The 57,671-nt window shown below is 65.3% G+C and carries 45 protein-coding genes (2 of these 45 running past the window's edge); 17 read left to right on the top strand and 28 right to left on the bottom strand.

Annotated features, from left to right (window positions below; genetic code table 11):
• Positions 1-1,100, bottom strand: partial view of an aromatic ring-hydroxylating dioxygenase subunit alpha gene (locus tag AC07VS_RS13415; protein WP_494751183.1) — the 5' portion only. The gene continues 181 nt to the left of window position 1, outside the view; the window shows 1,100 of its 1,281 coding nt (coding positions 1-1,100); its start codon is at positions 1,098-1,100; its stop codon lies off the left edge, out of view.
• Between the two features lie 322 nt (positions 1,101-1,422).
• Here AC07VS_RS13415 and AC07VS_RS13410 point away from each other — a divergent pair, with 322 nt between their 5' ends.
• Positions 1,423-2,484, top strand: coding sequence for a lactonase family protein (locus tag AC07VS_RS13410; protein ID WP_494751182.1), 1,062 nt, complete (start codon positions 1,423-1,425; stop codon positions 2,482-2,484).
• A gap of 100 nt (positions 2,485-2,584) precedes the next feature.
• Here the strand turns inward: AC07VS_RS13410 and AC07VS_RS13405 are convergent, their stop codons facing one another.
• The 5 genes from AC07VS_RS13405 to AC07VS_RS13385 all read right to left on the bottom strand — a co-directional run bounded on the left by AC07VS_RS13405 (position 2,585) and on the right by AC07VS_RS13385 (position 7,176).
• Entirely contained in the window at positions 2,585-3,535 is a 951-nt protein-coding gene (locus tag AC07VS_RS13405) for a Bug family tripartite tricarboxylate transporter substrate binding protein (RefSeq protein ID WP_494751278.1), read from the bottom strand.
• 136 nt (positions 3,536-3,671) lie between these two features.
• Positions 3,672-4,451 (bottom strand): SDR family oxidoreductase, encoded by a 780-nt coding sequence (locus tag AC07VS_RS13400; RefSeq protein ID WP_492347629.1) that lies wholly within the window; start codon positions 4,449-4,451, stop codon positions 3,672-3,674.
• A 4-nt stretch (positions 4,452-4,455) separates the two neighbouring features.
• Complete coding sequence (locus AC07VS_RS13395; protein ID WP_494751181.1) at positions 4,456-5,154, bottom strand: fumarylacetoacetate hydrolase family protein; 699 nt, start codon at positions 5,152-5,154, stop codon at positions 4,456-4,458.
• The gene (locus tag AC07VS_RS13390) at positions 5,151-6,137 is read right to left on the bottom strand and encodes a Bug family tripartite tricarboxylate transporter substrate binding protein (RefSeq protein WP_494751180.1); all 987 of its coding nucleotides are present in this window, start codon (positions 6,135-6,137) and stop codon (positions 5,151-5,153) included. The genes AC07VS_RS13395 and AC07VS_RS13390 overlap by 4 nt, the downstream gene beginning before the upstream one ends.
• 85 nt (positions 6,138-6,222) lie before the next feature.
• Positions 6,223-7,176 (bottom strand): 2-hydroxyacid dehydrogenase, encoded by a 954-nt coding sequence (locus AC07VS_RS13385; RefSeq protein WP_494751179.1) that lies wholly within the window; start codon positions 7,174-7,176, stop codon positions 6,223-6,225.
• A 114-nt stretch (positions 7,177-7,290) separates the two neighbouring features.
• Here AC07VS_RS13385 and AC07VS_RS13380 point away from each other — a divergent pair, with 114 nt between their 5' ends.
• Both AC07VS_RS13380 and AC07VS_RS13375 read left to right on the top strand, forming a co-directional pair.
• Positions 7,291-8,433, top strand: coding sequence for a citrate synthase family protein (locus AC07VS_RS13380; protein ID WP_492347633.1), 1,143 nt, complete (start codon positions 7,291-7,293; stop codon positions 8,431-8,433).
• Positions 8,434-8,697: 264 nt separating this feature from the next.
• Positions 8,698-9,927, top strand: coding sequence for an MFS transporter (locus AC07VS_RS13375; RefSeq protein ID WP_494751178.1), 1,230 nt, complete (start codon positions 8,698-8,700; stop codon positions 9,925-9,927).
• A 195-nt stretch (positions 9,928-10,122) separates the two neighbouring features.
• Here AC07VS_RS13375 and AC07VS_RS13370 read toward each other — a convergent pair whose 3' ends face one another.
• Positions 10,123-10,971, bottom strand: a complete 849-nt coding sequence (locus tag AC07VS_RS13370) for a MurR/RpiR family transcriptional regulator (protein WP_492347635.1) — start codon at positions 10,969-10,971, stop codon at positions 10,123-10,125.
• 162 nt (positions 10,972-11,133) lie between these two features.
• On the opposite strand from AC07VS_RS13370, the gene AC07VS_RS13365 reads away from it, so the two are divergent.
• From AC07VS_RS13365 to AC07VS_RS13350, 4 genes are all read left to right on the top strand, one after another.
• Positions 11,134-12,468, top strand: a complete 1,335-nt coding sequence (locus AC07VS_RS13365; RefSeq protein WP_494751177.1) for an aspartate aminotransferase family protein — start codon at positions 11,134-11,136, stop codon at positions 12,466-12,468.
• Positions 12,469-12,566: 98 nt separating this feature from the next.
• Positions 12,567-13,421, top strand: coding sequence for a transporter substrate-binding domain-containing protein (locus tag AC07VS_RS13360; protein WP_492347810.1), 855 nt, complete (start codon positions 12,567-12,569; stop codon positions 13,419-13,421).
• 7 nt (positions 13,422-13,428) lie between these two features.
• The gene (locus AC07VS_RS13355) at positions 13,429-14,094 is read left to right on the top strand and encodes an aspartate/glutamate racemase family protein (protein ID WP_494751176.1); all 666 of its coding nucleotides are present in this window, start codon (positions 13,429-13,431) and stop codon (positions 14,092-14,094) included.
• Between the two features lie 74 nt (positions 14,095-14,168).
• Positions 14,169-15,074 (top strand): LysR family transcriptional regulator, encoded by a 906-nt coding sequence (locus AC07VS_RS13350; RefSeq protein ID WP_494751175.1) that lies wholly within the window; start codon positions 14,169-14,171, stop codon positions 15,072-15,074.
• Between the two features lie 34 nt (positions 15,075-15,108).
• Here the strand turns inward: AC07VS_RS13350 and AC07VS_RS13345 are convergent, their stop codons facing one another.
• Positions 15,109-15,420, bottom strand: a complete 312-nt coding sequence (locus tag AC07VS_RS13345) for a hypothetical protein (protein WP_492347639.1) — start codon at positions 15,418-15,420, stop codon at positions 15,109-15,111.
• Positions 15,421-15,817: 397 nt separating this feature from the next.
• Here AC07VS_RS13345 and AC07VS_RS13340 point away from each other — a divergent pair, with 397 nt between their 5' ends.
• Both AC07VS_RS13340 and AC07VS_RS13335 read left to right on the top strand, forming a co-directional pair.
• On the top strand, positions 15,818-16,120 hold the full coding sequence (locus AC07VS_RS13340; protein WP_494657197.1) for a hypothetical protein: 303 nt from the start codon (positions 15,818-15,820) through the stop codon (positions 16,118-16,120).
• Between the two features lie 62 nt (positions 16,121-16,182).
• On the top strand, positions 16,183-17,343 hold the full coding sequence (locus tag AC07VS_RS13335) for a porin (RefSeq protein WP_494751174.1): 1,161 nt from the start codon (positions 16,183-16,185) through the stop codon (positions 17,341-17,343).
• Between the two features lie 151 nt (positions 17,344-17,494).
• On the opposite strand, the gene AC07VS_RS13330 is transcribed toward AC07VS_RS13335, so the two are convergent.
• From AC07VS_RS13330 to AC07VS_RS13295, 8 genes are all read right to left on the bottom strand, one after another.
• Positions 17,495-18,982, bottom strand: a complete 1,488-nt coding sequence (locus tag AC07VS_RS13330; RefSeq protein WP_494751173.1) for an efflux transporter outer membrane subunit — start codon at positions 18,980-18,982, stop codon at positions 17,495-17,497.
• Complete coding sequence (locus tag AC07VS_RS13325; RefSeq protein ID WP_492347643.1) at positions 18,979-19,917, bottom strand: efflux RND transporter periplasmic adaptor subunit; 939 nt, start codon at positions 19,915-19,917, stop codon at positions 18,979-18,981. The genes AC07VS_RS13330 and AC07VS_RS13325 overlap by 4 nt, the downstream gene beginning before the upstream one ends.
• 4 nt (positions 19,918-19,921) lie before the next feature.
• Positions 19,922-20,131 carry a DUF1656 domain-containing protein gene (locus tag AC07VS_RS13320; protein WP_494751172.1) on the bottom strand — a complete coding sequence of 70 codons (210 nt, stop codon included), beginning with the start codon at positions 20,129-20,131 and terminating at the stop codon, positions 19,922-19,924.
• Positions 20,115-22,172, bottom strand: a complete 2,058-nt coding sequence (locus AC07VS_RS13315) for an FUSC family protein (RefSeq protein WP_494751171.1) — start codon at positions 22,170-22,172, stop codon at positions 20,115-20,117. The genes AC07VS_RS13320 and AC07VS_RS13315 overlap by 17 nt, the downstream gene beginning before the upstream one ends.
• A gap of 45 nt (positions 22,173-22,217) precedes the next feature.
• Positions 22,218-23,174 (bottom strand): LysR family transcriptional regulator, encoded by a 957-nt coding sequence (locus tag AC07VS_RS13310; RefSeq protein ID WP_492347646.1) that lies wholly within the window; start codon positions 23,172-23,174, stop codon positions 22,218-22,220.
• Positions 23,175-23,582: 408 nt separating this feature from the next.
• Positions 23,583-24,941, bottom strand: coding sequence for an MFS transporter (locus AC07VS_RS13305; protein WP_494751170.1), 1,359 nt, complete (start codon positions 24,939-24,941; stop codon positions 23,583-23,585).
• A 159-nt stretch (positions 24,942-25,100) separates the two neighbouring features.
• Entirely contained in the window at positions 25,101-26,138 is a 1,038-nt protein-coding gene (locus AC07VS_RS13300; protein WP_494657191.1) for a succinylglutamate desuccinylase/aspartoacylase family protein, read from the bottom strand.
• A 138-nt stretch (positions 26,139-26,276) separates the two neighbouring features.
• Entirely contained in the window at positions 26,277-27,173 is an 897-nt protein-coding gene (locus AC07VS_RS13295; protein ID WP_494657190.1) for a LysR family transcriptional regulator, read from the bottom strand.
• 122 nt (positions 27,174-27,295) lie between these two features.
• On the opposite strand from AC07VS_RS13295, the gene AC07VS_RS13290 reads away from it, so the two are divergent.
• From AC07VS_RS13290 to AC07VS_RS13270, 5 genes are all read left to right on the top strand, one after another.
• Entirely contained in the window at positions 27,296-28,339 is a 1,044-nt protein-coding gene (locus AC07VS_RS13290; RefSeq protein ID WP_494751169.1) for a Bug family tripartite tricarboxylate transporter substrate binding protein, read from the top strand.
• A complete protein-coding gene (locus AC07VS_RS13285; protein ID WP_494751168.1) occupies positions 28,336-29,232 on the top strand; it encodes an MBL fold metallo-hydrolase in 897 nt (298 codons plus the stop codon). The genes AC07VS_RS13290 and AC07VS_RS13285 overlap by 4 nt, the downstream gene beginning before the upstream one ends.
• Before the next feature lie 240 nt (positions 29,233-29,472).
• Complete coding sequence (gene nosR / locus AC07VS_RS13280) at positions 29,473-30,765, top strand: response regulator c-di-GMP phosphodiesterase, NosR family (RefSeq protein WP_494751167.1); 1,293 nt, start codon at positions 29,473-29,475, stop codon at positions 30,763-30,765.
• Between the two features lie 9 nt (positions 30,766-30,774).
• Positions 30,775-31,221 (top strand): response regulator, encoded by a 447-nt coding sequence (locus AC07VS_RS13275; protein ID WP_494657186.1) that lies wholly within the window; start codon positions 30,775-30,777, stop codon positions 31,219-31,221.
• Between the two features lie 50 nt (positions 31,222-31,271).
• On the top strand, positions 31,272-33,386 hold the full coding sequence (locus AC07VS_RS13270) for an ATP-binding protein (RefSeq protein ID WP_494751166.1): 2,115 nt from the start codon (positions 31,272-31,274) through the stop codon (positions 33,384-33,386).
• Positions 33,387-33,420: 34 nt separating this feature from the next.
• Here the strand turns inward: AC07VS_RS13270 and AC07VS_RS13265 are convergent, their stop codons facing one another.
• From AC07VS_RS13265 to AC07VS_RS13255, 3 genes are all read right to left on the bottom strand, one after another.
• Positions 33,421-35,823 (bottom strand): two-component system response regulator, encoded by a 2,403-nt coding sequence (locus AC07VS_RS13265; protein WP_494657184.1) that lies wholly within the window; start codon positions 35,821-35,823, stop codon positions 33,421-33,423.
• Positions 35,820-37,667, bottom strand: coding sequence for a PAS domain S-box protein (locus AC07VS_RS13260; protein WP_494657183.1), 1,848 nt, complete (start codon positions 37,665-37,667; stop codon positions 35,820-35,822). Before AC07VS_RS13260 ends, AC07VS_RS13265 begins: the two co-directional genes overlap by 4 nt.
• Positions 37,668-37,940: 273 nt before the next feature.
• Positions 37,941-40,628, bottom strand: coding sequence for a diguanylate cyclase domain-containing protein (locus AC07VS_RS13255; protein ID WP_494751165.1), 2,688 nt, complete (start codon positions 40,626-40,628; stop codon positions 37,941-37,943).
• 475 nt (positions 40,629-41,103) lie between these two features.
• On the opposite strand from AC07VS_RS13255, the gene AC07VS_RS13250 reads away from it, so the two are divergent.
• Positions 41,104-42,732 carry a methyl-accepting chemotaxis protein gene (locus AC07VS_RS13250; protein ID WP_492347658.1) on the top strand — a complete coding sequence of 543 codons (1,629 nt, stop codon included), beginning with the start codon at positions 41,104-41,106 and terminating at the stop codon, positions 42,730-42,732.
• Between the two features lie 90 nt (positions 42,733-42,822).
• Positions 42,823-43,548: a pentapeptide repeat-containing protein gene (locus tag AC07VS_RS13245; RefSeq protein ID WP_494751164.1), complete on the top strand. Its 726-nt coding sequence runs from the start codon at positions 42,823-42,825 to the stop codon at positions 43,546-43,548.
• Positions 43,549-43,563: 15 nt separating this feature from the next.
• Here the strand turns inward: AC07VS_RS13245 and AC07VS_RS13240 are convergent, their stop codons facing one another.
• The 7 genes from AC07VS_RS13240 to AC07VS_RS13210 are packed head-to-tail and all read right to left on the bottom strand — an operon-like array spanning position 43,564 to position 53,531.
• Positions 43,564-44,790, bottom strand: a complete 1,227-nt coding sequence (locus AC07VS_RS13240) for a CaiB/BaiF CoA transferase family protein (RefSeq protein WP_494751163.1) — start codon at positions 44,788-44,790, stop codon at positions 43,564-43,566.
• A gap of 15 nt (positions 44,791-44,805) precedes the next feature.
• A complete protein-coding gene (locus tag AC07VS_RS13235; protein ID WP_494751162.1) occupies positions 44,806-45,840 on the bottom strand; it encodes a tripartite tricarboxylate transporter substrate binding protein in 1,035 nt (344 codons plus the stop codon).
• A gap of 42 nt (positions 45,841-45,882) precedes the next feature.
• Complete coding sequence (locus AC07VS_RS13230) at positions 45,883-47,754, bottom strand: acyclic terpene utilization AtuA family protein (RefSeq protein ID WP_494751161.1); 1,872 nt, start codon at positions 47,752-47,754, stop codon at positions 45,883-45,885.
• Positions 47,751-49,799, bottom strand: a complete 2,049-nt coding sequence (locus AC07VS_RS13225) for an acetyl/propionyl/methylcrotonyl-CoA carboxylase subunit alpha (protein WP_494751160.1) — start codon at positions 49,797-49,799, stop codon at positions 47,751-47,753. The genes AC07VS_RS13230 and AC07VS_RS13225 overlap by 4 nt, the downstream gene beginning before the upstream one ends.
• Positions 49,796-50,701 (bottom strand): enoyl-CoA hydratase/isomerase family protein, encoded by a 906-nt coding sequence (locus AC07VS_RS13220; protein WP_494751159.1) that lies wholly within the window; start codon positions 50,699-50,701, stop codon positions 49,796-49,798. The genes AC07VS_RS13225 and AC07VS_RS13220 overlap by 4 nt, the downstream gene beginning before the upstream one ends.
• Positions 50,698-51,864, bottom strand: coding sequence for an acyl-CoA dehydrogenase family protein (locus tag AC07VS_RS13215; RefSeq protein WP_494751158.1), 1,167 nt, complete (start codon positions 51,862-51,864; stop codon positions 50,698-50,700). The genes AC07VS_RS13220 and AC07VS_RS13215 overlap by 4 nt, the downstream gene beginning before the upstream one ends.
• A 53-nt stretch (positions 51,865-51,917) precedes the next feature.
• Complete coding sequence (locus tag AC07VS_RS13210) at positions 51,918-53,531, bottom strand: acyl-CoA carboxylase subunit beta (RefSeq protein ID WP_494751157.1); 1,614 nt, start codon at positions 53,529-53,531, stop codon at positions 51,918-51,920.
• A 111-nt stretch (positions 53,532-53,642) separates the two neighbouring features.
• On the opposite strand from AC07VS_RS13210, the gene AC07VS_RS13205 reads away from it, so the two are divergent.
• Complete coding sequence (locus tag AC07VS_RS13205; RefSeq protein WP_494751156.1) at positions 53,643-54,392, top strand: IclR family transcriptional regulator; 750 nt, start codon at positions 53,643-53,645, stop codon at positions 54,390-54,392.
• A 7-nt stretch (positions 54,393-54,399) separates the two neighbouring features.
• Here the strand turns inward: AC07VS_RS13205 and AC07VS_RS13200 are convergent, their stop codons facing one another.
• Positions 54,400-55,989 carry a methyl-accepting chemotaxis protein gene (locus AC07VS_RS13200; RefSeq protein ID WP_494751155.1) on the bottom strand — a complete coding sequence of 530 codons (1,590 nt, stop codon included), beginning with the start codon at positions 55,987-55,989 and terminating at the stop codon, positions 54,400-54,402.
• 85 nt (positions 55,990-56,074) lie between these two features.
• Positions 56,075-57,671: the 3' portion of a hydantoinase B/oxoprolinase family protein gene (locus tag AC07VS_RS13195; RefSeq protein ID WP_494751154.1), read on the bottom strand. Its footprint extends 2,138 nt past the window's final position; only the last 1,597 of its 3,735 coding nucleotides appear in the window; its start codon lies off the right edge, out of view; its stop codon occupies positions 56,075-56,077.

Here is a 57,671-nt window from a genome sequence, read left to right as displayed (position 1 = left end):
CCGGCGGGCCCGAACAGATTCGCCTGGGTGAGGCGGCGCTGCGTCATCTCGGCGCTGTCGTCCTCGAAGCCGAAATGCGTCCACACAAAGTCAAACGAGCCCGGGCCCTGCGGCTGGATGTGCCGCATCGACACGCTGTTGACCTGCTGCTGGATGATCAGGCTGGGGAACACCGTGGTCATCACCGCGGTCGGCCCGCCCCACCAGGGTTCGGGCACGATGTCGAGCAGGCTCGGGTCGTTCAGCCGCATGCCCTCCTTGAAGCTGTCCACGCCGGCCACCACCTCGGCCACCTCCTTGGCCATCCCTTGACCTTGTGGCCCGCCCTGGCCCCGGGTCGAGATCATGGCGGCATGGCGGTGATGCGCGTCCATCCTCAGGGCCGATCGGTTGTCGGCCCGCCAGAGCCCGAAAGTGGAAAACCAGGTGTGCAGCAGCCCCGGGTGGTAGGGGTCTTTGATGTTCTCCTGCATCAGCTTCCAGTTGCCTGGAATGCGCTGGCGCCGGTAGCCCAGGATCTTCAGCGGCCGGCCGCTGAACACGCGGTCGAACCAGGGCAGGATGTTGGGGCCCAGGTAGTCTTCCAGCGACTCCACCGCGTGATCGAATGAGGCAAACACCACGCCCCCGCGGCATGCCACCTTCAGCCGGGTCAGGCCGTGCTCTTCGGGTTTGAAGTCTTTGGGCATGCCGCCCTGGACCTGACCGTCCTGCTTCACGCCCCGGCGAAACGGCACCCCCTGCAGGTCGCCCTTGAGGCTGTAGTTCCACTGGTGGTAAGGGCAGAGAAAATCCTGGGCCCGGCCGTGGCGTTCGCGGCAAAACCGCATGCCGCGGTGTGCGCACACGTTCTCGACCACGTTGATGCCGCCGTCGGTGTCGCGCACCATGATCACCGAGCGCTCGCCAATCACCGAGCGCCTGAAGTCACCAGCTTGCGGGATCTCGGCCTCCAGCCCCACGTAGCACCAGTGGCCCTGGTAGAACAGGCGTTCAAGCTCGCGCTGGTAAAGATCGGGGCGGGTGTAAGCCCAGAAGGGAATCCGGCTGGTGTCGGGGCCCGGCCAGGCGGGTACCGCGGCGCTGTGAGGTTGGCTCATGCTTTTTGGCCTGTGGGTGGGCAGGCTTGTCTCTTGTTGCGGCCATTCTGCGCAGCGCGGTGATATCAGTCCATGCAGCCGAATACATAGATCGAATCACGGTTGTGAATATCAGTGGCTTTCGACACGAGATGTATGACAACGGGCGTTTCATCATGGATAAATCCCGGGAAAACCCCCTTTTTGCTTCAACTGCATGGGTTAATCTGCTTAAGTTGTACGATGTCGTATGTCAATTTGCGCTGGCTCAGCCCTGCGCAGCCCTCAAGCCACCTGCACCATGCCGCACCACCCAACGCCTGTTCACCCATCCCTGTCCAACATGGCCATGGGTATCGCCAGCCTTTTTCTTGCCATGACCCACGTCAGTCATGCGGGCACGATGGTCTACGTGTCCAATGCCGATAGCCAGGAAATTTCAGTCTTGGAGCTGGACCGAGCCCAAGGTCAACTCAAAGCCGTCGAGACGGTGGCGGTGGGGGGCACGGTCATGCCGATGGCGGTCAGCCCGGATAAGCGCTACCTCTACGCCGCCTTGCGCTCCCAACCCTATCGTGTGGTGAGTTTCTCCATGGATCCGGCCAGTGGCCGCCTCAAGAAGCTGGCGGAGTCAGCCTTGGCAGAGAGCATGGCCAACATCGACACGGATGTGAAAGGCCGCTGGCTGTTTTCAGCCTCTTATGGCGGCGGACGGATTGCGATCAATGAAATTGGCAAGGATGGTGTTGTCGGGCCGATTCGGCAACTGATCGAGACCGGACCGAACGCCCATGCCATTCATGCAGACCGGCAGAACCACTTTGTGCTGGCCACAAGCCTTGGAGGCGATGAGATTTCTGTCTGGAAATTAGATCAGGAAAGAGGGCGTTTGAATGCCTCGGAGGATTCGCGAATCAAGGTCACGGCGCACTCCGGGCCGCGCCATTTCGTTTGGGACGCTGCACAACAGCACCTGTATCTGCTGGGCGAACTGGATGCCTCGTTGACAGTCTATGACTGGGATGCAGCTTCTGGCAGTTTGCGTGAGAAGCAACGGCTCAGCACGCTCCCTCCCGGCTTCTCCGGCAAACCCTGGGCTGCGGATCTGCATTTTTCGCCCGATGGCCGTCATCTCTACACCTCCGAACGCAGCACGAGCACCCTGGCAACCTTCCGCGTGGATCAGGAAACCGGGCGACTCCAGGCCCAAGGTCACACGCCGACCGCCAAAACGCCGCGCAGTTTCGCCATCGACCCGAGTGGCCATTACTTGATCGCTGCAGGCCAGGACTCCCACAGCGTGTCACTGCACACCTTGGATCCTGCCAACGGGGCCCTGGGCGCCCTTCGTGGGATACCGGTCGGCAAGAATCCAAACTGGGTGGAAATCGTTGATCTCCCATGATCGGCAACCGAGTCTGAAGTGGCTCAAGTATTTTGGCGTGGATGGAATTCAATCTGCCAAGCATTTTGAATTCCAGCTGAGCGGCTGATATTTGAATCTGCTACTCGGGTGAGATACCCGCTTGATGGATGACCTTGCTCCATTTGGCCAAGTCCATGTGAATCAAGTTTGCATATTCCTGAGGGCTTCCACCCTTGACCTCAATGCCCATGCTATCGAGCTTGGCGAGCACTTCGGGCAAGCGCAGGATGGTGTTGATCTCCTGGTTCAGCCGTTGGACCACTGCTTTGGGCGTCCCCGCCGGAGCCAGGAAGCCGCCATTGGTGTTGGCCTCATAGCCCGCCAGTCCCTGCTCGGCCGCGGTCGGTACGTCCGGCAGCTGGGAGGCCCTTTTGAGGGTTGAGACCGCCACCGCCCTCAGGCTGCCTGCCTTCACATGGGCCTGCACGGCACTGAGGGTATCGATGAACAGCACCGTGCGGCCCGCCAACAGATCGGGATGCGCAGCCGAGGAGCCTTTGTAGGGCACCAGCAGCAAAGGTAGGCCGCTGGCCAGGCGGAACATCTCGGCGGCCATCTCCTGCGCACTGCCCCGGCCCGAGGTGGCCACTTTGGCCTCGTCTGGATGAGCCTTCATCCAGGCCATCAATTCGGGCAGGTTTTTGACCGGCAGTTTGGGTGGGATGGCAAAGACCAAAGGCACTTCGTGGGTGTAGACGATGGGCTCAAAGCTTTTCTCGGGGTCCCAGCTCAGATGATGGAACAGGAACTTGTTGATGGTGTGGCTGCCGCCCACGATGCCGATGGTGTAGCCATCTGGTACCGAACGGGCCAGGACCTCCGTGCCCAGGTTGTTCGAGGCCCCGGGCCGGTTGTCGACGATCACGGGCTGGCCCAGGGCCACCGCCAGCTTGTCCCCCACCACCCTGGCCAGGGTGTCGATGGCCCCGCCTGGCGGGGCGGGCACGATGATCTTCAGGGCGCGACTCGGGTAGCTCTGCGCCTGGGCAGGCAAACAGCCGGTGGCCCAAAGGCCTGCGCCCAGGCCCATGACGAGTGTGGCCCGAAGGGCCCGTTGCAACATTGGCTTCATGGTGGTCTCCGTGCAGGTGCTGACCGGCCCCGGGGCCGCCGCACCGGTCTTGTGGGGGTGGTTGGAAATGCGAAAACGGGGCGCGTGGCGGCGTTCAGCCGCGTCCGACAAAGGGCATGGCACTGGCCATCACGGTCATGTTGAGAATGTTGACGCTCAGCGGCATGGCCGCGATGTGACGCACGGCATCGGCCACATGCGCAGCCGCCATCATGGGCTCGGGGGCCACGCTGCCATTGGCCTGCAGCACGCCGCGGGTCATGCGCTCCGACAGCTCGGTCAGCGCATTGCCGATGTCGATCTGGCTGGCCACGATGTGGAAGGCCCGGCCATCCAGGGCCAGGGCTTTGGTCAGGCCGGTGACGGCATGCTTGCTGGCCGTGTAGGGCGCGGTGAAGGGGCGCGGGGTGTGGGCCGAGATCGAGCCGTTGTTGATGATGCGTCCACCTTGCGGCACCTGGCGCCGCATCAGGCCGAAGGCCGCACGGGCGCACAGATAGACGCCCGTGACATTGGTGTTGATGACCTTGAACCAGGTCTCCAGCGGCAGCTCGTCCATCGGAACGGCCGGGGCATTCACCCCGGCGTTGTTGAAGAGCAGATCCAGGCGTCCGAATTGCTGCTCCACGTTGTCGAACAAGGCCTGCACCTGGGTTGGATCGCTCACATCGGTGGGCATGGCCACGGCCTGCTGCCCGGCGCTGCGGGCCTCCTCGACCAGGCTGTGCAGGGGCTCGGGCCGACGGCCCACTGCGACCACGGTGAAGCCATCCTGCAGCAGCCCCTGGGCGACCACGCGCCCGATGCCGCTGCCAGCCCCTGTGACCAGGGCGATGCGGGATGTCGTCGTGTGTTGTGTCGTGTGTTGTGTCATGTTCCTACTCCTTGGTCGGTGCCAGCACCGTGCTTGAAAACGTTACTAGGCCCTCGATACCCGCGCTGAAGGTGTCACCCACCTCCAGTGGGCCGACCCCGACGGGGGTCCCGGTGAAGATCAGGTCGCCTGCCTGCAGGCGGACCGAGCGCGACAGCAGGGCCACCAGTTCAGGGACGCCGAACAGCAGCTCGGCCAGGTCGACTTGTTGACGCCGCTGGCCATTGACGTCGAGCCAGATCGCGCCCCGTCGCAGGTGGCCGCAGCGCGCCGCCGGCACCAGTGGGGAACACATGGCCGATTGGTCGAAGGCCTTGGCCGGCTCCCAGGGCAGCCCTTGTCGTTTGGCTTCCTGCTGCAGGTCGCGCCGGGTCAGGTCCAGGCCCACGCCATAGCCCCAGATGCAGCGGGCCTCGACCTCCTGGGCTGGCAGATCACGTCCGCCCGCGCCGAGGGCCACGACCCATTCGACCTCGTGGCAAAAGTCGCGTGTTTGCGGCGGGTAGTGCAGAGGCTCATGGGCATCCAGCACCGCACTGGCCGGCTTCATGAACCACGAGGGCGGGCCCACGGGTGCCGGTTCGTCGGCCTGCCAGCGGTAGTTGCGACCGATGCAAAAGACACGCGCCAATGGGAACCGTGCCGATGTGTCGGCGACGGCCAGAGAATGCACCGGCGGTGGGTTGATGACGAAGTGAGTCATTCCAGGCTGATGTTTTGGCTGCGGATGATCTGGCCATAGCGTTGGCGATCGTCCGTGATGAGCTTGGCGAAATCGATCGGGGCGGTGCTGCGTGGGATCGCGCCGGCGCTGGAGAAACGCTCGCTGACGGCCGGGCTGGCCAGAACAGCCTGGATGTCGGCCGCGATCCGCTCGACCAGCCGGGGCGGGGTGCCTGCCGGGGCCAATGCGCCGATCCAGGAGGTGGCATTGAAGCGGGGCAGGCCCGACTCGGCCAGGGTCGGAACCTCGGGCAGGGCTGGCACGCGCTGCAGACTTGTCACCGCCAGGGCCCGTAGCTTGCCGCTCTTGAGGTGGCCCCAGGCCTCCATCACGGTCATGAAGGAGAGCTGCACATGGCCCGCGAGCAGGTCGGCCACAGCCGGCCCGCCCCCGCGGTAGGGCACGTGAAGCATCTGCGTCTTGGTCTGCTCCTTGAACATCTCGGCGGCCAGATGGGGGCCACTGCCCGGGCCTGAACTGCTGTAGCTCAACTGCCCCGGGCGGGACCGCGCCAGCGCGATGAACTCGGCCACCGAGTGGGCCGGGACCGCCGGGTTCACCATCATGGCCAGGGGCAGCTCGGCGACCAGGGAGATCGGTGCAAAGGCCTTGTCGGCGTCATAGGGCAGGCGCGCGAACAGTGAGGGGTTGATGGCTTGGGTGCCGACATTGCCCAGCAAAAGCGTGTAGCCATCGGGCTTGGCCTTGGCCACAAAGTCGGCCCCGATCTGGCCCGAGGCCCCGCCCTTGTTGTCGATGATGACGGGTTGACCCCAGCGCCGAGAGAGCTGCTCGGCCAGGATACGGGCCCCGGTGTCGGTGCCCCCACCTGGCGGGAAGGGGACGACCAGGGTGACCGGCCGGGCCGGGTACTCCTGCGCCAGGGCCGGTGGGCTGCTCAGGCTGAGAGCCCCCAAGGCCACCAGCCCAAAGCTGAAAATTGCGCGACGGCGCTTGAACATGTTTGTCTCCTTTTTTTGTTGGAACACCGAATAGGGAACACCCAACTGAGCGGTGCGGGCTGCACCGGGCACTCGGCTGGCGTGCTCAGGTGGTCAGGCTCATGACCGGGCGCTGGCCCGCCAGGGCTTGAGCCACGCTGTCGAGCACCATCTGGCCCATCGCCGCGCGGGTCTCCCAGGTGGCGCTGGCGCGATGCGCCTGCAACAGCACCCGCTCGGAGCCGCGCAAGGCCAGGGGCACGTGGGGCTCGTCGACGAACACATCGAGGCCGGCCCCGGCGATGCGCCCAGTGACGATCGCCTCGGCCAGGGCCGCCTCATCGACCAAGCTGCCCCGTGCGACATTCACGAGAAAGCCCTCGGGACCGAGGGCCTGCAAAACTTCCGCGTTGACAATGCCCCGGGCTGATTCGGCTGCCGCGCACAGCACGAGGGCGTCAGACGCCTGTGCCAGCGCCACCAGATCAGCCACAAACTGATGCGGCACGTCGTCCATGGGGCGCAGGTCGGTGTAGGCCAGCGGACAACCGAAGGCCGACGCGCGCTGGGCCACGGCCCGGCCCACACGGCCCATGCCGACGATGCCGATGCGCATGCCGCTGAAGCGCCGTCCCAAGGGGATGGCACTGGGCTGAGGGAACCGCTCCCAAAGGCCATCCCGCACAAAGCGATCGCCGCCGCCCAACTGGCGGCAGATCGAGATCAGCATGCCGATCGCCATGTCGGCCACATCCTCTGTCAGTGCCCCGAGGGTGGCGGTCACCGGCAGGCCACGCTCGCGGCAGTAGGCCAGGTCGACGGCATCGGTGCCGACGCCGTTGACCGCCACCACCCGGAGTGCCGGTAGCCGCTCCAGCAGAGCCCGTGAGATGCCGGTGTGGCCACCGGTGATCACGGCCTGGACGGCATGGGCATGCTCATCGAGCCAGGCTTCCGGGTTGTTGAGTTCGAAGTAGCGGTGAACTTCGTAGAGCGACGCCAACTGCTGGTTGATGGCCGGGACCAGGATGGGGTTGAGTTGCAGGATGAGGGCTTGCATGAGGGTTCCATCAAAGCGGGCTGAGTGCCCTGTTTCTGAGATGGACTGAAGTTTGTATATAGTTGATTTGATTGGCAATCTTGAATCACATAATCAACATAAAAAGGACCTGCGATGGCCACTTGGATCTCGATGGCGGAGGCCTGCCGTCTCCTGGGCGTACAGCAGCAGACGGTGTATGCCTATGCCAGCCGAGGCAAGGTCGAAGCCATGACCGACCCCGGCGACTCGCGCAAAAGCCTTTACCGGGCCGAGGATGTGCAGCAATTGGCCCGGCGAAAACAGGCTGGTCGCAAGCGCGAAACCCTGGTGACGCAGGCGCTCTCGGGGGTCGAGCCCAGCATTCCGACCGCACTGTCCACCTTCCACCGGGGTCGGCTGCTGTTCCGTGGGCAAGATGCGGTGGAACTGGCGCGCAGCGCCAGCCTGGAGGACCTGGCTGGCCTGCTCTGGGCCACCCAGGGCCCTGTCGATTTCCAGGTGCCCGGGCCGGCGCCTGTCGAAAAGGGCCGGGTGGCTGCCTTCACCTTGCTGGGCGGTCTCGCCGCGACCGGGCTGGCCACCAGTGGCCGTACGCCCCGTGTGCTGCATGAGGAAGGGCAGAAGCTGGTGGGCCATCTGGCCAATGCCCTGGGCGCCCAGGGGCCGCGACGCGCCCTGCACCTTCGCCTGGCCAAGGGCTGGCAGCAGGGGCCGGCCGCGGCCGAGCTCTTGCGCGCGGCCATGGTGTTGACGGTGGACCACGAGCTGACCAGCTCGGCCTTCGCCACCCGCATCGCGGCCTCCACGGGGGCCTCACTGCCAGCCAGCCTGCTGGCCGGCCTGTGCACCTTCTCCGGTCCACGCCACGGCGATGCTTCGGGTCAGATTCGGACCCTGTTGGCCGAGGTCAAACAATACGGAGCCGACCAGGTCGTGGAGCGACATCTGCTTGCCGGGGTCGCCCTTCCTGGGTTTGGGCACCACCTCTATCCCGAAGGAGATCCTCGCGCACGGGCCTTGCTCGACTTGTGGACACCCGCCTCCCCCACTGCGCGATTCATCGAACGAGGAACTGCACTCACCGGGCTGGCGCCCAACATCGATCTGGCGATCGCCGCGTTGGTGGAGTACCTGGACCTGCCCATTGATTCAGGCTTTTGCCTCATTGCCTTGTCACGCAGCATCGGGCTGCTCGCGCACTGTTTCGAGCAGCTTGAAATACGACAGACATTTCGCCCACGGGGGCGCTACATCGGGTCGATTCCCAGGTCTTGAGGCGCCGCGAACTCACATCAGGTGCATTCCGGCTGCTCGTATGAGGGATGACTACCCCCAGTGGGTTGACCCTGCGCCAAATCCGGGGCGATATACCGCAGCGGAACAGGTGATGCGGCGTGCGTCGCCCCGCGCTTGCATCCTGGCGCAGCTTCGCTGGTCCGGCTCACGCACGAAGATCCGAAGCAAGTCAAAATGAACAGTTCACCCCGACAAAAGTGCGCTGAAGATCCGTCAAGGTCCCGCGCCCAAGCAATAGCCCCCATGTCCTCGCCGAATGAATCCTCCCCTGAATCCGAAGCCGCCTTGCCCTGGCCAGCCCTTTTGACGTTGGTCAGTGCCTTCGCACTGAGCCAGGCCTTTCGCAGTGTCACCGCCATGATGGCGACCGGCCTGCAGCAAGAGTTTGGGCTGTCCTCGCAGGACCTGGGCTTTTTTGCCGCCACCTTTGCATTCGCCTTCGGGCTGACCCAGTTTGCGGTCGGGATTGCGCTTGACTTTTACGGGCTGCGCCGTACCTGGCTGGTCACCTTTCCCCTGGCCATCGTGGGCGCCCTCATTTCTGCGTTGGCCCCCAATTTCGCCGTGTTGGTCGTTGGGCAGGCGCTGGTGGGCATGGGGTGCTCGCCAGCCTTCGTGGTCTGCACGCTGTTCATCGCCAGGCGTTTTCCCGTCAAGCGCTTTGCCGCGGTCTCAGGCACGGCCATGGGTCTGGGGGGGCTTGGGCTGATCCTCACGGGAACCCCCTTGGCCTGGCTCATCGACGTCAGTTCCTGGCGCGTGGGTTTTGCGGTGCTGACCGTGCTGGCTTGCATTTCGTGGGTCCTGGTCTATCGCCAGTTGCACGAGGGACCGGCCGCCACTCAGCAGCGGCCGGAGACGCTCGGCAGTGCCCTGCGAGGCGTGGGGGCCATTTTCTTGTTGCCGCAGACTTGGGGCATCTTGGCGCTGGCCGGGGTCAACTACGCCTCGTTCCTGACCCTGCGTGGCCTGTGGCTGGGGCCCATGCTGATGCACCGCCATGCCATGACCTTGGTGCAGACCGGCAGCGTCGCCTTGTTGGTGTCCTTGATATCGCTGTTCACCCCTGCCTTGTTCGGGCACTTTGATCCAGGCCCGGCGCGGCGGCGACAGTGGATCATCCGTGCCGTGACGCTCATGGCTGCTGTGTCCGCTGTGATGGCCTTTGTCCCCTCGTCCTGGGTCGGCGTCGGTGGCATGGTGGCCCTGGCAGTGTTGTCAGGTGCCGGTGTCCTTCAATACGCCAACGTGCGCGCTTCCTATGGCACCGAAATCGGCGGGCGTGCCATGTCGGTGTTCACCATGTCCATGTTTCTGGGCGTGGCCATCGTACAAAGCCTGAGCGGCTTGGCCGCCTCGTGGTCCACCGCCTTGGGGGGCGACCCCTATGCGGGGGTGCTGGTGTGCATTGCAGCGTTGTTGATGCTTGGCGCGATGGCGTTTCGCTGGCTGCCTGCCGCGTCAGTGCGTTGAGCATTGATTTGGCAGATGCTGTCCGCGTCAGAATGGAATGGCCCCGAGATTCGCGCAGGCGCCCACCTCGCGCATGGAGCCAGGATGCCGCGCTCGCCCCGTCGTCAGAGGCGGCCGCTCGCGCCGCCATAGGTTCTTCATGACGATCCCAGAGTCGCAGGGCTCGCAGCCTGTTCAGGCGAGTCGTTGCGGGTGCTACAGGCCTTGGTAGGCCCCGGACTCGAACAGGCGCCGCTCTGCCTGCTCGATGCGCGAGACACCCGCCTTGCCAGCACGGCTCACCAGAAGCTCCAGCAGGGCTTCTGACAGGGCCTGTGCCGCTGCGATCGATGGGAAAAATGAAGGGCTTCGGGTTGAGAAAAACAAGGCCTCGTCCGCCAGCAAGGCCAGCGGCGAAGACGGGGCATCCGTCAGGGCCAGCACCTTGCAGCCTATCTCCCTGGCCTGCTTTGCCACGGCAATGGCCTCTCTGGAGTAGGGGCTGAAGCTCACTATCGTCACAGCGTCGTCCGCCTGGATGGCTCGCATCTGCATTTCAAGGGCGCCCCCCATGCCATCCAGCAGGGTCACCGAGTCGCGGAACAGGCGGTACACGTACATCAACGAATAGGCCACTGGCAGGCAGGCCCGAAAGCCCGCCACATGCACAACCCGGGCGTTCTCCAGCAACGTGGCCGCACGTTGCAGCCCGCCTGTATTTTGGGTTTCGGTGATCTCCAGATTGGCCTGGTGAACTTTGAAGATCTCGGCCACCAGACCGGTGTCCCGGGCTCTTCCGAGAAGTCCTTGTGCCTTTTTCGCGTAGGGCTCGACATCCAGTCCCAGATCCTGTTGCAGCGCCTCCTTGAGCGCGGGCCAGCCTTCAAAGCCCAGGTGCTGAGCAAATCGGACCAGGGAGGCTGGCGGCATGGCCATGCTCGTGCTCACGGCTCGCATCGAGCTTGTCACCACCTCGTTGGGGTGATCCAGCACATACCTTGCCGCTTGCTGCTGTGCGGGGGTCAGGCTGTCGAATTGGTGGCGAAGTGTTTCTCTGAATCCCATGCTGCCCTGCGCCCTGTGCGAGCTGACTTGTCGTTGGGTTCACTGTAACGGATGTCCGGCTGACCGGATTTCGTGGGTTCTGTGATTTTGTGGATCAAATGTTCCAAAAATAAAAATAAATGGTACATTTGCGTCAAATCAACTCTTCAATGAAGCCAGGCCATGACCCACGTTTTCCACCGTCATCTGAACCATCTCCCGCCGATGGCGGTCGGCGGCCGCGGTCTGTACCTGCGCGATGCCATCGGGCGCGAATACCTAGACGCTTCGGGGGGCGCTGCCGTTTCGTCGTTAGGGCATGCCCACCCGGATGTCATGGCCGCGATGCATCGCCAGATCGATCAGATCGCTTATGCCCACACCAGCTTCTTCACCACGGAAGTGGCTGAGTTACTGGCGGATCAGTTGGTTCGGACGGCGCCGCAGGGCACCAGCCATGCCTATTTCGTCAGCGGTGGATCGGAAGCCATGGAGGCCGCGCTGAAGATGGCGCGGCAGTACTTCGTCGAGATCGGCCAGCCCCAGCGGACTCATTTCATAGCGCGTCGGCAGAGCTACCACGGCAACACACTGGGCGTCCTGGCAGTTGGTGGCAACGAATGGCGGCGAGCTCCATTTGCACCACTCCTGGTCGAGGCCACACATGTGTCTGCCTGCTATCCCTATCGTGACCTGCGTGAGGGCGAGACCCCTGAGGCTTATGGACTGCGTCTTGCCAAGGAGCTGGAGGACGCCTTGCTGGCACGAGGTCCCGAAAGCGTGTTGGCGTTTGTAGCCGAGACCGTGGGCGGGGCCACTGCAGGGGTGTTGACGCCCGTACCGGGATATCTGAAAGCCGTGCAGGCTGTCTGCAGGCGTCACGGTGTGTTGCTGATTCTTGACGAGGTGATGTGTGGCATGGGTCGAACCGGAACCTTGCATGCCTGTGAACAAGAGGACGTTGTGCCCGACCTGATCGCCGTTGCCAAAGGGCTGGGGGGCGGGTATCAACCCATCGGAGCGGTGCTGGCGCAAAAGCACATTGTTGACGCCATGTCGGCTGGCAGCGGATTCTTTCAGCACGGACATACCTACGTCGGGCACCCGGTGGCTTGCGCTGCGGCGTTGGCGGTTCAGCAGGTGATCGCGCGTGATGGTTTGCTGGCCAAGGTCCGGCACGACGGCGTCATGTTCGGGCAGATGTTGCACACCGCCCTGGGGGGGCATCCCCATGTCGGAGACATCCGAGGGCGCGGCTTCTTCTGGGGTGTCGAGCTCGTCGCGGATCGTGCGAGCAAGCGGCCCTTTGCGACCTCCGACAAGGTGAACGTGCGACTGAAGAAAAAGGCCATGGAGATGGGCCTTCTCTGCTACCCCTTCGGCGGAACGGTGGACGGCCTCCAAGGCGACCACGTGCTGCTGGCGCCGCCCTATATCGCAAGCCTTGATCAATTGCAGCAGATCGCCGATTTGCTGGCCCAGGCCGTGGAGGCCGTCGTGCCTTCGCTGGCGAGCTGATTTCACCTTCGATTTTTCAACCCAGAGGTACACACATGATCAACCGCCGATCCGTTCTGCTGAATGCCTTGCTGCGTTCGTGGCTTGTCCTGGCTTCCATGAGCCTCGCTGCCATCACAGCTCAGGCCGAAGGCACTTCTACCCTCAAGAAAATCCGAGAGACCGGGACCGTGACCGTGGGCTATCGAGAGGCTTCCTTCGGCTTTTCGTATGTGGACGGCGGGCCCAAGCCCATCGGCTACAGCCTGGATATCTGCCATCGGATCCTGGAGGTCATCAAGGGCGACCTGAAGTTAACCAATCTCGAAGTGCGGTACCAGCCCGTGACGTCACAGAACCGGATTCCCCTGGTGGCCAATGGTACGGTCGATATCGAATGCGGCTCCACGACCAACCTGATCGAGCGCCAGAAGGATGTTGCCTTTTCGCCCGACATCTTTCGCTACAACGTGCGCATGGCCGTCAAAGTCAGTTCGGGCATCAAAAGCATTGCTGACCTGCAGGGAAAAGCGGTGGTCACCACGGCCGGCACAACATCATTTCGCCTGCTGCGCCTGGCGGACAGAGGGCAAAACCTCGACGTCAATCAACTCGCCGGCAAAGATCATGCCGAATCGTTCCTGCTGGTGGACAGCGGGCGGGCTGCCGCCTTCGTGCTCGACGACATCCTGTTGGCGGGGCAGATTGCCAATGCTCGCAATCCCAAGGATTTCGCCATCGTGGGTGAAAGTTTGCGCACTGAGAATCAGTCACTGATGTTTCGCAAGGATGACGCTGAATTCAAGGCGCTGGTGGATCGCGTCGTGACCGGCATGATGAAGTCTGGCGAAATGGAGCGGCTCTACAACAAGTGGTTCATGTCACCCATTCCTCCCAAGGGCATCAACATCAACTATCCGATGAATGCCGAGACGCGTGACGCCTTCACCAACCCGTCTTCCAAAGGCATCTGAATCCGCCATGACGCGCATTGCATTGATTCATGCCCTCAGCCATTCTGTGGCCCCCATCAACCTGGCCCTTGCCCGCGACTGGCCAGAGGCCCGACGAATGAACCTGCTCGACGACAGCCTTTCCGCAGATCTGGCGAGTCAAGGTTTGGGGCTGGATGAGCTGATGTACGACCGCTTTGGCGTTCTGGCAGGCTATGCCGTCAACTCGGGCGCAGATGCGATCCTATTTACCTGCTCGGCCTTTGGGCCCTGCATTGAACGGGTGGCGCGCAGATATTCACCGATACCGGTGCTCAAACCGAATGAGGCCATGATCGCTGAGGCCGTGAGCGTGGGCAGGCGCATTGGCCTGATCGCCACATTTGCACCGACCCTTGAATCCATGCCGCTCGAATTTCCTGGTCATGTCGCTTTGCGAATCGGGTTGGCTGAGGGGGCGTTGACGGCTCTCAATGCCGGTGACCCAGACACGCATGATGCCTTGATCGTGGCGTGTGCCCGTCGCCTTGTCGAGGAAGGCTGCGATCTGCTGGCCTTGGCCCAGTTCAGCATGGCAAGGGCCCGCGACGCCTGCGAAGTAGCTACAGGCGTCAAGGTCCTGAGCACTGTTGACAGTGCAGTGAGCGTGCTCAGGCAACGTTTGTCATCCTGTGGCCTGCGGGGCCCCGCCTGAGTAAGACCGTGCGCGTATGCCAGCGCCGCGACTGCTGCTATGTTTGGGGTTTTTTCCTCCAACACTCGCCCGCCATGGACCTGCGCCACATCGACCTGAACCTGCTGGTGGTGTTCCATCAGTTGCAGTTGGACCGCAGTGTGTCGGCCGCTGCCGAGCATCTGGGCCTGACCCAGCCAGCGGTGAGCAATGCCCTCAAGCGCCTTCGGGCCGGGCTGGGGGACGAGCTGTTCACTCGCACTTCGCACGGCATGTCGCCGACACCGTATGCCCTGCACCTGGCCGATCCGGTGGCCCAGGCACTGAGCACCCTTCAGGGGGCACTGGCCACGCGCGATGCTTTTGATCCATCCAGCAGCACCCGCCTGTTTCACCTGGCCATGACTGACATTGGCGAGATGTACTTCATGCCGACGCTGATGGAGGCCCTGGCCCAGCGCGCTCCGCACCTGCGCATCAGCACCTTGCGCCCGCACACCGGCGACCTCAAAGAGGACATGGCCCAGGGTCGGGTGGATCTGGCCCTGGGTTTGTTGCCGCAACTGCAGAGCGGGTTCTTTCAGCGCCGCTTGTTCAGACACCGCTATGTGTGCATGTTCCGCCAGGGCCACCCGACGGCACGCTCGCCGATGAGCCTGAAGCAGTTCTGCGAGCTGGAGCACGTGGGCGTGGTGGCCGCCCACACCGGGCATGGCGAGGTCGATGGGCAACTGGAGCGGGCCGGCATCCAGCGCCGCATGCGCCTGGTGGTGCCGCACTTCATTGCGGTGGGCCACATCCTGCAAAGCACCGACTTGATCGCCACCGTGCCGCAGCGTTTTGCGCTGCGTTGCGAGCAGCCTTTCGGCTTGATCAGCTCGCCACATCCGGTGCGCCTGCCCGAGATTGCGATCAATCTGTTCTGGCACGGGCGCTACCACCGCGACCCCGCCAATCTGTGGTTGCGGCAGTTGCTGATCGAGCTGTTTGCAGACCGCTGAGCTCAGCTCGCAACGGTCTGCCGGGGCCTGCTGATCAGTAGCTCAGCTCGCCATGCGGGATCAGGCCCAGGCGGTTGGCCCGGGCGGCCTCGGCGCTGACCTCGGCCCGGGTCAAAGTCGACTTCAGCAAGGGCTGCACACGCGACATCTCCAGCAGGCTGGGGTCTGCGATCTTCAACTGGGCCGCGGCCACCGCCTCGGCATTGACTTCGGCACGGCTTCGCTGCGACACCACCGGCGCAAATTGTTCGGCGTAGGTGTCGGCTTCGCCGGTGGCAAAGCTGGGGGTGGCGGTCAGGGCCGCACTGGTGGCCAACAAGGCCATGGCGATGAGGGAGCGGTTCATTTTGAAATCCTTTCAGGGGTGATCAGAGGGTCTTGTCGGGTGCCTGTGCATCCGGCACTCGCTGGGCCTGCTGCGGCCTGGGAGGCCGGCTCTGGCGCATCGATGGGTGAACTTTATTCTTTCCAAAACAACAATAAAACAAGTTAAATAGAAATTGGAAATTTCTAAAAACGAAACAAGTAACGATGGCGAAAAACCGGAACAGGGCGTTGATGGGACCTGCGGCGCCGACAATTTGTTTCTGAAATAGAAATTACCAATTACTGAAAAACATGTTTTATTGCTGATTTAGGTGTCCTAAAGTCACGCATCGAAGACGCAAGCGCGTTCAGCGCTCCGCTTTCTCCGTCCAGCCGGGCCTGTGCCCGGCCTGCCAACCCAATCAAGGAACCTCGCCATGCACCGCACCTTCTTTTCCGCCGCCTTGTTGGCCGTGACCGCACTTGCCGCTTCCAGCAGTTTTGCTGCGGGTGAGGCCGACACCTACCAGGCTCAGTTGACGGCACCCAATGTGGCTCAGCGCAGCCGTGCCGAGGTGCGCGCCGAGGCGGTGCAGGCCGCCCGCCATGGGGCCGATGTCGACCCCATGTCCCAAGGCTTGCCCGTCGTCAAGTCGGCCGTGAACCGGCAGGACGTGCGTGCGGCGGCCGCGGCCGCCAACCGTGCCGGCCTGCTGCCGCACGGCGAAGCCAGCTTCTGAGGGCGTGCGCCTGGCTGTGGCGCCGCCCTGTTTCCTTTTTTCTTTTCCATTGGATGACCATGATGAAAAAATCCCTGATCGCCCTGGCTGCGCTGAGTGCGCTTGCTGGCTCCATCACCGCCCATGCCGAATCCGGCTCCAGTCTGCAGCTTTACGGCCTGGTGGACGCTGGCGTGCGCAGCGACAGTGCCGCGGCCAAAACCAGCGCCGGTACCGGCTCGCAGACCCAGTTCTCGTCGGGCGTGCTGAACACCTCGCGTTTCGGCTTCAAGGGCACGGAAGACCTGGGGGGCGGCCTGCGTGCCAACTTCAACCTCGAGTCGGGCTTCAACACCGGTACGGGCGCCACCTCCAGCACCAGCAATATCTTTGACCGCCGCGCCATCGTGGGCCTTGAGAACGCATGGGGCCGTGTCGACCTGGGGCGCAACACCACCTTCAACTACGACCTGCAAGCCGGCTACATCAACGACCCGCTGGGCCAGGAGCTGACCAACAACAAGCAGTACGCCGCAGTGGCAGCCACCACCGTGAACCCGCTGGGCACCCTGGTGGGCGGCAGCCTGGACACCTCGCGTCGTGACAACATGGTCAAGTACCAGAGCCCCGTCTGGGCCGGCACCTCGCTGGGCCTGGCCTACTCGTTCGGCAATGTGGCGGGTTCGACCGCGGCCAACTCGTCGGTGCAGGCCATGCTCAAGTACGACATGAACCCGGTGCAAGTGGGCGCGGCCTACGACCGCCTGCGTGATGTGGCTGGCCGCAATCAGACCACCTGGACCCTGGGTGGCAACTACCTCTTCAATGGCCTGCGCGTCACAGCCGGCTACACGCAGATGGAGGCCGACGCCAACTTTGCCAACAGCAACACCTCGATCCTGACCAGTTCGAGTGCCAGCACCTCGCTGTACAAGTTCTTGAATGGCGCCAGCGCCAGCACCACGGGCCTCAAGGCCCAGGTGGCCGATGTGGGCGTGACCTTCAACGTGAGCGATCTGGTGAAGGTGGTGGGGGCCTACTACAACACCAAGTACTCGGCTGACGGCCTGTCGTCCAACCGGTACGACACTTACGTGGCCCGTGCCCGCTACACGCTGAGCAAGCGCACCGATGTGTATGCCGAACTTGACTACACCAAGGCCAACAACGTGGCGGCGGCCCAGACCGCGAGCGGCAAGAGCAACAACACCGGTGTGGCTGTCGGCCTGCAGCATCGGTTCTGAAGCCGTCAGGCGCGCCAGCGCCTGACGCATCAGCGGTTTTCTCCATTGCATTGACCCCGTCACTTCGCTGTGACGGGGTTTTTTTGCGCACGGGTCGCCGTGTTGGTGTGGTTTGGCCGGCGCATGCTGCCCACTGCGCCAGCGCACTTCTTCAGTGCGCACTGCCTGGCTGGGTGGCCTGCTGCTGCCACCCGCCGCCCAGGGCGAGGAACAGGGCGACTTCATCCAGCGCAGTCTGGCCCTGGCTTTGGGCCACTTGTTGATCCAGGCGGGTCAGTGTGCCTTGCGCCTCCAACTGGCTGAGCAAGGGCGCACGGCCACTCTCATGCAGCCGATGGTTGTCCTGGGCCACCTGATCCGCCTGCTCGCGGGCCTGTGCCAACTGGGCTTGCTCGTCCAGCGCATGCACATAGCGGCTCAGGGCGGTCTCGGTCTCGCGCAGCGCCTTCAGCACCACCCCGTCGAAGCGGGCCAGGGCGGCCTGGGCATCGGCCTGCGAGGCCTGCACGCGGGCACGCGCTGCGTTGTCCGGAATCTGCCAACTGATCAGCGGGCCCAGGCCCCAGCGCGCGGTGGAGGCGTTGCCCAGGTCACCCAGCACCCCGCTCAGGCCTGCCGAGGCGCCCAGGTGGATGCTGGGGTACAGCGCTGCCGTGGCGACGCCGATGCGCGCCGTGGCGGCGGCCAACTGGCGCTCGGCCTCGCGCACATCGGGGCGGCGCTGCAACAAGGCGGCTCCGTCGCCCACCGGCAGAGGTCGGTCCAGCTGTGGCGGCGCCGCACAACGGGTGCGCTCGCGGTCCAGCGCCCGGGGGGGCAAGCCCAGCAGGGCGGCCAACTGGTAGTGCGCGGCGTCCTGAGCCGCCACATAGGCAGGCAGCTGCGCCTTCAGTGCCAGGGTCTGGGCCTGCGCGGCCTGCACCAGGGTGCGGGGGCTGCGGCCGGCCTCGACCAGGCGCTGGGCCAGATCGAGCCGGCGCTGTTGCACGGCCAGCGCGGCCTGGGCACTGTGCAGTTCATGGGTGGCCGTGCAGCCCTGCACATAGGCGCGCACGGTGGCGGCGGCCACGCTCACGCGCACCACGTCCAGCGCGGCGGCCGTGGCCTGCTGGCTGGCGTGGGCGGCCTCTTCGGCGCGGGCCAACTGGCCGAACAGGTCGATCTGGTACGAGACGCTGAAGCCCAGGTTGCCCTCGTTCATCACGGGCAGCTTTTCTTTGAGCAAGTAGGTCTCACCAGCCTCCTGGGCTCGTTTGGCGGCCCCCTCTGCGCTGGCGTGGGGGCCGGCCTCGGCCTCGACAGCCTGCACCATCGCATGGGCGCGCTGTAGGTGGGCCCGGGCCTCGCGCAGGCCGGTGTTCGCCTGCAATGCCTGCTGCACCAGGCTGTCCAGTGCGGGGTCGGCATACAGCTGCCACCAGTGATCGGGTAACGGGCCCAGCGACACAGCCGGGCCCATCGCCTGCTCGAAGCCCGCCTGGGCCAGGCTCTGCCGAGCCACGGTCTGATCGGCCAGCAAGGGCGCGCGCGGCAGCGGTGAGCAGGCGGCCAGTGCGCTGGTGCAGGCCAGCACCAGGGCCTTGCGCCGCCAGCGGTGCAGGCTCGCGGCGCGGTGGGTTGGCGGGGGCTGGGCGATCATGACGGCCTCCCGGGGCGGGTTGGCGTTGCTTGCGAGGTGGGCCGCTCATCCAGCACCGACACCGTGGCTGTGCGTCCTGCGATCAGGTGGAAGTTGCTCGGCACCTCATCAAGCGCCACGCGTACCGGGATGCGCTGGGCCAGCCGCACCCAGTTGAAAGTCGGGTTGACATTGGGCAGCAGGCTGGCACCGTTGCTGCGGTCGCGGTCTTCGATGCCGGCGGCCAGGCTCTGCACGTGGCCGCGCAGCCTCACCTCGCTGCCCATGATGCGGATCTCTACCGGCTGCTGCAGGTGGATGTGGTCGAGCTTGGTCTCTTCAAAGTACCCGTCGACATGGAAGGACGCCCGGTCCAGCACCGACAGCACCGGCCGGCCGGTGCTCACGTAGTCGCCCACGTGGGGGGCGCGGTCGTTCACATAACCATCCACCGGGCTGGTGACGCGGGTGCGGGCCAGGTTGAGGCGCGCCAGGGCCAGGGTGGCTTCGGTGCTGGCCAACTGGGCCTCGGCCTGTTCCAGCCGGGCGTCGCCCTGCTCCTGGCTTTCGCGGGCCACCAGGTCGCTGAGGCGGTGGTTGCGCTCAGCCTCCAGCCTGGCCTGGGTCACCACGGTGCGTTGCGCGCGCCAGGCTGCTTCGGCCTGGCGCACCGCCAGCTCGTGACGTGCGCGGTCCACCACCATCAGCAGCTCGCCCCGGTGCACGGGCTGGTTGTCGTGCACCCGTACCTCGGTCAGCAGGCCCGATACATCGGGGGCCACCTGCACGGCGTCGGCCCTCAGGTGGCCGTCGCGGGTCCAGGGGGCATCGTTGTAATAGGCCCAGAGGTGTTCGCCGGCTTTGACCGCGGCGGCGGCCATCAACAGGGTCAGCAGCACCGGGACGGCCCGGCGCTTCAGGGTAGGCAAGAGGGGCATGGGGCGCTTGGGGTTCATGGGTTCAGGTTTTCCACCACAGGCTGGCTTGCACGCAGGCCGACAGCACGACCACGAACAGGCAGAAGTTGAAAAGGGAGCGGTGCCACACCCATCGGTACAGGCCCAGCCGGGCCAGCAGCAGGCGCAGCCCCGTGGTCAGGCCCAGGGCCAGCACGGTCAGCAGCAGCAAGCTGGGGACAAACACCCCGTACAGGTCAATCTCGGCATTCATGCAGTGGGGCTCCGTTTGGGTCGGGCGTGACCGGGGGCCGTGCGGGTGCCGGCCGGCCTGGGCACAGCGTGATGCGCAACTCGGCCAGCGCCTGGCGGGCCTGCGGGCTGTCCTGCCTGGCCAGTGTGTGCAGGGCCCGGTCGATGCGCTGGCCCAAGGCCTGTGCTGCGTGGGGGCGGGGGGTCTGGTTCAGGCGTGCCCGGTAGTGGGCGGCCACGGCCCCCAGCACCCGGCGCAAGGCTTGCGCAACAGGGCCGGCGGGCGCGCCGCTGCCTTGCAGATCCAGCACGCTGAAGCCCACACGCAGCTCACTGAAACCATCGGTGACCCGGTCATGGGCGCTGGCGGCCAGGCGCGGTAGCAGCAGGCTCAGGCGATCCAGCATGAGATCGCCCATGGCGCTCGGCGCGGCGTGTTCGCTCGGATGGCGCCCCCAGGCGTGGCGCACCAGGTCGCGCCACAGGCTGCGCACCAGGCGGCGCAAGGCCAGGCCGGTGCCAAAGGGGCGGGTCAGCAGCGTCCACACCAGCGCGCCGAAGGCCCCGGCGATGCCGGCCAGATTGCTGTTCACAAAGTCTGAAAATTGGGCGTCGTAGGCACCCGACAGGCCCAGAAACGAGGCGGTGCAGACGGTCAAGGTCATCGCCATGGGGGCAAAGCTTGGGCGCAAGGCCAGCGTGCCCAGGGGCAGGAAAGGCAAGGCCAGGGCCAGCACCAGGGTTTCGAAATCATGGGTGGCCGGAATCACGTAGAACAGCAGCACGCTGGTCAACAGCATGCCCACGCAGGTCCAGGCAAAAAAGCTGCGTTGAGCTTGGGCAGGTTCATCCTGAGCGGCAAAGAAGCAGGCCGTGATGGTGCCCATGATCACCGCGCTGGCGCCTTGCTGCCAGCCGGTTTCAATCCACAGCAGGCACAGCACAAAGCTCAGCGCTGAGGCCGACAGGGCCGAGAACATCACCATGCCGTGGTCCACATGGCGGGCCTCGCTGTCCAGGTGCTGGCGGCGGTAGGCCGGCACCCAGTCGTCCATGCCGGTGCGGCCATGGTTGTTTCGGGCGATGCGCTGGCGCAGCGCCAGGCAGTCTTGCCACAGGCAGACCAGGGTGTGCAGCCGGGCCAGGGTGTGCTGCGTCAGCACCGCAGGCCAATCAGGGCCGGCCGCGCCACCTTCATCGTGGTTCAGCCATTGGAGCTCAGGGACAGCGGGCGCCTGGGTGTCAGGGTGTTGCATCCAGTGGACCACCTGCGCCAGGGCTTGCTCAAGGCCCTTTGGCAGGCCTGGCGAGAGGTGGCGCAGCTCGGCCAGCGCGGCCTGCAGTGAAGACAGCATGGGCAGCAGCAGGCTCAGGCGCCAGCGCAGTTCGCGGGCATGGCGCACCACGTCCACGCTGGCGGTGTCATAGGCCAATTGGCCGATGAACTGGTCCAGGGCCAGGATGTCGGTGGCCAGCTGGTGGCGGCTGGCGCCCGGCAACCGACCCGGTTGCAAGGCCTCGGTGGCCCAGGCCGCGGCGTCGCGCAACCACACGCCCATGCGCTGGTCCAGCACCGGGGCCACCCGGCCCGGAAACACCAGGGCGGCCACCGTGCTAGCGCAGGTGATGGCCAGCAGAATTTCCTGGGTGCGGGCCACGGCGATATTGAACACCTCGCTTGGTGAGCCCACGGCGCCGAAGGCGATCATGGGCAGCGTGTAGGCGGCCAGCATGTAGAGGTAGTTGCGCGGCGTGCGGTCCAGCTGGGACAGGTACAGCAAGCTGCCTGTCCACAACGACACCACCGCACTGAGCAGCACCGGCTGGTTCACCAGCCAGGGCACCAGCAGCACCGCGGCGCCGGCGCCCAACAGGGTGCCGCCAGCCCGGTACACGCCCTTGGAGCGGGTGGCGCCCGTCAGGGGGTGCGACACCACATACACCGTGGCCATGGCCCAGTAGGGCCTGGGCATGCCCAGCGCCAGCGCGATGTACAGCGCCAGCATCGAGGCTGCAAAGGTTTTGACGGAAAACAGCCATTCCCGCCCGCTGGGCATTGTCATGGGTTCTTTCTTGGCGCAGCGGACTTCAGCGTCCACTGCAAGCGGTCAATGGGCGCTTTGGGTGCAGCGACCCAGCCACGGGTCTTTTTCGCTGTCGGGAAAGGCCTGCGTCAGGTGGTCCAGAAAAGCCTGGGTCTTGGCCGGTACGTGCTCACGCGTCGGAATGGCCGCGTGAAGGTTCAGGGCTGGCAGCCGCCAGTCGCCCAGCACGCATTGCAATTCACCGCTGGTGCAGGCCGGTGCCGCCACAAAGGACGGCAGCACCACCAGGCCCAGGCCCTGCAGCGCGGCCGAGCGGGCGGTCTCCAACTGGGTGGTGCTGAGCGCGACCTGGTTGAAGGCCATGGCATAGCTTTCGTCGGGCTGGCTGTCTCGGGCACTGGCGGGGGGCCGGCGAAAGCTCAGGTCGTGCACAAAAGGCAGGGCCACCAGGGCATGGTTGATCAGGTCTTTGGGGTGCTGCGGGCGCCCATGGGCTTTCAGGTAGTCGGGCGCGCCGCACAACACCAGCTGCGAGTGCGCCAGGCGCCGTGCCACAAAGTCGCCGTTCAAGGGCCGGGCATGGGTCATGACGACGCAGACGTCAAAGCCCTCGTCCAGGGTTTCGGCTTGGGCGTTGGTCGTCAGCTCGATCGTCACCTTGGGGTGCTTTTGCTTGAAGCTGTGAATGATGCGCACCAGCTCATAGGTGGCCAGCGAAGGGGGCGCCAGCACCTTGAGCCGGCCCCCCACCCGCTGCGTGGCCGACTGCACCGAGGCCTCGGCCTCTTCGATGTCGGCCAGGATGCGGCGCACCTGGTCCAGGTAGATGCGGCCCGCCTCGGTCAGCACCAGCTTGCGTGAGGTGGACCGGTTGAGCAGGCGTGCCGAAAGATGGGTTTCCAGATCGGAGATCAAACGGGTGACCACGGGCGGCGACATGTCGAGGGTGCGGGCCGCCGAGGCAAAGCCTTGGCAGTCGACCACGCGGCAGAAGACCTGCATGCTGAGCAGACGGTTCATGGTTGGGGCCTTGTGTGGAACAGGGGGTGGACAGCGGTTGCCCAGGCACTGGAGGTCAGGCGGGGTGGGGCACCGATCCCGATCAAAACGGGCCGCTTGTCGGGCAAGTGGGCTCAGTGTAGGGAGATCAGTTCGCCAGAGAAACCGTTTGCCAAGCAATTGGCTGTTCCTGAAATGGCAATAAAAGCAAAAATTAAATTTGTTCTATGTCCCTAATAGAAATAAATCAAACAGCGCATTTGCCGGACCTGATCAGGGGCTGCTCACCTTGAATCCGCTGGGGCTGTTGGGGTGCAGGTGTCTGTCTGCCGGGCCGGCGCGAACGAAAAAGCCCCCAGCAAGCTGCTGGGGGCCGAAAGGCGAAAGGCGAAAGTCGGAAAGCGGGCCGGTCGTCCGGTGCGGTGGCGCTCAGGTCGCTTGGGCGCTGCGCGACAAAGGCACCAGCAGGGTGAGCGCGGCCCCGGCGATGGCCAGGCAGGCCAGCACGTAGAAGATGGTGTTGAGCGGCAAGCCCGCCGCAATCAAGGCACTGCCCAGGATGGGGCCGCCGATGCCCCCGATGCGGCCAAAGCCGGCACACCAGGCCACGCCGGCGGCGCGCACCTGGGTGCGGTAGTAGTTGGCGACAAAGCCATAGATCAGGGTCTGTGTGCCGCTGGTACCCAGGCCCACGATGGCCACCACCGCCAGCAGCGCCGCCAGGGGCAGGCTCAGCGTGGCAAGCGCCAGGGCCAGTGCGCCCGTCACAAAGCTGGCGGCCACCACAGGCTTGGGGCCAAACCGGTCGGCAAAGCGCGAGGCTGCCATGGCACCGAACAGCGAGCCGCCATTGAGCACCGCCAAAAACGCCAACGAGCCCTTGGTGTTGTAGCCGGCGCGCAGCATCAGCTCGGGCAGCCAGGTGTTGAGCGAGTAGACCAGCAGCAGGCCGGTGGCGCTCATGCAGCCCAGGACCAGGGTCGGGCCCAGGTAGTACCGACCCAGCAGACCGGCAAAGCCGCTGCGGATCTGCGTGGGGTCAACGGTCGTGGAACCTGGCGTGGATGTGGACGTGAGTGAGGGTGTGGATGTGGATGTGGATGCCAGCGGCAGCGGCACGCCGGTGCGCTGCGACAGCGCCTGGGCTTCGGCAGTGCGCCCGCGCGCCGCCAGCCAGGCGACCGATTCGGGCATCTTGAAATACGCCAGCGGCAGCAGGGTGAGCACAGGCAACGCGCCGATCCAGAACATGCCTCGCCAGCCGATGTGCTGCATCAGGGCAATGGCCAGCATGGCCGACATCATGCTGCCCAACGGAATGCCGCCATTGCTGATGGCAATGAACAGGTTCTTCTTGTCACGCGGTGCGTACTCGGCGACGAGCGCCGCCGTGGTCGCCACCAGCGCCCCGATGCCCAGGCCAGTGGCAAAGCGCATCCACCCGAAGGCGTCGGTGCTGTGGGTCATGGCCGTGAGGGCCATGCCGACCGAGAACCAGGCGTATGAGGCCAGCATCACCTTGCGCCGCCCGATGATGTCGCCCACTGAGCCCGCCAGAAGGGCGCCCAGTGCCACGCCGAACAGGGCGTAACTGCCCAGGGTGCCCGCGATGTGCGGGGTCACGCTGCCGATCTGGCTGTCATCGCGCAAAAAGGTGGAAACCACCGCGCCATAGACCACCAGGTCATAGCCGTCAAAGATCAGGCCCAGCGTGGCCAGGGTCAGGATCCACCAGACCGTGCGCATGCGGCGCGGGTCTTGTGGCGTGGGTGCTTGGGTGGGTGTCATGGGCATTTTGTTGTGATCGATTGGGGTATCTATTGCATACATACAATATGCATACATATGATAAGTTTACGAATCAAAAACAAAACTAGGGTTAACACTTAAATCGATCCGCCGCGCCCCGTCGCACTGCAGGGTGGGTACCGGGCGTGCAGCGGCCTCTCAGGCGCGAGCGAGGGGGACCAGGCTTGCCAGGTGACCCAGGCAGTCGCCTGCGTCCACCCGGGCCAGCGCGCGGATGCACAGGGCCAGGCCCGAGCCCTTGAAGCGCACCTCAGTGGCTGGCCTGCTGGGTCGGGTGGGGTCGTGAATCCAGCCGGCGATCTGTCCGGCCTGCACTTCGTCGCCCAGTTGGAAGGCCGGCTCGAACAGGCCGGGCTCGGGCGCGAACACATAGTGGGCATCGCCGTCCACACGGTAAAGGCGGGTGGCCGGGTCGGGCTGCGGCGCTGGCGTCGGGGGCAGCAGGCCCATGCCCTGCATCAGGCGCTCGATGCAGGCCTCAGCCAGGGCCAGGCCTTCAGGGCTGCACACGGCCTGGCCGCCAAATTCGCCGCAGAAGAACAGCAGGCCATGGCGGTCCGCCGCGGCACCATAAGTGCGGTCTTCGCCCAGCAGGTCCATCACAAGTGTGCGCGGTGCGCCCAGGGCATGTACCAGCCGGCTGTAGTGCTCAGCCTGGCTCGGGTCGGTGGGCCACGCCGCCAGCACGGTGGGCAGGTAGTGGGTGGAGGCCCCACCTGCATGCAGATCGAAGGCCACGTCGGCCAGCGGGAACAGCACACTGTCCACGTAGTGGGCCAGCATCTCGGTGAGGCTGCCATTGCGTTGTCCTGGAAAGGCTCGGTTCAGGTTGCCCTGGTCGATGGGTGAGGTGCGGGTGCCCTGCATCAGGGCCGGAAAGTTCAGTCCCGGGATGACGATCAGGCGACCCCGGATCTGCAGTTGTGGCAGGCGCCGCATCAGCTTCATCAAGGCGATCGGGCCTTCAAACTCATCGCCGTGGTTGCCCCCGGTCAGCAGCAGGGTGGGGCCAGGCCCGTGATTCAGCACCGCGATGGGCACAGGGATGTGGCCGTAGCCCGATCGGTCGTGCGAGTAGGGCAGGCGCAGGTGGCCCGATTGCAGGCCGGGTCGGTCAAAGTCGATGTCGGTGCTGATGAGGGAGGGACGTGCAGACGCTGGGTCAACTGGGGGCATGGGAGGTGAACTGTTTCAGGGGGCCACCGCTGCAGCGCCCATCGCCGCAGACCCGCCGGCCCCGTGAAGCCGAACTATCGATTCAATGCGCAGAAACCGCCAATGCTGTTGATTGTTGGCTGTGATGCATTAAAAGCATCACAAGAGCGAAGGCGCCGTTGGCTGCAGGGCACCGAGAAACCGTTGCAGGCCCGGGCCGGTGCCCTCGCGCCGGCAGGCAAACGACAAGCTCAGGGGCACCGAGACATCGGCCAGGGGCACAAAGCGCACCCGGGCCGGCGGCCGGCCCCGGTTGGCGCCATTGACCAGCGCGATGCCGATGCCTGCCGACACCAGCGACAGCACGGCCGATTCACTGCCCACTTCTTGCACGATGTGGGGCGTCAGCCCGGCCTGGGTGCAGGCCCCCATCAGCCGATCGTGGTAGGCCGGGTACACCGGGCGCTCAAACATCACAAAGGGCTCGTCGGCCAGTTCGCTGGCCTGCACCAGAGGGCGCTGGGCCAGACGCGAACCCTCGGGCACGGCCAGGATCACGTCGTGCCGGGCCAGTGCCGTGCACTGCAACGCCGAATCCAGGGCTTCAAAGGGATAGATGAACCCGCCGTCCAGACCACCCGCTTGCAAGGCGTCCAGTTGCTGCGGTGTGCTCATCGGAAACAGCTGGATGCGCAGGCCTGGGGCTTCCTGCTGCAGGCGGCCGATGGCGTCTGGCACCAGGCCGTCCCAGCCCGCGCTTTCGATCAGGCCCAGGCGCAGGCTGCCCAGCAGGCCGGCGGCCCGCAACTGCACCGAGCGCTTGGCCTCCTGCACGGCGGCCAGGATGCGCTGGGTATCGGCCTGGAAGGCACGGCCTGCTTCGGTCAGGCACAGTCCGCGGCTGCTGCGCTCGAACAGGCTCACGCCCAGTTCGGCCTCCAGGTCCTGGATCTGACGCGACACCGCAGGCTGGGTCACATGCAGGTGCTCTGAGGCGGCGCGCACACTCTGGTGCTCGGCCACCATGGCGAAATAACGGAGATGGCGCAGTTCCATGTTGGGCGTGTCCTTGTGCGGGTGATGCTTTCGAGGCATCAAGCAAGCAAAAAGAATGAATTGTGATGTGGGTTCTCGCTCAGCATAGTGGATGGCACCCTCAACTCCAACCGGTGCCCCTCATGACGCTTCGCCTCCTGACCCATCCACGCTCTGCGGTTCGCCGTTCTGCCCTGTTGCTGGGCCTGATGGCCGCGCTGGCCCTGCCGACGCTGGGCCAGGCCAGCCCCGTGGCCGCCGCCACCGCGCCGGCCTGGAACCCTGACAAGCCCATCCGCCTCATCGTGCCCTGGGCCCCGGGCGGTGCCGTCGATGGCACCTCGCGGGCCCTGGCCAGCGGTCTGGGCGCGCGCCTGCACCAGCCCGTCATCGTCGAAAACAAGCCCGGTGCCAGTGGCATGGTGGGAGCCGGCTATGCCGCCGCCAGCCCGGCCGATGGCTACACCTTCTTCATGGGCAATGTGGACACCCAGGTGGTCAATCCCCTGCTGTTTGCCAAAACCCTGCGCTACGACGCGGTCAACGCGTTTGACCCGGTGCTTGAACTGGGCCGCGTGCCCATGGCGGTGGTTGAGCGCGCGGGCGTCAACGTGCGCAACGCCCAAGACCTGCAGCGCCTGGCGCGCGACAAGCCCGGCAGTGCCAGCTATGGCACCTGGGGCATCGGCAGCACGGCCCACCTGGCCTTTGCGCTGCTGGAGCAACAAAGCGGCGTGGACCTGAATCACCTGCCCTACCAGGGCGCCACCCCGGCCTATGCCGCCTTGCTGGGTGGGCACATCGAGTTTGCCCTGGCCCAGGTGCCCTGGGCCCTGGCGGCCCAACGCGATGGCAAGGTGCAGATCCTGGGCGTCACCTCGGCCCAGCGCAGCACGCTGGACCCCAGCCTGCCCACGTTGGCTGAATTGGGTTTCAAGGATTACGCTGTCGAGCAATGGGTGGGGCTGTTTGCGCCCCGGGGTGTGCCGGCCGATCTGCGCGAGCGACTGGGCCGTGAGGTGAACGCCTGGCTCAAGACGTCCGAAGCCCAGACCGCCCTGCGCGCTGCCGGCGTCGAGCCCGCGGGGGGCACTGCCGAGCAACTGGCGAGCCGTCAAAAATCCGAATCCGTGTTCTGGCAGCGCCTGATCCGGGCCCGCAACATCACCGTGGAGAACCTGCAATGAGCGAGTTGTTCGGCACCCAGGCCCCCACCGGCCCCGTCCACCAGGTGGGCGAGTGGTCCATCTGGAAGGTGGAGGAGCGCTGCATCGACAACTTTGCGCCTGCCTTCCTGTTCCCGGCCTGGGATGAAGCCACTGCGCCAGCGCGCACCGCCTGGACCGATGCCAGCACCACCGCCGATGAGGGCCGCAGCCTGCGCCTGAGCATCCACAGCTGGGTGTTGCGCCGCCCCGGCCAGACCGTGGTGCTGGACACCGGCATCGGCAATGGCCGCGAGCGGCCCGGCAAGGCCATCTTCCATCAGCTCAACACCGCTTACCTGAGCCGCCTGCAGGCCCGTGGTGTGCAGCCCGACCAGGTTGACCTGGTGATCAACACCCATTTGCACACCGACCACGTGGGCTGGAACACCCACTGGCTGGACGGGCGCTGGCAGCCTTTGTTCAGCCGGGCCTGCTACCGCTTCCCAGCCCCTGAATTGGCGCACATTCGCCAGCACACCGGCCACCTGGCCCCGGTCTGGCGCGACAGCATCGAGCCCGTGGTGCAGGCCGGCCTGCATCTGCCCATTGGCTTCGAGCCCACCGTCATCGCGCCGGGCCTGACGATGGTGCCCACCCCGGGCCACACGGCCGGCCACATGAGCCTGTGGCTGGTGTCAGAGGGGCAGCACGCGCTGTTCGGTGGCGATGTGATGCACCACCCGCTGCAGGTGTTGGCGCCGGCGCTGAGTTCGGTCTTTTGCGAAGACCCGGTCCAGGCCGGCGCCACCCGCAGCGCCTTGCTCCACGAACTCAGCGAGCGGCGGGCCCTGTACTTCAGCTCGCACTTTCCGGGCAGCTCGGTCGGGCGGGTGCAGCGGGCGGGGCAGCGCTATCGGTGGGTCGCTGAATAAGCAGCGTTGCCTTGCTTGGCCTTGCAGCAGACACCAGCCGGATCAACGCCGGCAGGGGCCGATGCCTGCGCGCATTGAATGGCATAAAGGCTTTGTCAGTCGTCGATAAATTCAGGGTCAATCCAGCCTGAAAATGATCGGGTCTTGTGTAGACTGAACCAAGGCACCGTTTCTTTTGAGAATATGGCGACAGGTTTCAGAGCGACGGGCCAATGAATATCTCAGCAGAGAGGACCCGCAATGACTGCTTCGACCCAAGAATCCAGTGAAAGCTGGACTATTTTGTGTGTCGACGATGAGCCTCACATCCTGAGTTCTCTGCGCAGGCTGCTGAAGCCCTGTGGCTATCAATTTCTCGGCGCCAACAGTGCCGAGGAAGCGATTGCCCGGCTCGCAGAAGAAAAAGTGGATTTGATCATATCTGACATGCGAATGCCCGGCATGCAGGGCGCCGAGTTCTTGGGGATTGCGCGGCAAAAGTGGCCCTCGATCACCCGGGTCATGTTGACCGGCTACTCGGATGTCAGTTCAACCATCGAGGCCATCAATAAAGGCGAGATTTACCGATATATTGCCAAGCCCTGGAATGATATTGAGGTACTGGGGGTTATCAACCAAGCCTTTGAACGTCATCGCATGGAGAGAGAAAATCTGCGTCTGCAAGCGGAGCTTCTTTCCAGAAATGAGGAATTGAATCGCCTGAACGAATCCTTGGAAGAGCGTGTGCAAGCTCGTACCAAAGAAGTCGAACGCATGGCGCAACAAATCAGAAAAAGCCACATCAATTCCATCAAAATATTCTCGACCCTGCTTGAATGGCGAGAGGGTTTATTGGCTGGGCATTCGCGTCGAGTGGCCGACATGGCGCGAAAACTGGCCAAAGTCATGGATTGCTCTGAACAAGAGCTTCAAGATATTTTCATTGCCGGCCTGATTCATGACATCGGGTTGATCTCGCTCCCTGATTCGGTGATTGAAAAGCCGGTTTCATTGTTGCAGGGCGACGATTTGCTGAGCTATGAAAAGCATCCTTCTTTTGGTGAGCAGATCCTGTTGTCGCAGGATGATCAGCAGGGGGTTGCCAGCATCATCCGCTCGCATCACGAGCGTCATGACGGGGCGGGATTTCCGGATCGGCTGCACGGCACGCAGATTCCGCTGGGGGCCCGCATCATCGGAATCGTCGACACCTACGATGACCTGTGCTTCGGACGCATCACCAGTGCCAGATTGAGTGATGCGGATGCCCGGCTGGTGATTTCCAGGGGGCGAGGCAGCCAGTTTGATCCAGAAATCGTTGATGTCTTTCTGCAAATGCTGCTGGCAGCTCAACCCCAAGCTGAAAAGCCACCTCGGCAGCTGCGCTCAGAGGCCTTGCGTGCCGGCATGTGCCTGGCCCGGGATCTGATGTCTCCCGAGGGGCTGATCCTGCTGTCTGCCGGTCATGTGATTCATGCTGACCTGATCAAACGCATCCGGTCGCGTGAAGCCAGAGAATCGAGTCATTATATTTTTCACATCAAGAATGACTGAGGATCGATCATGAAACAAAGAATCATCTTCATCGACGACGAGCCCAATATCATTTCAGCACTCAAGCGCGTGCTGCTTCCGGCGCTGTCTGAAACGGCAGATATTTATTTCACGTCCGACCTGCAAAAGGCGCTTGAGTGGGTGCGTGAGATCGAGTTCGATGTCATCGTTTCAGATTATTTGATGCCCGACATGAGTGGTCTTGAGTTCATCAAGATCGCCAAGGCACTGCAGCCGGATGCCGTTCTTCTGATGCTCAGTGCCTCCACAGAGTTTGAAGTCATGCGCACTGCAGTCAATGAGTTGAATATATATAAATACCTCATCAAGCCGTGGGTGTCTGACGAGTTGTGCCGAGATATTGCTATGGCTTTGAATAAGGCGTCCGATGATCGCTATCAGAGGGAGTTGGCTGGTGTGGGGCTGATTCAATTCAGACCTGCCGCCTCCGACTGAAGGAACTGTCCCGGACGGTGCGATGTTCAACCTGGATTTTCAGCGAGTTGATGATGGGTGTTCTGGAATTGAAGATACTTGAGGCCATCAGTCAGCCCATCTTTGTCTGCGATGGGCAAAGGATTGTTCATGCCAATGAAAAGATGCTGCGTTTGCTGGGCCGCAGTCTGGCGGATCTGCAGTCCACGACGGGCATTGATTTTTTCTCCGATGAGCATTCATCCAAGGCGAATCATTACTTGCGCACCTGCCTGGACAGCAACGTGGCGTCCCCGTCGATCGAGTTGGACATCCGCTCCGCAAGCGGCTTGACGCGATGCATCGAACTCACAGGTGTCAAACATGCCATGGCAGAGCGGGCGGTGGTGATCTGTACCTGCCAGGACCTGAGCGACATTCGAATTGTTCAGGACAGTTTGATGGAGATGGGGCAGCGACTCAATCAGATCATCGAGAATGACCCGGTCGCGACCTTGGTCATGAATGCCGACCACGTCGTGACCCACTGGAATGCGGCGGCTGAGCATTTGACCGGGGTCAGCAAGGCGGCCATGGTCGGCGGGCGTGATGCATGGCGCCCTTTTTATGTCAGTGCTCGGCCGATTCTGGCCGATTTGATCATCGAAGGCTCGGTGGATGCCGCGATGCCTGTGTTGTACAAGGGCCTCGGAAAGAAATCCAACCTGATCCCGAATGCCGTCGAGGCCGAAGACTTCTTTCCGAACATCGGCGCCAGTGGTTGCTGGTTGTATTTTTCGGCAGCGCCGTTGCGCAATTCAAAGGGCCAGCTGGTGGGGGCCATCGAAACCTTGCAGGACGTCACCAGTCGCAGAGATGCCGAGGACGCGCTGCGCCGTCAGCAATTGGCGCTCGAGTGGTCGGTGGCAGAACGCACGGCCGAGGTGCGCGCGCAGCATCAGCAAATTGAGGCGCTGCTGGAAAATGCCCCCATTGGCATTGTCAAGATCAAGGACGGTGTGATTTCGAGATTGAATGACACCTTTGTCGAAATGTTCGAATTGCAAGATCTGCCCATCGACCAATTGCGGGTTGAGCACATATTTGCCAGCCGCGATGATTACGACTTCATTCGAAAAATGTCGCGTCCAATGCTCAAGGCGGGGGCGGCTTTCAATTATGAAGCCCGAATGAAAACCCATCTGGGAAACCTGCGCTGGATTCAATTGATTGGATATCCGGCTCAACCAGGCGCTGGTGACGAAAGTTCGTGGTGGCTATTGCTGGATCGAACCGATATCAAGACTGCTCATGAAAATCTGCAGAAAAATTTTGATCGGATCAAGGATATCAATGACAAGCTGGAAGAGGCCCAGAATCAACTGCTTCAGTCTGAAAAAATGGCCTCGATAGGGCAGTTGGCCGCCGGGGTGGCTCACGAAATCAACAATCCGCTTGGCTTTGTCAGTTCGAACATCGGGGCATTGGGTCGGTATTCTAAAGACCTGCTGGAGGTCGGGCGGACCGCGATGGCGTTGTTGAAAATGCAGGATCGCCCGCCTGCTGATCGCGCCTGGGCCGATCTCGCAGCCTCATTTGAGCGGTTTGACTTTGAGTTTCTGGCCGAAGACCTGCCCAACCTGCTCAGCGAGACAGAAGACGGTCTCAACCGTGTGAAGCGGATTGTGCAAGACCTCAAGGATTTTTCCAGGGTGGACCACGATGAGTGGGCAGAGGCCGACATCAACCAGGGGCTGGATTCGACGCTGAACGTCGTCAGAAATGAGGTGAAGTACAAGGCTGAAGTCATCAAGAACTACGCCGTCCTGCCACGGGTGAAATGCCTGGCGGCCCAGATCAATCAGGTGTTCATGAACCTGATTGTCAATGCGGCGCAAGCGATCCAGGACAAAGGTCGGATCGTGCTTCAGACCGAGTTGCGCGACGGTTGGGTGGTGGTTTCGGTGTCGGATACCGGCTGCGGCATGTCCGAGGACGTCCAGAAGCGCATTTTTGAACCTTTCTACACCACCAAACCTGTTGGGCAAGGGACCGGCCTGGGCCTGTCGCTTTCCTACTCCATCGTTCAGAAGCATGGGGGCCGCATCGAGGTCGACTCAACACCCGGTGTCGGGACAACGTTCAGCGTGCACCTCCCGCTGGTGCCTCCCCCGCGGGCGCAGCCCCCGACCGCACCCAGGGCCTGACGCGGCGCCCGGAGGCACGCCGGAGCCCGAACCATCAAGGGCTGCCCGGCCCCAGCAAAACGGCCAGCTCCTGCGGCGGCATCGGGCGCGCGAACAGATAGCCCTGTCCCATGGGGCAGCCCTGCGCACACAGAAAGGCCAGTTGTGCCTCGGTCTCGATGCCCTCCGCCGTCACTTCCATCTCCAAGGTCTTGCTGAGCCCGATGATGGCTCGCACGATGGCCATGTCGTTGGCATTGCCGGGCAGGTCCCGCACAAAGGACTGATCGATCTTGATGCGATCCAAGGGCAGATGCTTCAGATAAGACAACGAAGAAAATCCGGTCCCGAAGTCGTCCACCGCGATGCGGATGCCCATGGATCGCAATTGCCACAGCACCCGCCGGCTCAGCTCCAACTCCTGCAGCAGGCTTTCCGTGATTTCCAGTTCAAGAAATTGCGGCGTGAATCCAGAGTCCTCCAGCGCTTCGGTCACATCCTGTATGAAGTTTTCTGCCGCCATCTGGCGGACCGAGACGTTGACCGCCACGGTCAGGTTTGGGTGGCCTTGCCGGTGCCAGGCGGCACCTTGTTGGCAGGCCGCGTGCAAGACCCAGCGTCCCACGGCCTCGATGAGTCCGGATTCTTCCGCAACGGGGATGAACCGGGCCGGTGACACGAGTCCGTTCTCGGGGTGTTGCCAGCGCACCAGTGCTTCGACGCCGATGATCTGCCGCCCTGGCAGCGCCACGACCGGTTGGTAGTACAGCATCAGCTCCTGGTGTTCGACGGCGTGGCGCAGCCCCTGCTCGATCCGCATGCGTTCATGAACCCGCTCTGCCATCTCCGGCGCGTAGAAGCAATAGCGGTTGCGACCCCGTCGCTTGGCGTCGTACATGGCACTGTCGGCAGCCCGTATCAGGTGGTCCACATCCTCGCCGTTGGCTGGAAAGACCGCGATTCCCAGGCTGGCCGACACCACCAGGCGCTTGTGACCGCTCAAGTCCAGGGGCTCGCGCACGGCCCGCAACAGCTTGTCGGCCAGGCCGGCTCCGTCCTCGATGCGAAGCATGTCGGGTGCCAGCACCACGAACTCATCCCCGCCGAGGCGAAACGCCATGTCTGCGCGTCGGATTGTTCCACGCAGGCGTTGCGCAACCTGTTTCAGCAGCTCGTCACCCACGGCATGGCCCAGGGTGTCGTTGATCGTCTTGAACCCATCCAGGTCGATGAAGATCAACGCAATCGGTATGCCGGAGCGCCGGGAACGCTCGATTTCACTCTCCATGCACTCGGCCAGCAGGTTGCGATTGCCGAGCCCTGTGAGGGCGTCATGAAAGGCCAGGTGATTGAGTTGCAGTTCAGCGTCGCGAATGGCGCTCAGGTCGGAGAAGGCCAGCACGTACTGGACCACCTGGCCAAGGTCATCGCGCACGGCGCACACGTGTTCCCAGGCGGTGAAGCGCTCGCCGGACCGCCTCAGACACACGGTTTCACCGTTCCAGTAGCCGTGTTCCGAAGCCTCCAGTCGTTCGTAGAAGACGGGGCTGTGCCGACGCGCGTGCAACACCTCGTCTGGCGTGCGGCCAATCACTTCGTCGGGCTCCATGGCGGTCAGCAGGGTGAACGCTGGGTTGATCGACACGATGCGTTGTTGCTTGTCCATGATCGCGATGCCCTCGGCCGTGGTGCGGAAAACGACGCTGGCCTGGCGCAGCTTTTCCTCCATTTCCTTGCGCTCTGTCACATCGCGCAGCACCCCGACAACGCGGTGCTCACCGTGCCGTTTTGCGTGGATCTCGGCCCACAGATGCACCCCGGCATCGCGCTGCAGGCGCACGGTGGCGCAGGCCATGCCAGGTTGTTGCAGGGCCTCGACCAGCACGGCGCGGTCGTCGCCATGGACCTGATGGAGCAAGGCGCTCTCACCTTCCAGAAAGGTCGTGGGGGCGCCCCCTACGATGCGTGAGAAATGCCCTCCGATCTTCAGGTGTCCGCTGTCCGTGTCCCACTCCCATACACCCAGCTCAGCGGCATCGACCGCCAGCCGCAGCCGCTCCTCGGCGCTTTCGATGTCCAGCTCGGCGGTGCGGCGGCTCAGGGCCATCTGCAAGGTGGCGCGCAGCTCGCGCATCTCATAGGGCTTGACCAGGTAACCATAGGGTGCGCTGGCCGCCGCTCTGCGCAGGTTGTCGTCTTCGGCGTAGGCCGTCAGAAAGATGATGGGCACAGGAACGACCGATCGGATCGCGCGGGCCGCCTCGGTGCCGTCCATCGGTCCTTCCAGGTGGATGTCCATCAGGATCAGGTCGGGTGGGCTTCGCCGTGCCAATTCGATCGCTGCGGGGCCGGTGGCCACGATGCCTGTGATCTCGCACCCCAGGGCCTCCAGGGCCTGCTTCAGGTCGAGTGCCACGATGCGTTCGTCTTCGACAATCTGGATGCGGGTGTTTTTCATGGCACGTCCCGGTGTTCCTGGGTGGAGTCGTCCAACGGCTGCAGGACCACGTCAAAGCGGGTTCCCTGCTCACTTGCCATGTGCAACTGGCCTTGCAGCTGCTCCACCAGCAGCGGGATCAGCTGAAAGCCCAGCGACCGGGCCTGGCCCAACGCCGGTCCTTCAGGCAGGCCGATGCCGTTGTCGCTGACCACGATGCGGCCCCGGCCCTGTGCATCACGGTCCAGGATGACCTGGACCTCGCCGGGCCGCTGGTCCGGGAAAGCGTGTTTGAGTGCGTTGGTCACCAGTTCCGTGACCAGCAAGCCGCAGGGCACGGCACGTTGCAGGTCGAGTGCGACCTTGTGGCGGTGGTGCACCAGCAGTTGCACATGCGGTCTGCCCCGGAGCATCGATTCGCGCAGCAGGCTGGCCAGCCGTTCCAGGTAGGTCCCCAGGTCGATCTCGTTGAAGTCGTGCCGCTCGTACAGCAGTTGGTGGATCAGGGCCATGGCCTTGACCCGGCGCTGGCTTTCTTCCAGCAAGGCCTGGGCTTGGGGCGGGGCATGGCGTGCCTGCAGGCTCAGCAGGCTGGAGACCACCTGAAGGTTGTTTTTGACACGGTGATGCACCTCCCCCAACAGGGCGGTCTTTTCGCCCAGGGCCCGCTCGATCTGCAGTTGGGCCGCCTTGCGATCCGTCACGTCAACAATGGTGGCCAGCACACGCTGGGATTGGCTGGTGGTGATCGGGTTGAGGCCGATCTCCACCGGAAACTCGCTGCCGTCACGGCGGCGTGCGTACAGCTCACGCCGCTGTGCCATTTCCCGGGCAGAGGGCTGGGCGAAGAAGGTCTGGCGCAGGCTGGGATGGCGTGCCCGGTAGCGTTCGGGCATCAGCATCTCGATGGTCATGCCGAGAAACTCCTCGCGCGAATAGCCGAACAATGCAACCATTTTTCCGTTGACCATCTGCAGGCGCCCGTGAATGTCGACCATGGCCATGCCGTCCGGCGACGACTCCACGGCCTGCCTGAAGCGCTCCTCGCTCTGCCGCAATTCCTGTTCGCTTTGCTGGCGGCTGCTGATGTCGATCGACGAGGCGATCAGGTGCGTGATGACGCCGGCACTGTCGCGCAGGGGGGCAAGCATCAGGTCGGTGGTGATGCGGCCATCTTCGCGCGACCGCATCACCACATCGAAACGCACCACCTCGCCCTGGGCGGCCTGGCCCACCGAATCCCTGAGCTGCCCTTGCACACCGGGGTCATAGTTCCACCAGTGGCAGTCCCAGAACTTGCGCCCCAGCACAGCGTCCATGCCGATGCCGGCGGCGTCCAGCGGCGCCTGATTGGTTTCGATCAGCGTGCCATCGGGCAAGAGGATGCCGACAAAGGCGAACAAGGTGTTGAGCAGCCTTTGCAGATGCCGTTCATGGGCTTCGTTCTGCAACTCGTTCTGACGCTGCAGGGTCACGTCCTGCACGAGCGCGAGAACGCCCTGCAGCGAGCCCTGCTCGTCGCGGTAGGGGTGGTAGCTGGCCCGCCAGCAGCGGGCCGCCTCACGTGGCGCGCCCGGGCCGGGCTCGACGCCGGGCTCCATGACGACCTCGTCGATCACTGGCAAACCTGTGCTGAGCACACGCTGCAGCAACTCTTCGATCCGATCGGCCGCCGTGGGCAGCACTTCGCGCACGGTCCGGCCCAGGTGGGCGTCGACGGGCAGGCCGTTCGATTGGGCCAGACAGGTGTTGATGCTCAGATATCGGAAGTCTGTGTCCAGCAAGGCCATGCCGTGGGGCACCACGTTCAGCGTGGCGTCCAGCAAATGGCGGCAAGACGGATTGAACCCTGCAAGACCCTGCATACCCCTCCCTCAAGGGTTGAGCTGTTGACGTCAAAGCCTGTCGATGTGCGACACGGCATCGGTGCTCATTTATTGTTTTTCTGGCCGTCCCTCAAGGGTCGGTGCACTGCGATGAACAGTCTTCAGCCTGATGTTTTGATGGTGGCCGTTCGCGCGGGTCGATAGTCCACGCTGGGCCAAGCATTCATGGCTTGTGGCGCTCAGGATACCGTTCATCTCTCAATTCTGTCCAGCGGGAACGGCGGGCAAGACAGGCGATGCGCAGGGGGCGCCTCAATTGGTGCAAAGGATGGCCTGAGGCGCTGGCGCCATGGGGTCGCTCGTTGGCGTTTCGGGCAGGGCTGCCACGCAGATCCGACCTCGGCCCTGGGCCTTGGCTTCGTACATGGCCTGGTCGGCCTGGCGCAGCAGCATGTCTGCCGCGTTGCCGTGGTCTGGAAAGAAGGACACGCCGATGCTGGCGCCCACGCATACCTCGGTGCCGTTGCCCAGTGCGATGGGCTGGCGCACGCAGGCCAGGATGCGATTCAGGACCTGCTCGTGATCGCGCCTGGTGCCCAGAGGGTTCAGGATCAGCACGAACTCGTCGCCTCCGGTGCGGCTCACCGTGTCTGCAGGCCTGAGCTCACGCTCCAGCCTGCGACCTATTTCTTGCAGCAGCAGATCGCCCGCCTCGTGACCGTTCTGGTCATTGACGGCCTTGAAGCCATCGAGGTCCATGAAGCACACACCAATCACCAGCCCGTTTCTGCGTGCGTTGGCAATCGCCGTCTCCAGCCGATCAGTCATCATCCTTCGGTTGGGCAATCCGGTCAGCCCATCGTGGTAGGCCAGTGCCTCGATCTTCTCGAACAATTGGTGGGCCTGCGTGACGTCTTCGATCAACCAGAGCGACTCGCCTTCCTTGCCCGCCAGATGGCTGCCGAAAGCCTTGATCCAGAGGATGTTGCCGTTCTTGTGACGCATCTGGATTTCCGTGCGATAGCGTCCTCGGTCCGACAGCGCCGAGTAGGCCTGCTCACCCACCCGGACGTAGCTGGCCTCATCCGCGTACAGGGCGCGAATCGGTTGCCCCACCAGCTCGCTTTGCTCAAAGTCGAAGATCCGGGTCACCCCGCGATTCATCCACACCACCTTGCGGTCCACCAGCTTCAAGATGCCGATCAGGTCGTTGTCCAGCATGGCCTGTTGCTCATTGACGAGGCCATCGAGTCGTTGCTGCATGTGGTGCAGGCTGGTGACGTCGTACATGACCGTGCGTATCTGCCGGTGCGTGCCTGAGGCCTGGGGGATGGCGGTTGCACTGAGGCTGACCCGGCGCCTGGGCGTGTCCACTGTGGCCAGCAGGTCCACCTCCATGTCCTGGGCCAGGCCCTCTGTCCGGACCTTGTCCAGCAGCCTGGCAAAAACCTGTCGATCGTCTCCCGCCAGGAAGTCGGCCAGCGACCTGCACCCGATCAGGTCGTCACTGGGGTGTTGCAGCCAGCGCAGGCCCGTGGCATTGATCTGCAGGAAAGTACCTTGATCGTCCATGACGTGGTAGGCACAGGGTGCGTTGTCCCAGAGGTCTTGTGCGCGGTCATTGGAGGCCTTGAGCCGTGCCTCCAGTTCGTTTCGGTGGGTCATGTCCCGAGCCGAGCAGAACACCAGCGCCTGGCCATCGAGGGTCACCTTGGCCGCATAGATTTCGACACAGACCTGCCGCCCATCAGCTCTTCGAAACTGGGCTTCGCGGCGCAGATGGGGCCGCCGATCCAGCATCCGGCCCCACACCTGGACGTGTCGCGGGCTGAAGCCTGGCAGCCACAAGGACATGGGGCGACCGATCAACTGAGCGCGCCGATAGCCCAGCAGCGTCAGAAAGGTGTCCCCTACTTCGATCAGTGTGCCCCTGGCATCCAGCACATGGGTGCCGTCGCTGGCCATCCTCAGCAGCGCCTGTAGGCGCTGGCCCTGTCGAGCCAGGGTTTGGGCATGGGTCGACTCGCGGTCCCAGGCCTGGTAGATCAGCCATGTGTACCAGGCGATGACACTCAGTGCCAGCAGGGCCAGCGCCATCACCTGCAGCGCCTGAAGGCGCCAGAGGTGCAGATAGCCTGCGGTGGCCACACCCGCGATCACCGTCACGGCCTGGTCGGGCACGCTCAGGTAGACATAGTTGCGTTCCACGGAGTCGACGTCGCTGCGAGCCGTGAATTCGCCCGTGTCGGTCTGGCGGGCCAGAGCATGCAGAAAGTCGTCGGACAGTCTTGATTCACCGAAGGGGTCTTGTGCCTCGCCACCCGGCCCGAAGCGCTTGCTGGCAAGCAGGCGCATCGAGGGGGTATGGCGCAGGCTGATGGCGCCCTGTGGCCCCATGGCGACCGTGTCCATCAAGGATTGAAAATGCGCTGCGGGCAGCAAGCCAAGGACCGCCCCATCGTTGTCCCCGGCCGTGCTCAGCCCTTGGCGACCCAACACAAGCACCCACCGCCCATCAGGCTGGGCCAGTTGAACCAAGGCCAGGACCGACAGCCTGGTTGTACTGGCGGCCTGCAAGGCCCCGATGATTTCTTGTTCCAGAGCGGGCAATCCTGCGATCGGTTCTCGGCTGTTCCATCGGATTCGTCGGCCCGCCGGGTCGAGCCTTCCCACGGCCATCAGGCCCTGGGCCAGCAGGGTCTGTCCGCTGGCTTGTTCAAACGACCCGGTCGCGAGCCGAGCGTGCCGACGCCATTCGGCATCGGTCAGCAGGCTGTCCAGATGCAGCAGATCAAGCTCGATCACTTTTTGCAGGCTCTGCGCCGTCACCCGTGCGGTCTCGAAGGCCTGGGCCTTCAGGCTGGCCTGGCTGGCGTAAAGCCAGAACGTGGCGAGGGCCGCCAGACAGACACCCACGATGCCAGTTCCGGCCCATGCACGGCGGATCAACTGAGTGCGCAGTCGCGGGCTCAGGGTGTCGTGCAGGGCTTGTCTCAGCATGTCAGGCCGGTGTCAAAGTGGTTTTGCCAAATGTATCAAATAAATCTTTTTTAAATGCCATATCCCGCATTTAAACGGGGTCATTGTGTCGCTGACGAACGTCCAGGTCCGAGCCCTGCCGCTCTGAGAGGGGCCTGCAAGGGAGAGAAGGCGCGCTGGTTCAAGGGGCTGGGGCGGTGCAACTGCGTGCGCACCGGCACTTGTCGGTGATGGACGTTCTAAGGGACAACCGTCTTGGATTCTCGGCAGGGCAAGGTCTGTGGGCCGGCCTTGAGCTTGGTATCGATTGGGTGGGTGGCGCATGGCGCGTCATCCCTTCCGTGGTCGCGATGCGAACTTTTAGCAGAAATCACCATGAATTGATAGTGACCCGCATTTTCATCTGAGTAATCATTATTAATTGCTTGAATTGGTATTTGACTGGACAATTTGATCAATTCAATGTTCTTTCAACGATTCAGTACCGAGGTGCCCGATGACCCTACAACGTCTCTCCGTGCGGACCCAGTTGTGCGCTGCCTTTGGCAGCTTGGCTGTCCTGGTCATGCTGGCTGCGGGCATTGCCGTGAATGCGCTCCAGGAGGCCAACGGGGCCTTTGAGTCCTTTGTGCAGGGCATCAATGCCCGCGCGATCCTGGTGGCCCGCATCCGCTCAGAAGTGGATGCGCGGGCAATTGCTGCCCGCAATCTGGTCCTGGTCACCCAAGCCAGCGACCTCGAGCTTGAGAAGGCGGCCGTCCATCGTGCCCATCAGCAAGTCCAGACGGATCTGGCGGCCTTGAAAGAGATGGTGGCGGGCCGTGACGTGCCTTCCAACGTCAAGGCGTTGGTCGCAGACATCGAGCAGGTTGAGCAGGTCTACGGGCCGGTGGCCCTGGCCATCGTGCAACTGGGCCTGCAAAACAGACGTGAAGAGGCCATTGCCAAAATGAACGATGAGTGCCGGCCCTTGCTGGCCAGGCTGATTGACAAGACCAATGCCTATGCCGAAGTCACCGCCCACCGGTCGGCCGCTCTGATCGATGCGGCTGAAGCGCATTACGTGACACAGCGCAACTGGCTCATGGCGGCCTGCCTTTTGGCGTTTGCCATGGCCATTCTGGCGGGTGGGTGGATTGTTCGCAGCTTGGGCCGAGCCCTGGGCGCAGAGCCCGGCTTGTTGGGGGAGGCTGCTCAACGGGTTGCCAACGGCGATCTGAGCCCGGTCGAGGGCGTGGCTTCGGCGCCTTCGGGCAGTGTCCTGGATTCGCTCGGCCTGATGCAGCAGAGCCTGGTCCGGATCGTCAGCCAGGTGCGCGGTGCCTCCGATTCCATTGCCACCGGCTCGGCGCAGGTGTCGATGGGCAGCATCGATCTGAGCCAGCGCACCGAAGAACAGGCCACCGCCTTGCAGGAGACCGCTGCCACCATGGACCAGTTCAGCATCACGGTGCGTCACACGGCCGACCATTCGCACACAGCGCATCAATTGGCCCACACCGCCTCTGAGGTGGCCAGCCGGGGCGGCTTGGTGGTGACCCAGGTGGTGGACACCATGAAGGGCATCAACCACAGCTCCAAGAAGATCGGCGACATCATTGGCGTGATCGACGGCATCGCTTTTCAGACCAATATCTTGGCGCTGAACGCCGCTGTGGAGGCCGCGCGGGCCGGCGAGCAGGGCCGCGGCTTTGCCGTGGTGGCCAGCGAGGTGCGCCAACTGGCCGGTCGCAGCGCCGAGGCGGCCAAGGAAATCAAGGCCTTGATCGGGGCCAGTGTGGCGCAAGTGGAGCAGGGGTCCCATCTGGTCGACCAGGCGGGCCTGACCATGGGGGAGGTGGTTGAGGCCATCTCGCGGGTCAGCAGCATTGTGGGCGACATCAGCACCGCCAGCGCTGAACAAAGCGCGGGTGTGGCCCAGATTGGCCTGGCCATCTCCCAGCTGGATCAGACCACCCAGCAGAACGCCGCCTTGGTGGAGGAAAGCGCAGCCGCAGCCCAAAGCCTGGAGCACCAGGCACAGCAGTTGGTGGCGGCCGTGTCCATCTTCAAACTGAGCCACGAAGCGGTTCGCCAGACCGTTGCCTCAACCCGGAGGCCCGTCCCACAACTGCTGGCAGCCTGAACACGGCGGGCCCAACACGCCTGCCGCAGGGCCGGTCTTCTTGTGGCAAGCTGTGGCCCTTTTTGCTTCTGTGCGCCACCGTCACCTGCCATGCACCAGCCCGAGTTGTTTGCCTCTGAACCCCTCCCTGCGTCACACACCACCTTTTGTGATCTGCGCTTGGGCCGCGATGAGGTCCAGGCCCTTTTGCGGGCTGCGAATGGGGCCGCTTTGCGCTTTGAGCGCTGCGATTTTGATCAGCAGGATCTGGCCCAGCTCGCGCTCGGGCAGGCCGCTTTCATCGACTGTCAATTGGCCGAGACCGACTTCACCCGGGCTCAATTGCAGGGCAGCCAATGGTCGGGGTGCCGCGCCAGGCAGGCCGACTTCGGGCTGGCCGACCTGAGCGATGCCCGCTTTGTGGGCTGCGACCTCAATAACACCGAGTGGGGTCGGGCCAAGCTGGCCTCGGCCAGCTTTGCCAGTGTCAAGCTCACGGGGGCGCGCTTTGCCGACAACAGCACGCTGGGCCTGGGCTTTCGCGACACCCTGTTGGTGGCCGCGACCCTGCGGGGTTTCTCGTTTCGCAAGCAGCGCCTGGAGCAGATCGACTTCTCCGAGGCCGATCTGTCGGGCAGCGACTTCCGCGACGCGGTGTTCGAGGGCGGCAGCCTGCGCGATGCCCACCTCAAACAGGCCCGCTTTGAAGGGGCTGATCTGCGCGAGGTGGACCTGGGCGGCCTGCAACCGGGCAACCTGGCCCTGTTCAAGGGCGCCACGATCTCGGTGCGCCAGGCGGTGGCCCTGGTGGCGGCGCTGGGTTTGCAGGTGGCTTGAGGGCGGGGCCGTCCGTTAAATCACCCCCCGCGAACGCAGCTGCGCCACCTCCTGGGCGGACAGGCCCAGCTCGCCTTGCAGCACCTGCTCTGTGTGCTGCCCCAAGCCAGGCGAGGGCGCGTGGTGCACCGGCGTGTTTGAAAATCGCAGCGGGCTGCGGATCACGGGGTAGCCTGCGCCGGGTGCGTCGCCCTCATCACCCAGTTGCTGCACCAACTCGCGGTGTTGTACCTGCGGGTCGGCAAACACCTCGTCGATGCGGTTGATGGGGCCGCTGGGCACCCCGCTGCGCGCCATCAGATCGCTGAGTTCGCCCCGGGTGTAGCGGGCGATGGCGGGGGCCAGTTGTTGGCGCAGGGCCTCGCGGTGTTCGATGCGCTCGGTGTTGCTGGCAAAGTGCGGGTCGGCGGCCAACTCGGGCCGGCCCAGTGCTTCGGTCAGGGCCTTGAATTGCAGGTTGTTGCCGGCCGCCACGATCAGCTCGCCATCGGCGCAGGCAAAGACCTCGGAGGGCGCGGCGATGGGGTTCGTATTGCCGGCACGGTGCGGCACCCGGGCGCCCATCAGGTAGCCTTGAGCCAGGTGGCCGTTGAGCGCCACCGAGGCGTCCAGCAAGGCCATGTCCAGGGTCTGGCCCTGGCCCGTCAATTGGCGGTGGTACAGCGCGCTGACGATGCCCACGGTAGCGTACAGGCCCGTCACCGCATCGGTGATCGGGATGGCGGTGCGCATGGGGGGGCCGTCGCCCTCGCCGCAGGTGCTCATCAGCCCGGCCAGACCCTGGGTGATGAAGTCGTAGGCCGGCCGGGTGGCATAGGGCCCGGTCTGCCCAAAGCCGGTGATCGAGCAATAGATCAGCCCGGGCTGCTGCGCCCGCAGCGTGGCCGCGTCCAGCCCGTAGCGGGCCAGCGCGCCCACCTTGTAGTTTTCAATCACCACATCACAGCGCAGCGCCAGGGCCTGGGCCAGCGCGGCGCCCTGGGGGGTGGCCAGGTCCAGGGTGATCGATTGCTTGCCCCGGTTGTAGGCGTGGTAGGCGGCTGATTCGGTGCGCGCCGGGCCGCCCTCGGGCGGGGTCAGCGTCACAAATGGGCCCATGCGGCGGGTGTCGTCGCCTTCACCGGGCTTCTCGATCTTGTAGACCGTGGCGCCCAGGTCGGCGAGCATCTGGGTGGCCATGGGGCCGGCCACCACGCGGGTCAGGTCCAGCACCTTGATCTGCTGCAGGATGGAGGGGGTCATCGTGGCTCCCGGGGATCAGTCGAGGTGGATATGGGCTTGCTGCACCACCTGGGCCCAGCGTGCTGCCTCGCTGCGGATGAAGGCGTCGAACTGCGCCGGGGTGCCTCCCACCGGATCGATGCCGTAGTCGATCAGCTTTTGCCGCATCTCGGGCGCATCCAGCACCTTCTGGGTCTCGGCCGCCAGGCGCTGCAACACCGGCTTGGGCGTTTTGGCCGGCGCCAGCAGGCCGATCCAGCTGCCCGTGGTGAGGCTGGGGTAGCCCAGCTCGGCCAGGGTGGGCACCTCGGGGGCGCCGGGCCAGCGCTGCGCGCTGGTCATGGCCAGGGCATTGAGCTTGCCGGCCTTCACGTGGGGCCCCATGGTCTGCACCGAGTCGAAAATCATCGACACCTGGCCCGAGAACAGATCGGGCAGCGCCGGTGCAATGCCCTTGTAGGGCACGTGGGTCATGGGCAGGCCCACGGTCTGGGCAAACAGCTCGCCCACCAGATGCGCGCCTGAGCCGGTGCCGCTGGAGGCAAAGGTCAGCGCGCCCGGGTGGGCCTGGCCCCAGGCCACCAGGTCCTTAAGCTGGCTGGCGGGCACCTTGGCGCTGGACACCAGCAGCAAGGGGATGTGGCCGAACAGACTCACCCCTGTCAGCTCGCTCAGCGGGGCGTAGCTCATGCGGGTGTACAGGCTGGGGTTGATGGCGTGCGCCGCCACCACCACCAGCAAGGTGTAGCCGTCGGGTGCGGCTCGGGCCACCGCGGCCGAACCGATCTGCCCGTTGGCGCCGGCCTGGTTGTCCACCACGATGGGGTTGTTCAGCCGCTCGGCCAGCTTTTGCATCACCGTGCGGGTGACCGCGTCCGACACGCCGCCGGGCGGGTAGGGCACCACCACGCGGATCGGCTTGCTGGGGTAGCTTTCCTGGGCCCGGGCGGGCAGCGGGAGGCCCACGGCCTGCAGGGTGGTCAGCAGGGCCAGGGCCCCGCCCAGGGCCAGGCGGCGGCCGCGGCCGGATGGGGTGTGTCGGCCTTGCGGGGCCTGGTGGATCAGGGTCATGCGGGTCTCCGGGGTGTTCATGGGGCTGGGCCGGGGGGCGGCTCAATCGAGCCAGGCCGCTGGCACTTGCAGGGGGCAATCCAGCAGCATCTGGGCAAATGATTTGCCCAGCGGGTCAGAGCGCAGGCTGCACACCCCGCCGCCGCCCAGGGCCTGGTGCAGCACAAAATTGAAAGCCTGCAGGCCAGGCACTTCATGGCGCTCCACGGGGCCCCGCACCAGGTGGGCCAGCCAGTGCCGCACCACCTCGGCCGTCAACTGGGCCCGCAGCAGGGGCAGGTAGCGGGCCTGGCGGGCGATCACGCCAATGTTCTCGTCGTCGCCCTTGTCGCCACTGCGGGCCCAGGCCAGGCGCAGCAGCGGCACGCTCACCAACGGGCCCGGAGGCCCATCGTCGTTCAACGGATCGCCCACCGTGTCATCCGGGCGCTGTGCGGCGGCCAGGGGCGCGGCAGGCTGCGCCGCTGCCGCTGCCGCTGCCGCTGCCACTGCCACTGGCCCGGGCGGCACGGGCCAGGTCTGATCACCCAGGCGCAGTTGCAGCGCCACCTCGGTCTTGGGTACCAGAAAGGACAGCACCTGGATCACCGGCTGGATCTCGGCCCGGCCCGAGAAAGACGAGCGTGTGCCCGGCCCCATCGAGGTACCGGCCGAGGCGCACTCGCGCTGCAGATACACCAATCCCCGGGCCTCGGCATGGCGGGCCGCCAGTCGCAGCACCACCTCGCGGGTGGGCAGCATCTGGCGTTGCGGGCCGTACAGGGCTTCGCAGCCCAGCAGTTCGACGGCCGTCTCGCTGTAGTCGTCCAGGCCGGCCTGGGCCAGTTGCCGCCGGGTGCGCAGCAGCAAGGCCTCGGCAGTCTTGCGGGCCTTGGCTGGCGCCTCGATGCCCCGGATGGCCATCAGTACCTGGATCTGGTAGCCCTGCTGCCAGGTGCCGTTGGCCTTGTAGGTATCGGTCGGTGGGCGCCCGCGCGCACCGCTCACGGCCACCCGGTCGGCCGACAGGGCCCGTACCTGCACCTGGCGAAAGTCGCAACTCACGTCGGGCATCAGGTAGTGGGCCGGGTCGCCCACTTCGTACAGCACCTGTTCGGCCACGGCGCCGGGGTGGATCAGCCCGCCGGTGCCCGCGGGCTTGCCGAGTTCGAACGACCCGTCTTCGGCCACGTCGATCACCGGGTAACCGATGCCGGCCCAGTCGGGCACCTGCTGCCAATCGGTGAACAGGCCCCCGGTGGCCTGGGCGCCGCATTCGATCACATGGCCGGCCAGGGTGGCGGCGGCCAACCGGTCCCAGTCGTCCCAGCACCAGCCAAACTCATGAGCCAGCACGCCCAGCACCACCGCGCTGTCCACGCAGCGCCCGGTCACCACGATGTCGGCGCCCTGGTCCAGGGCCAGTGCGATGCCCTGAGCACCTACATAGGCGTTGGCCGAGATCAGTGCCTTGGGCAGGGGCTGCCCTTGCAGGTCGTGCCAGGCCGGGGCGCTGCCTTGGTCGGTGGCTGCTCGGTGCAACACCGGCATCAGGTCGTCGCCCAGCAGCACGGCGATGCGGGGCCGCAGCCCTTGCTGTGCCGCGATCCGGGCCAGTTCGTCGGCGCAACCCTGGGGGTTCAGGCCGCCGGCGTTGGCCACCACGCGCACGCCCTGGGCCAGCAGCTGTGCCAGGTGCGGGGCCATCGCGTCGTGCACAAAATCAGTGGCATAGCCCAACTCGGGGCGCTTGCGGCGGGCCCGGGCCAGAATCGCCATCGTGGTCTCGGCCAGGTAGTCATACACCAGGTACTGCAGGCCGGGTACGGCCAGCAACTGCGGTGTGGCCAGGGCCGAATCGCCCCAGAAGCCGCTGGCGCCGCCAATGCGCACCCGGCGCGATGACCGAGGGTGGGCCCGTGTGGGTTCGCTCATGCTGACGCCTCCTCGATGCGCATCAACAACGCGCCTTTGCGGGTCTGGGTCTGGGCTTGCACGGCCAGCTCGGCCACCACGCCATCGCAGGGTGCCAGCAGCACATGCTCCATCTTCATGGCCTCCAGGACCACCAGCTTTTGTCCGGCCTGCACCCGATCGCCGGCTTGCACGGCCACGGCCAGTACCCGGGCCCCCAGGGGGGCGTGCACCCGCCCGCTGGGGGTGGGGGCGGCGCGCTCACGGCGCTCGCTCACCTGTTCCAGGGCCCAGGCCCGGCCTTGGTGGAACACATGCCAGGTGCTGTCTTGGGGGGCCAGCCAGACGCGCTCCAGGCGGCCGTCCAGTTCGGCCTGCAGTCCCCTGCGGGTGGCGTCGGTCCAGGCAGCGCCGCGCAGGCGCCAGGGCCCCAGGGGAGAGAAGTCGCCGGGGGCGGAAGGCGAGAACAAGCGCTCGCCCTGCAGCTGCCAGTCGCCGCCCTGGGCCTGCAGTCGCCAGCGCCAGCGCTGGCTGCCTTGTTGCAAGGTGATCGTCTGGCCCAAGCCGGCTCCGGCCAGGGGCGGCGGGTTCAGCAACTGGCCCGGGCCGGGGCTGTGGCTCGGGTGCATCAGCGCTGCGAAGGCCGTCAGGGCCTGGGTGGCCCCGGGCAAGGCCGGCGGGCGCGGGGACAGGCCGAAGCGCTCGGCCACAAAGCCCGTGTGCACGGCGCTGCCGTCCGCAAACACGGGATCGGCCAGGCAGTCGGCCAGAAAGCCCTGGTTGCTGGGCACGCCCAGCAGTACGCAATGGCGCACGGCGTTGAGCAGCTTGCGCCGGGCCTCCTCGCGGGTGCGGCCGTGGGCGATCAGCTTGGCCACCATCGAGTCGTAATGGGGCGACACCAGCGCGCCCTCGGCCAGGGCATGGTCCACCCGAACCGGCCAATCGGTGGCCGGGTCGTGCCAGCGCAGCACCGGGCCGGTCTGGGGCAGAAAACCGGCGGGCACGTCTTCGGCGGTCAGCCGCACCTCGATGGCATGGCCGTGCCAGCGCAGGTCTTGCTGGCGCAGCTCCAGCGCCTCGCCGGCTGCGATGCGCAACTGCCATTCCACCAGGTCAAGGCCGGTCACCGCCTCGGTCACCGCATGCTCCACCTGCAGCCGGGTGTTCATCTCCATGAAGTAGAACTGCCCGTCCGCATCCAGCAAGAACTCCATGGTGCCGGCGCCCAGGTAGCCGATGGCCTGGGCACCGCGCACCGCCGCCTGGCCCATGCGCTCGCGCAGAGCGGCATCCACTGCGGGCGAGGGTGACTCTTCGATCAGCTTCTGATGGCGTCGTTGTACCGAGCAGTCGCGTTCGCCCAGGTGCAGCACCTGCCCATGGGCGTCGGCCAACAGCTGGATCTCGATGTGACGCGGGTGGTGCAAGGCCCGCTCCAGGATCAGCTCGCCCGAGCCGAAGGCACTCAGGGCCTCGGAGCGGGCCGAGGCCAGGGCCGTGGGCAGCTCGTCAGCGCTGTGCACCAGGCGCATGCCCCGCCCGCCACCCCCGGCGCTGGCCTTGACCATCAAGGGGTAGCCCAGCTGTGTGGCGGCGCGCAGCAGGGCGGCATCGCTCTGGTCCTCGCCCTGGTAGCCCGGGATGCAGGGCAGTTGAGCAGCCTCGGCCAGGCGCTTGGCCTGCGCCTTGTGGCCCATGGCCTGGATGGCCCGGGCCGGAGGGCCGACAAACACCAGGCCGGCCTGGGCCACGGCCTCGGCGAATTCGGCGTTCTCGGCCAGAAAGCCGTAGCCAGGGTGCACCGCGTCGGCACCGCTGACCCGGGCGGCCTGCAGCAAGGCCTCGATGTTCAGGTAAGAGTCCCGCGCCGGGGCGGGCCCGATGGCGATGGCCTGATCGGCCGCCAGCACATGCGGGCTGCCGGCGTCGGCCTCGGAGTACACCGCGACGGTGGCGTAGCCCAGGCGGCGTGCCGTGCGCAGAATGCGCAGGGCGATCTCGCCGCGGTTGGCCACCAGCACGGTGTGAAAGGGCCGCAGCGGCGGCGGGGTGAAGGGGGTCATGGGGCCTCCGGCAGGGTCAGGGCATGGACTTGTTCGGCACTGAAATGCACCTGCCAGGCGGGTGCGCGGCGCTCACGCAAGGCGGCCAGGCCCTCGCGGCCTTCGTGGGCCATGCAGGTGCTGAAGGTGAGCGCGGCCTGATCCAGCCAGGCCGGCACGTCGGCGGTCTGGCCGGGCAGCCTGCCCAGCAGGGGTTTGAGGCTGCGATTGGCGCCGGGCGCACAGCGGCCAATGAGCTGGAGCCAATGGGCCAGGCGCGCGCTGAGTGCGGCGGAGTCGGCGGCCAGCTCATCCACCAATTGCAGGCGCAGGGCCTGCTCGCCGGCCACGCGTTCGCCCGTCAAGCCCAGGCGGCGGGTCGCGGGGGCGCCGATGCGGGCCGCCACAAAAGGGGCGATCTGTGCCGGGATCAGGCCCAGGCCGGTCTCGCTCAGGGCAAAACGGGCGTCCGAACACGCCAGCACCAGGTCGGCGGCACAGGCCAGGCCCAGGCCGCCGCCCATGGCCGCCCCTTCGACCACGGCCAGCACGGGCACGGGCAGCGCGGCCAGGCGCTGCATGAAATGCCCGAACTCGCGGTTGCGGGCCGCCACCGGGTCGGCCCCACCGGGGGGCTGGGCCTGCTGCGTGTTCAGGCGTTGCTCAAAGCTGCCCACATGCCCGCCGGCACAGAAAAAGCCCTGGCTGCCGCGCAGCACCAGGGCGCGCAATTCGAGCTGTTCACCCGCCTGGCGCACCACCTGGTCCAGCACCTGCACCATCGTGGGCGAGAGTGCGTTGCGGGTGCCAGGATCGTTGAGGGTGGCAAACAGCACGCCCTGGTGTTCGCGAACCCGCAAAGGGGTGTCGCTGGTTGCGGGTGTCGGGGGCAGCGGCAGGGTGCCGGGTTCGGGGGCGTTCATGACCGTGCCCCCATCAGGCCCATGTGGCGGGCGATCACCATCAGCATCACCTCATCGGCGCCGCCTCCGATCGAGCCCAGCCGGTAGTCGCGGTAGGCGCGTGACACGGGGTTGTCCCAGGTGTAGCCCATGCCGCCCTGGAACTGCATGCACCACTCGGCAATCTCGCGCGACAGGCGCCCCGCCTTGAGCTTGGCCATCGAGGCCAGCTCCACCACATCGCCCCCGTGGATGTAGGTGTGGGTGGCCATGTAGGTCAGGGCGCGCAGCGCCTCCAGCTCGGTCTTCAGCTCGGCCAGCTTGTACTGGATGAACTGGTTGTCCAGCAGCGGGCGGCCAAAAGCCTGGCGCTGACGCAGGTAGTCGGCCGTCTCCTGGATCAGCGTCATGGCGGCCAGGCGTCGTGCCGCACCGTCCAGGCGCTCTTCCTGGAACTGCTTCATCTGGTAGATGAAGCCCAGGCCTTCTTCACCGATGCGGTGGCGCACGGGCACCCGCACCTCGTCAAAGAAAATCTGCGCGGTGTCGGACGACCACATGCCGAACTTGCGGATCTTCTGCACGCTGACGCCGCGGGCCCGCTGGCCCTTGTCGTCTTTCAGCGGCACCACGATCAGCGACTTGTTTTTGTGCGAGGGCCCGTCCGAGGTGTTGCACAGCAGGCAGATCCAGTCGGCCTGGGTGCCATTGGTGATCCACATCTTGGCGCCGTTGATGATGTAGTCGTCACCGTCACGTCGGGCCCGGGTCTGCAGCGAGGCCACGTCCGAGCCCGCGCCTTGCTCCGAGACGCCGATGCAGGCCACCTGCTCGCCGGTGATGGCGGGGGCCAGGAACTCATGGCGCAGCGCATCCGAGCCAAAGCTGGCCAGCGCCGGTGTGGCCATGTTGGTCTGCACCCCCACCGCCATGCCCACGCCCTGGGCCCGCACATGGCCCATGGCCTCGGAGGCGGCCAGCGCGTAGCTGAAGTCGAGGTTCAGTCCGCCAAAGGCCTCGGGCTTGGTGATGCCCAGAAAGCCCAGCCGCCCCATCTTGGCGAACAGTTCGTGGGCCGGAAAAATCTCGGCCGCCTCCCACTCGTCCACGTGGGGGTCGATTTCGGCGCTGATGAAGCGCCGCAGGCTGTCCATCAGGTCCTGGTGTGCGGGGGTGTAGATCATGGGGTGTCTCCGTGTCGGGGGCGTCTCGGGGTTCAGGTCTCAGATGTCGGATCTCAGAATCGGGCGACGCCGAATTGAAGGGCGCGTGGCGTGTGGCGTTCGGCCTCGCGCCGGGTGGCCAGCACCAGGGCCAGCACGGCGCGGGTGTCGCGCGGGTCGATCACGCCGTCGTCCAGCAGGTGGCCGCTGGTGTAGAAGGCGCTGGCCTGGCGATCGAAGTGCGCCACGATCTCTGCCTTTTGCTTGGCCAGCGCGGCCTCGTCGGCGGGCTGGCCGCTGCGTTCGGCCTTCTGGCGGGCCACGATCTCCAGCGTCATGGCGGCCTGCTCGCCCCCCATCACCGAGGTGCGCGCGTTGGGCCACGAAAAACAGAAATCAGGCTGAAAGGCCCGCCCGCACATGCCGTAGTTGCCGGCCCCGAACGAGGCTCCGCACATCACGGTGATGCGTGGCACCGAGGCGTTTGACAGGGCCTGGATCAGCTTGGCCCCGTGCTTGATCATGCCGGCCTCCTCCGAGGCGCGGCCGACGATGAAGCCGGTGGTGTTCTGCAAAAACACCAGGGGCACGCCGCCTTGCTCGCACAGCTGGATGAACTGGGCCGCCTTGGTGGCCCCGGCCGGGTCCAGCGGGCCGTTGTTGCTGATGAAGCCCACCGTATGGCCTTCCAGCGGCCCATGGCCGCACACCGTGGCCGGGCCGTAGTCGGGTTTGAAGTCCATCCAGCATGAGTCGTCGGTCAGGCGGGCGATCACTTCGCGCATGTCCATGGGCTGGCGCGGCGCCAGCGCCATCACACCGGCCAGGTCGTCGGTGCTCAGCAGCGGGGCCGGCCACGCAGCGGGCGGGGGCACGCGCGGCAGGGGCAGACTGGCCACGATGTCGCGCGCGATCTCCACGGCATGCCCGTCGTCGTCGGCCACATACTCGGCCAGGCCGCTCTGGCTGGCGTGCATCTCGGTGCCGCCCAGCTCTTCGTCGCTGGCCACTTCGCCGGTGGCGGCCTTGAGCAGCGGCGGGCCGGCCAGGTAGGCACGGGCCTGTTCGCGCACCATCACCACATAGTCAGACAGGCCCGGCATGTAGGCGCCGCCAGCGGTCGAAGGCCCATGCACCACGGTGATCACGGGCAGGCCGGCCGCCGACAGGCGCGCCAGGTTGTAGAACAGGGCGCCGCCCCGGATGAACTTCTCCACCCGGTACTGCCGCAGGTTGGAGCCGGCCGATTCCACCAGATGGACCAGGGGCAGGCGGTGGCGCAAGGCCAGCTCCTGACAGCGCATCAGCTTCTGGTTGCCGGCCTCGGTCAGGGCGCCCGCCTGGATGCCTGAATCCGTCACCACCACCATGCAGCGCACCCCGGCCACCACGCCGATGCCCGCGATCTGCGAGCCCCCTGGCACGCTGTGCTCGGGCGATTCGCCGTCCATGCCGTAGCCGGCCAGGTTGCACAGCGGCAGAAAAGGCTGGCCGCTGTCCAGCAGGCGGGCCAGGCGTTCGCGTGGCAGCAGGGCGCCACGGCGCGCAAAGCGCTCGGCCGAGCGGGCCGAGGCGGCCACGGCGCGCTGCTCCAGTTGGCGCAGCTGCTCGATCAGGGCCAGCATGCCGCTGCGCTGTTGGTCGTACACCGGGCCGCTCAAGGCGGCCCGCGACTCAAAGGGTTTCATGAAGACTCCGTGTGCAAGGTTCGATGCCGGAGTCGATTGCAGCGCAGGGCCTGGAGCGCGACAATTTCGAAGTTCTTAAATGTTCACAATATGCACATTCAAGGGAAAACCATGACGATCGAGACCGCCCGAAGGGGTGTGGCCGGCGCTCAAAGTCTGCAACGCGCCTCGGGTCTGCTGTCGCTGCTGGCCCAGCATCAGGCGCAGGGCCTGGGCATGGCCGAGCTGGTGGCGCACAGCGGGCTGGACCGCACCACGGTGCACCGCATGATCAAGGCGCTGGAGGCCCTGGGGCTGGCCACGCGGCGGGCGCAGGACAAGCGCTACGGCCTGGGCCTGCAGGCCTTGGCGCTGGGGTTGGCGGCGATGCAGCACTCGCCCCTGATCGCCCGCATGACCCCCACCATGAAAGCCCTGGCCCGGCGTTGTGGGGCGCCGGTGTTCCTGGTGGTGCGGGCCGGTGACTACAGCCTTTGCCTGCACCTGGAACAGGGTGAGGCCCCGATCCGCAGTTTTGCCGACCACGTGGGCGCCACCAAGCTGCTGGGCCTGGGCATTCCCAGCTTTGCGCTGTTGTCGGCACTCGATGATGATCAGATCCGCCAGCACCTGGCCCAGCACGTCCGCGAGTACGCCCAATGGCAACTCGGCGAAGCCCGCCTGTGGCGCTGGGTTCAGCAGACCCGGCAGCAGGGCTACTCTCACATCCACGCCCAGGGCCTGACAGGTGTGGGCATGCGCTTTGCGTTGGGTGATTGCGCCGACGGTGCGCTGGGCATCGTGGCGCACGCGCAGCGCATCAGTCGCCTGCGGGCCTCGGCCCTGGCTGATCAGCTGCGCGAGGCCTTGGTGCGGGTGTGAGGGCGGGTCACGCCCTGGCCAGGCGCAAGGGCTGCGACGGCGCCACCGGCCCCAGCCTGAACAAGGCCAGTTGCTCGCGCAGCACGCTCACCTGAGCCGCCAGCGAGTGCGTGGCCGCGCTGGCTTCTTCGACCAGGGCGGCGTTTTGTTGGGTGGTTTCGTCCAATTGGCTGATGGCCTGGCCGATCTGCCCTACGCCCGCGTTCTGCTCGGCGCTGGCGGCGCTGATCTGGCTCACGATCTCGCTGACCTGGCGGATGGCGCTCACCACCTCGTCCATGGTCTGGCCCGCCTGGTCGACCAGGCTGCTGCCCTCGGCCACCTGGCCCACGCTGGTGTGGATCAGGGTCTTGATCTGGCGTGCCGCCTCGGCGCTGCGGCCGGCCAGCTGTCTAACTTCACTGGCCACCACGGCAAAGCCGCGGCCCTGCTCGCCGGCCCGGGCGGCCTCGACGGCGGCGTTCAGGGCCAGGATGTTGGTCTGAAAGGCGATGCTGTCGATCACGCCGATGATGTCGCCGATGCGGCGCGAGCTGTCGTTGATGCCTTTCATGGTGTGCACCACCTGGGCCACCACGCTGCCGCCCCGGCTGGCCACCTCGGAGGCGTCCAGCGCGAGTTGTTTGGCCTGCCGGGCGTTGTCGGCGTTGTGTTGCACCGTGGTGCTGAACTGGTCCATGGTGGCCGCCGTCTGTTGCAGGGCGCTGGCCTGGGCCTCGGTGCGCTGCGACAGGTCAAGGTTGCCCTGGGCGATTTCGCGTGCCGCATGGTCGATGGTGGTGGTGGCTTCGCGAACCTGGGCCAGGCTGTGCCCCATCTGCAGGCGCAGGTGGTTCACGGCATGGGCCAGGCTGTGGGCTTGGGCGCCACGGGGGGCGAGTTCGCTGGCCAGGTCGCCCTCGGCCATGCTCAGGGCCTGGCGGGCCACCAGGGCTGGCTCGCCGCCCACAGCCCGCTCGATGCTGCGCGCCAGCACCGCGCTCAGGGCCGACATCAGCAGGCCCAGCACCAGCAGGGCGGCCCCCGACTGCAGCAGTGCGTGGTGAAAGCCCTGCTCGATGTCGTCCACATAGTCGCCGGCCACCAGGTCCCAGCCCCAGGGCTTGAAGCGAACCACCCAGGCGATCTTGGGGCTGGGCGCCTCGCTTTGCGGGCGCGGCCACCAATAGTCCACGTAGCCGTGGCCTTCGGCCGAGGCGCCTGCGGCGGCAATGTTCACGTACAGCGGCGTGCCCTTGGCGTCCTTGAAGGCGATCATGTTGCGCCCCTTCAGTTCGGGTTTGATGGGGTGCATGGCGATCACCGAGTCGGCACCCACCACCGTCACATAACCATCCTTGCCATAGCGCTGGGCGGCCAGGCGGGCCAGGGCCTGCTCGCGTGCCTCAGCCTCGCTGAGCTGGCCTTCGCTGGCCCGGCGGGCCAGGTCGCGCACCAGGCTCAGCGACATGTCGGTGATGTCGGCCAGCGCGGCGCGCCGGGCCTCGAACTGCAGCTCACGCGATTGCCAGGCATGGAACACGCTGAGGGCCAGCAGGCTGAGCCAGGCCAGCACCAGCGGCAGCCAGAGTTTTTGACGCAGGGACAAAGTAGGCATGGTGATCGACTCCAGACGGTGGGATGGGGGGAGAGCAGATGGCCCCTGCCAGCGCCCCTGGGGCCGTTGGCAGGGGCGCGGCCCGTCAGGCCTCGGTGGTCAAGGCTTGGGCCTGGGGGGCTGCGCCAGCGGTGGCAGCGGAGGTGGGCGCGCCGTAGCCGCCGCCGCCCGGGGTGTCGATGATGAACACATCGCCCACGCCCATCTCGACCTGGCCGATGTGGTCCAGGGTCTCGGTGCGGCCATCGGCCCGCAGCACGCGGTTGCAGCCCGGCTCGCCGGCCTGGCCCCCGGCAGCGCCAAAGGCACCCTGCAGGCGGTTGTTGCTCAGGATCGAGGCCGTCATCGGCCGCAGAAAGCGCACCCGCCGGCTGCCGCCATTGCCGCCCTGCCACTGGCCCTTGCCGCCCGAGCCGGCCCGGATCTCATAGGTTTCCAGGCGCACGGGGTAGCGCAGCTCCAGGATCTCGGGGTCGGTCAGGCGTGAGTTGGTCATGTGGGTCTGCACCACGCTGGTCCCGGCAAAGCCGGGGCCCGCACCCGAGCCACCCGAGATGGTCTCGTAGTACTGGTGCTCGGCATCGCCGAAGGTGAAGTTGTTCATGGTGCACTGGGCCGCGGCCATCACGCCCAGCGCGCCATACAGGGCATTGGTCACGCAGCTGGAGGTCTCGACGTTGCCGGCCACCACGGCCGCCGGGGCCCGCGGGTTCAGCATGCAGCCTTCGGGCACGATCACCTCGATGGGCTTGAGGCAACCCGCGTTGAGCGGGATGGCGTCGTCCACCAGGGTGCGGAACACGTACAGCACGGCCGCCATGGTGATCGCCTTGGGGGCATTGAAGTTGTTGCGCAGCTGGCGGCTGGTGCCGCTGAAGTCGACCACCGCTGCGCGGCGCCCTGCGTCCACCCGCACCGCCACCTGGATCTGTGCGCCGTTGTCCAGGGGCAAGGTGTACTGGCCGTCTTTCAGGGCCGTGATCACGCGGCGCACCGACTCTTCGGCGTTGTCCTGCACGTGCTGCATGTAGGCGGCCACCGTGGCACGGCTGTAGCGGGCCACCATGGCCTTGAGCTCTTGCGTGCCCTTTTCGTTGGCGGCGATCTGGGCGCGCAGATCGGCCAGGTTCTGTGCCGGGTTGCGGCTGGGGTAGGGTCCACTTTGCAACAGGGCCAGCATCTCGGCTTCGCGCAGCACGCCACGCTCGACCAGCAAGAAGTTGTCGATCAGCACGCCTTCTTCTTCGATGCGGCTGGAGAAGGGCGGCATCGAGCCGGGCGTGGTACCACCCACGTCCGCATGGTGCCCGCGCGAGGCCACGAAGAAGCTGGGCCGGGCGTCGCCGTCTTGCAGGTACACCGGGGTGACCACGGTGATGTCGGGCAGGTGGGTGCCGCCGTGGTAGGGGTCGTTGAGCACGTACACGTTGCCGGGCTGCATGTCGGGGTTGCGTTCGACCACGCTGCGGATCGACTCGCTCATCGAGCCCAGGTGCACCGGCATGTGCGGAGCATTGGCAATCAACTGGCCAGCCGCGTCGAACACCGCGCAACTGAAGTCCAGCCGCTCTTTGATGTTGACCGAGTAGGCGGTGTTCTGCAGGCGCAGGCCCATCTGCTCGGCGATGTTCATGAACAGGTTGTTGAACACCTCCAGCATCACCGGGTCCACCTGGGTGCCC

The organism is Curvibacter sp. GW821-FHT01G03 (assembly GCF_059422285.1).
The sequence above is the reverse complement of the archived record's forward strand: the minus strand, read 5'-3'. Positions and strand labels throughout refer to the sequence as shown.

Bases quoted from the DNA above. Each gene is read 5' to 3' on its own strand.
- AC07VS_RS13390 (WP_494751180.1), bottom strand. From the start codon at position 6,137: ATGTTCAAGCGCCGTCGCGCAATTTTCAGCTTTGGGCTGGTGGCCTTG.
- AC07VS_RS13255 (WP_494751165.1), bottom strand. From the start codon at position 40,628: ATGCTGAGACAAGCCCTGCACGACACCCTGAGCCCGCGACTGCGCACT.
- AC07VS_RS13285 (WP_494751168.1), top strand. From the start codon at position 28,336: ATGAGCGAGTTGTTCGGCACCCAGGCCCCCACCGGCCCCGTCCACCAG.
- AC07VS_RS13235 (WP_494751162.1), bottom strand. From the start codon at position 45,840: ATGACCCTGATCCACCAGGCCCCGCAAGGCCGACACACCCCATCCGGC.
- AC07VS_RS13220 (WP_494751159.1), bottom strand. From the start codon at position 50,701: ATGAACGCCCCCGAACCCGGCACCCTGCCGCTGCCCCCGACACCCGCA.
- AC07VS_RS13335 (WP_494751174.1), top strand. From the start codon at position 16,183: ATGAAAAAATCCCTGATCGCCCTGGCTGCGCTGAGTGCGCTTGCTGGC.
- AC07VS_RS13305 (WP_494751170.1), bottom strand. From the start codon at position 24,941: ATGACACCCACCCAAGCACCCACGCCACAAGACCCGCGCCGCATGCGC.
- AC07VS_RS13270 (WP_494751166.1), top strand. From the start codon at position 31,272: ATGATGGGTGTTCTGGAATTGAAGATACTTGAGGCCATCAGTCAGCCC.
- AC07VS_RS13330 (WP_494751173.1), bottom strand. From the start codon at position 18,982: ATGATCGCCCAGCCCCCGCCAACCCACCGCGCCGCGAGCCTGCACCGC.
- AC07VS_RS13240 (WP_494751163.1), bottom strand. From the start codon at position 44,790: ATGACCCCCTCCATCCTGCAGCAGATCAAGGTGCTGGACCTGACCCGC.
- AC07VS_RS13310 (WP_492347646.1), bottom strand. From the start codon at position 23,174: ATGAACCGTCTGCTCAGCATGCAGGTCTTCTGCCGCGTGGTCGACTGC.
- AC07VS_RS13225 (WP_494751160.1), bottom strand. From the start codon at position 49,799: ATGACCCCCTTCACCCCGCCGCCGCTGCGGCCCTTTCACACCGTGCTG.
- AC07VS_RS13215 (WP_494751158.1), bottom strand. From the start codon at position 51,864: ATGATCTACACCCCCGCACACCAGGACCTGATGGACAGCCTGCGGCGC.
- AC07VS_RS13375 (WP_494751178.1), top strand. From the start codon at position 8,698: ATGTCCTCGCCGAATGAATCCTCCCCTGAATCCGAAGCCGCCTTGCCC.
- AC07VS_RS13365 (WP_494751177.1), top strand. From the start codon at position 11,134: ATGACCCACGTTTTCCACCGTCATCTGAACCATCTCCCGCCGATGGCG.
- AC07VS_RS13395 (WP_494751181.1), bottom strand. From the start codon at position 5,154: ATGACTCACTTCGTCATCAACCCACCGCCGGTGCATTCTCTGGCCGTC.
- AC07VS_RS13265 (WP_494657184.1), bottom strand. From the start codon at position 35,823: ATGAAAAACACCCGCATCCAGATTGTCGAAGACGAACGCATCGTGGCA.
- AC07VS_RS13205 (WP_494751156.1), top strand. From the start codon at position 53,643: ATGACGATCGAGACCGCCCGAAGGGGTGTGGCCGGCGCTCAAAGTCTG.
- AC07VS_RS13315 (WP_494751171.1), bottom strand. From the start codon at position 22,172: ATGACAATGCCCAGCGGGCGGGAATGGCTGTTTTCCGTCAAAACCTTT.
- AC07VS_RS13290 (WP_494751169.1), top strand. From the start codon at position 27,296: ATGACGCTTCGCCTCCTGACCCATCCACGCTCTGCGGTTCGCCGTTCT.
- AC07VS_RS13320 (WP_494751172.1), bottom strand. From the start codon at position 20,131: ATGAATGCCGAGATTGACCTGTACGGGGTGTTTGTCCCCAGCTTGCTG.
- AC07VS_RS13380 (WP_492347633.1), top strand. From the start codon at position 7,291: ATGGCCACTTGGATCTCGATGGCGGAGGCCTGCCGTCTCCTGGGCGTA.
- AC07VS_RS13355 (WP_494751176.1), top strand. From the start codon at position 13,429: ATGACGCGCATTGCATTGATTCATGCCCTCAGCCATTCTGTGGCCCCC.
- AC07VS_RS13210 (WP_494751157.1), bottom strand. From the start codon at position 53,531: ATGAAACCCTTTGAGTCGCGGGCCGCCTTGAGCGGCCCGGTGTACGAC.
- AC07VS_RS13360 (WP_492347810.1), top strand. From the start codon at position 12,567: ATGAGCCTCGCTGCCATCACAGCTCAGGCCGAAGGCACTTCTACCCTC.
- AC07VS_RS13345 (WP_492347639.1), bottom strand. From the start codon at position 15,420: ATGAACCGCTCCCTCATCGCCATGGCCTTGTTGGCCACCAGTGCGGCC.
- AC07VS_RS13200 (WP_494751155.1), bottom strand. From the start codon at position 55,989: ATGCCTACTTTGTCCCTGCGTCAAAAACTCTGGCTGCCGCTGGTGCTG.
- AC07VS_RS13275 (WP_494657186.1), top strand. From the start codon at position 30,775: ATGAAACAAAGAATCATCTTCATCGACGACGAGCCCAATATCATTTCA.
- AC07VS_RS13350 (WP_494751175.1), top strand. From the start codon at position 14,169: ATGGACCTGCGCCACATCGACCTGAACCTGCTGGTGGTGTTCCATCAG.
- AC07VS_RS13405 (WP_494751278.1), bottom strand. From the start codon at position 3,535: ATGGGCCTGGGCGCAGGCCTTTGGGCCACCGGCTGTTTGCCTGCCCAG.
- AC07VS_RS13300 (WP_494657191.1), bottom strand. From the start codon at position 26,138: ATGCCCCCAGTTGACCCAGCGTCTGCACGTCCCTCCCTCATCAGCACC.
- AC07VS_RS13325 (WP_492347643.1), bottom strand. From the start codon at position 19,917: ATGAACCCCAAGCGCCCCATGCCCCTCTTGCCTACCCTGAAGCGCCGG.
- nosR (WP_494751167.1), top strand. From the start codon at position 29,473: ATGACTGCTTCGACCCAAGAATCCAGTGAAAGCTGGACTATTTTGTGT.
- AC07VS_RS13245 (WP_494751164.1), top strand. From the start codon at position 42,823: ATGCACCAGCCCGAGTTGTTTGCCTCTGAACCCCTCCCTGCGTCACAC.
- AC07VS_RS13230 (WP_494751161.1), bottom strand. From the start codon at position 47,754: ATGAGCGAACCCACACGGGCCCACCCTCGGTCATCGCGCCGGGTGCGC.
- AC07VS_RS13385 (WP_494751179.1), bottom strand. From the start codon at position 7,176: ATGCAAGCCCTCATCCTGCAACTCAACCCCATCCTGGTCCCGGCCATC.
- AC07VS_RS13370 (WP_492347635.1), bottom strand. From the start codon at position 10,971: ATGGGATTCAGAGAAACACTTCGCCACCAATTCGACAGCCTGACCCCC.
- AC07VS_RS13250 (WP_492347658.1), top strand. From the start codon at position 41,104: ATGACCCTACAACGTCTCTCCGTGCGGACCCAGTTGTGCGCTGCCTTT.
- AC07VS_RS13295 (WP_494657190.1), bottom strand. From the start codon at position 27,173: ATGGAACTGCGCCATCTCCGTTATTTCGCCATGGTGGCCGAGCACCAG.
- AC07VS_RS13400 (WP_492347629.1), bottom strand. From the start codon at position 4,451: ATGACACAACACACGACACAACACACGACGACATCCCGCATCGCCCTG.
- AC07VS_RS13340 (WP_494657197.1), top strand. From the start codon at position 15,818: ATGCACCGCACCTTCTTTTCCGCCGCCTTGTTGGCCGTGACCGCACTT.
- AC07VS_RS13410 (WP_494751182.1), top strand. From the start codon at position 1,423: ATGGCCATGGGTATCGCCAGCCTTTTTCTTGCCATGACCCACGTCAGT.
- AC07VS_RS13260 (WP_494657183.1), bottom strand. From the start codon at position 37,667: ATGCAGGGTCTTGCAGGGTTCAATCCGTCTTGCCGCCATTTGCTGGAC.